At 67.7% G+C, this 57671-nt stretch carries 46 protein-coding genes and 2 tRNA genes (1 of these 48 running past the window's edge); 27 read left to right on the top strand and 21 right to left on the bottom strand.

Going from position 1 to position 57671, the window contains the following annotated elements; translation table 11 throughout:
• Positions 1–479, bottom strand: the 5' end (the start) of a protein-coding gene (locus ACFC4D_RS35460) for a GGDEF domain-containing protein (RefSeq protein ID WP_364629462.1). Its footprint begins 526 nt before the window's first position; 479 of the gene's 1005 nt are visible here — the first part of the coding sequence; the start codon lies at positions 477–479; the stop codon falls past the left edge of the window.
• Positions 480–900: 421 nt separating this feature from the next.
• On the opposite strand from ACFC4D_RS35460, the gene ACFC4D_RS35455 reads away from it, so the two are divergent.
• Both ACFC4D_RS35455 and ACFC4D_RS35450 read left to right on the top strand, forming a co-directional pair.
• Positions 901–971 (top strand) — tRNA-Gly (locus ACFC4D_RS35455).
• 41 nt (positions 972–1012) lie between these two features.
• Positions 1013–1089, top strand: a tRNA-Pro gene (locus ACFC4D_RS35450).
• On the opposite strand, the gene ACFC4D_RS35445 is transcribed toward ACFC4D_RS35450, so the two are convergent.
• Positions 1068–2318 carry a GAF domain-containing protein gene (locus ACFC4D_RS35445; RefSeq protein WP_376069901.1) on the bottom strand — a complete coding sequence of 417 codons (1251 nt, stop codon included), beginning with the start codon at positions 2316–2318 and terminating at the stop codon, positions 1068–1070. The genes ACFC4D_RS35450 and ACFC4D_RS35445 overlap by 22 nt on opposite strands.
• Before the next feature lie 120 nt (positions 2319–2438).
• Between ACFC4D_RS35445 and pflB the strand changes: the two genes are divergently transcribed.
• The 4 genes from pflB to ACFC4D_RS35425 all read left to right on the top strand — a co-directional run bounded on the left by pflB (position 2439) and on the right by ACFC4D_RS35425 (position 7150).
• A complete protein-coding gene (gene pflB / locus ACFC4D_RS35440) occupies positions 2439–4691 on the top strand; it encodes a formate C-acetyltransferase (protein ID WP_376069898.1) in 2253 nt (750 codons plus the stop codon).
• Complete coding sequence (gene pflA, locus ACFC4D_RS35435; protein WP_376069895.1) at positions 4691–5437, top strand: pyruvate formate-lyase-activating protein; 747 nt, start codon at positions 4691–4693, stop codon at positions 5435–5437. The genes pflB and pflA overlap by 1 nt, the downstream gene beginning before the upstream one ends.
• A gap of 120 nt (positions 5438–5557) precedes the next feature.
• Positions 5558–6232, top strand: a complete 675-nt coding sequence (locus tag ACFC4D_RS35430) for a response regulator (protein ID WP_376069892.1) — start codon at positions 5558–5560, stop codon at positions 6230–6232.
• 81 nt (positions 6233–6313) lie between these two features.
• Positions 6314–7150, top strand: coding sequence for a hypothetical protein (locus ACFC4D_RS35425; protein ID WP_376069890.1), 837 nt, complete (start codon positions 6314–6316; stop codon positions 7148–7150).
• A 108-nt stretch (positions 7151–7258) separates the two neighbouring features.
• Here ACFC4D_RS35425 and ACFC4D_RS35420 read toward each other — a convergent pair whose 3' ends face one another.
• Positions 7259–7978: a GntR family transcriptional regulator gene (locus ACFC4D_RS35420; protein WP_376069887.1), complete on the bottom strand. Its 720-nt coding sequence runs from the start codon at positions 7976–7978 to the stop codon at positions 7259–7261.
• Between the two features lie 130 nt (positions 7979–8108).
• On the opposite strand from ACFC4D_RS35420, the gene ACFC4D_RS35415 reads away from it, so the two are divergent.
• A complete protein-coding gene (locus ACFC4D_RS35415) occupies positions 8109–8447 on the top strand; it encodes a hypothetical protein (RefSeq protein ID WP_364629470.1) in 339 nt (112 codons plus the stop codon).
• Here ACFC4D_RS35415 and ACFC4D_RS35410 read toward each other — a convergent pair whose 3' ends face one another.
• Positions 8448–9188, bottom strand: a complete 741-nt coding sequence (locus ACFC4D_RS35410; protein ID WP_375955320.1) for a hypothetical protein — start codon at positions 9186–9188, stop codon at positions 8448–8450. It abuts the gene before it with no gap.
• A 194-nt stretch (positions 9189–9382) separates the two neighbouring features.
• On the opposite strand from ACFC4D_RS35410, the gene ACFC4D_RS35405 reads away from it, so the two are divergent.
• Entirely contained in the window at positions 9383–9862 is a 480-nt protein-coding gene (locus ACFC4D_RS35405; RefSeq protein WP_376069884.1) for an NUDIX domain-containing protein, read from the top strand.
• Between the two features lie 80 nt (positions 9863–9942).
• Entirely contained in the window at positions 9943–11952 is a 2010-nt protein-coding gene (locus ACFC4D_RS35400; protein WP_376069882.1) for an ArnT family glycosyltransferase, read from the top strand.
• A 113-nt stretch (positions 11953–12065) separates the two neighbouring features.
• Here the strand turns inward: ACFC4D_RS35400 and ACFC4D_RS35395 are convergent, their stop codons facing one another.
• On the bottom strand, positions 12066–14642 hold the full coding sequence (locus tag ACFC4D_RS35395) for a polynucleotide kinase-phosphatase (RefSeq protein WP_376069880.1): 2577 nt from the start codon (positions 14640–14642) through the stop codon (positions 12066–12068).
• A complete protein-coding gene (locus tag ACFC4D_RS35390; protein ID WP_376069877.1) occupies positions 14642–16237 on the bottom strand; it encodes a 3' terminal RNA ribose 2'-O-methyltransferase Hen1 in 1596 nt (531 codons plus the stop codon). The genes ACFC4D_RS35395 and ACFC4D_RS35390 overlap by 1 nt, the downstream gene beginning before the upstream one ends.
• A 181-nt stretch (positions 16238–16418) precedes the next feature.
• Between ACFC4D_RS35390 and ACFC4D_RS35385 the strand changes: the two genes are divergently transcribed.
• The 6 genes from ACFC4D_RS35385 (at position 16419) to ACFC4D_RS35360 (ending at position 22653) form a co-directional block, all read left to right on the top strand.
• Positions 16419–16979: an FKBP-type peptidyl-prolyl cis-trans isomerase gene (locus ACFC4D_RS35385; RefSeq protein WP_375955311.1), complete on the top strand. Its 561-nt coding sequence runs from the start codon at positions 16419–16421 to the stop codon at positions 16977–16979.
• Between the two features lie 171 nt (positions 16980–17150).
• Entirely contained in the window at positions 17151–18545 is a 1395-nt protein-coding gene (gene tig / locus ACFC4D_RS35380; protein ID WP_376069874.1) for a trigger factor, read from the top strand.
• Between the two features lie 151 nt (positions 18546–18696).
• Complete coding sequence (locus ACFC4D_RS35375) at positions 18697–19278, top strand: ATP-dependent Clp protease proteolytic subunit (protein ID WP_364629492.1); 582 nt, start codon at positions 18697–18699, stop codon at positions 19276–19278.
• A 33-nt stretch (positions 19279–19311) separates the two neighbouring features.
• Entirely contained in the window at positions 19312–19989 is a 678-nt protein-coding gene (locus tag ACFC4D_RS35370) for an ATP-dependent Clp protease proteolytic subunit (RefSeq protein WP_364629495.1), read from the top strand.
• A 267-nt stretch (positions 19990–20256) separates the two neighbouring features.
• Positions 20257–21537 (top strand): ATP-dependent Clp protease ATP-binding subunit ClpX, encoded by a 1281-nt coding sequence (gene clpX, locus ACFC4D_RS35365; RefSeq protein ID WP_364629498.1) that lies wholly within the window; start codon positions 20257–20259, stop codon positions 21535–21537.
• A gap of 201 nt (positions 21538–21738) precedes the next feature.
• Positions 21739–22653 carry a DUF389 domain-containing protein gene (locus tag ACFC4D_RS35360; protein ID WP_376069871.1) on the top strand — a complete coding sequence of 305 codons (915 nt, stop codon included), beginning with the start codon at positions 21739–21741 and terminating at the stop codon, positions 22651–22653.
• 15 nt (positions 22654–22668) lie between these two features.
• On the opposite strand, the gene ACFC4D_RS35355 is transcribed toward ACFC4D_RS35360, so the two are convergent.
• The 7 genes from ACFC4D_RS35355 to ACFC4D_RS35325 all read right to left on the bottom strand — a co-directional run bounded on the left by ACFC4D_RS35355 (position 22669) and on the right by ACFC4D_RS35325 (position 29155).
• On the bottom strand, positions 22669–24051 hold the full coding sequence (locus ACFC4D_RS35355) for an ATP-binding protein (RefSeq protein ID WP_376069868.1): 1383 nt from the start codon (positions 24049–24051) through the stop codon (positions 22669–22671).
• Positions 24052–24096: 45 nt separating this feature from the next.
• Positions 24097–24666: a carboxymuconolactone decarboxylase family protein gene (locus ACFC4D_RS35350; protein ID WP_376069865.1), complete on the bottom strand. Its 570-nt coding sequence runs from the start codon at positions 24664–24666 to the stop codon at positions 24097–24099.
• Between the two features lie 25 nt (positions 24667–24691).
• A complete protein-coding gene (locus tag ACFC4D_RS35345; RefSeq protein WP_375955300.1) occupies positions 24692–24919 on the bottom strand; it encodes a hypothetical protein in 228 nt (75 codons plus the stop codon).
• Between the two features lie 6 nt (positions 24920–24925).
• On the bottom strand, positions 24926–25477 hold the full coding sequence (locus ACFC4D_RS35340) for a hypothetical protein (RefSeq protein WP_364629507.1): 552 nt from the start codon (positions 25475–25477) through the stop codon (positions 24926–24928).
• A gap of 82 nt (positions 25478–25559) precedes the next feature.
• Positions 25560–25934, bottom strand: coding sequence for a nuclear transport factor 2 family protein (locus ACFC4D_RS35335; RefSeq protein ID WP_375955297.1), 375 nt, complete (start codon positions 25932–25934; stop codon positions 25560–25562).
• A 101-nt stretch (positions 25935–26035) separates the two neighbouring features.
• Positions 26036–26848 (bottom strand): formate dehydrogenase accessory sulfurtransferase FdhD, encoded by an 813-nt coding sequence (gene fdhD / locus ACFC4D_RS35330; protein ID WP_376069862.1) that lies wholly within the window; start codon positions 26846–26848, stop codon positions 26036–26038.
• Between the two features lie 6 nt (positions 26849–26854).
• Complete coding sequence (locus tag ACFC4D_RS35325) at positions 26855–29155, bottom strand: FdhF/YdeP family oxidoreductase (protein WP_376069859.1); 2301 nt, start codon at positions 29153–29155, stop codon at positions 26855–26857.
• Positions 29156–29317: 162 nt separating this feature from the next.
• Between ACFC4D_RS35325 and ACFC4D_RS35320 the strand changes: the two genes are divergently transcribed.
• From ACFC4D_RS35320 to ACFC4D_RS35310, 3 genes are read left to right on the top strand one after another with little or no spacing between them, the layout of a single operon-like run.
• Entirely contained in the window at positions 29318–30730 is a 1413-nt protein-coding gene (locus ACFC4D_RS35320) for a hypothetical protein (RefSeq protein ID WP_376069856.1), read from the top strand.
• The gene (locus ACFC4D_RS35315; RefSeq protein WP_376069854.1) at positions 30727–32631 is read left to right on the top strand and encodes a hypothetical protein; all 1905 of its coding nucleotides are present in this window, start codon (positions 30727–30729) and stop codon (positions 32629–32631) included. Before ACFC4D_RS35320 ends, ACFC4D_RS35315 begins: the two co-directional genes overlap by 4 nt.
• Positions 32628–34934: a protein kinase gene (locus tag ACFC4D_RS35310; protein ID WP_376069851.1), complete on the top strand. Its 2307-nt coding sequence runs from the start codon at positions 32628–32630 to the stop codon at positions 34932–34934. Before ACFC4D_RS35315 ends, ACFC4D_RS35310 begins: the two co-directional genes overlap by 4 nt.
• Positions 34935–34999: 65 nt before the next feature.
• Here the strand turns inward: ACFC4D_RS35310 and ACFC4D_RS35305 are convergent, their stop codons facing one another.
• Positions 35000–36448, bottom strand: coding sequence for an FHA domain-containing protein (locus ACFC4D_RS35305; protein ID WP_376069848.1), 1449 nt, complete (start codon positions 36446–36448; stop codon positions 35000–35002).
• Positions 36449–36670: 222 nt separating this feature from the next.
• Between ACFC4D_RS35305 and ACFC4D_RS35300 the strand changes: the two genes are divergently transcribed.
• Entirely contained in the window at positions 36671–37174 is a 504-nt protein-coding gene (locus ACFC4D_RS35300; RefSeq protein WP_376069845.1) for a hypothetical protein, read from the top strand.
• Between the two features lie 90 nt (positions 37175–37264).
• Here ACFC4D_RS35300 and ACFC4D_RS35295 read toward each other — a convergent pair whose 3' ends face one another.
• Together ACFC4D_RS35295 and ACFC4D_RS35290 are read right to left on the bottom strand one after the other, a co-directional pair.
• Positions 37265–38806, bottom strand: coding sequence for an FAD-dependent oxidoreductase (locus ACFC4D_RS35295; protein WP_376069843.1), 1542 nt, complete (start codon positions 38804–38806; stop codon positions 37265–37267).
• On the bottom strand, positions 38803–39429 hold the full coding sequence (locus ACFC4D_RS35290) for a TetR/AcrR family transcriptional regulator (protein ID WP_376069840.1): 627 nt from the start codon (positions 39427–39429) through the stop codon (positions 38803–38805). The genes ACFC4D_RS35295 and ACFC4D_RS35290 overlap by 4 nt, the downstream gene beginning before the upstream one ends.
• 116 nt (positions 39430–39545) lie before the next feature.
• Here ACFC4D_RS35290 and ACFC4D_RS35285 point away from each other — a divergent pair, with 116 nt between their 5' ends.
• Together ACFC4D_RS35285 and ACFC4D_RS35280 are read left to right on the top strand one after the other, a co-directional pair.
• Complete coding sequence (locus ACFC4D_RS35285) at positions 39546–41123, top strand: FAD-binding oxidoreductase (RefSeq protein ID WP_376070392.1); 1578 nt, start codon at positions 39546–39548, stop codon at positions 41121–41123.
• A complete protein-coding gene (locus tag ACFC4D_RS35280) occupies positions 41120–42046 on the top strand; it encodes a diacylglycerol kinase family protein (RefSeq protein ID WP_376069837.1) in 927 nt (308 codons plus the stop codon). The genes ACFC4D_RS35285 and ACFC4D_RS35280 overlap by 4 nt, the downstream gene beginning before the upstream one ends.
• Positions 42047–42053: 7 nt before the next feature.
• On the opposite strand, the gene ACFC4D_RS35275 is transcribed toward ACFC4D_RS35280, so the two are convergent.
• The 4 genes from ACFC4D_RS35275 to ACFC4D_RS35260 all read right to left on the bottom strand — a co-directional run bounded on the left by ACFC4D_RS35275 (position 42054) and on the right by ACFC4D_RS35260 (position 46477).
• Positions 42054–42671 (bottom strand): AAA family ATPase, encoded by a 618-nt coding sequence (locus ACFC4D_RS35275; RefSeq protein WP_375955278.1) that lies wholly within the window; start codon positions 42669–42671, stop codon positions 42054–42056.
• Positions 42672–42813: 142 nt separating this feature from the next.
• A complete protein-coding gene (locus ACFC4D_RS35270; RefSeq protein WP_376069835.1) occupies positions 42814–43956 on the bottom strand; it encodes a cytochrome P450 in 1143 nt (380 codons plus the stop codon).
• Positions 43953–45251 (bottom strand): DegT/DnrJ/EryC1/StrS family aminotransferase, encoded by a 1299-nt coding sequence (locus tag ACFC4D_RS35265; protein ID WP_376069832.1) that lies wholly within the window; start codon positions 45249–45251, stop codon positions 43953–43955. The genes ACFC4D_RS35270 and ACFC4D_RS35265 overlap by 4 nt, the downstream gene beginning before the upstream one ends.
• 2 nt (positions 45252–45253) lie before the next feature.
• On the bottom strand, positions 45254–46477 hold the full coding sequence (locus ACFC4D_RS35260; protein ID WP_376069829.1) for a 2-deoxy-scyllo-inosose synthase: 1224 nt from the start codon (positions 46475–46477) through the stop codon (positions 45254–45256).
• A 237-nt stretch (positions 46478–46714) separates the two neighbouring features.
• Between ACFC4D_RS35260 and ACFC4D_RS35255 the strand changes: the two genes are divergently transcribed.
• A complete protein-coding gene (locus tag ACFC4D_RS35255; RefSeq protein WP_375955271.1) occupies positions 46715–47503 on the top strand; it encodes a helix-turn-helix domain-containing protein in 789 nt (262 codons plus the stop codon).
• 48 nt (positions 47504–47551) lie between these two features.
• On the opposite strand, the gene ACFC4D_RS35250 is transcribed toward ACFC4D_RS35255, so the two are convergent.
• On the bottom strand, positions 47552–48343 hold the full coding sequence (locus ACFC4D_RS35250; protein WP_376069827.1) for an alpha/beta fold hydrolase: 792 nt from the start codon (positions 48341–48343) through the stop codon (positions 47552–47554).
• Between the two features lie 431 nt (positions 48344–48774).
• Here ACFC4D_RS35250 and ACFC4D_RS35245 point away from each other — a divergent pair, with 431 nt between their 5' ends.
• The 5 genes from ACFC4D_RS35245 (at position 48775) to ACFC4D_RS35225 (ending at position 57533) form a co-directional block, all read left to right on the top strand.
• Positions 48775–51468, top strand: a complete 2694-nt coding sequence (locus ACFC4D_RS35245) for a valine--tRNA ligase (protein ID WP_376069824.1) — start codon at positions 48775–48777, stop codon at positions 51466–51468.
• Between the two features lie 65 nt (positions 51469–51533).
• A complete protein-coding gene (locus tag ACFC4D_RS35240; protein WP_364632725.1) occupies positions 51534–52904 on the top strand; it encodes a folylpolyglutamate synthase/dihydrofolate synthase family protein in 1371 nt (456 codons plus the stop codon).
• Positions 52901–53308 carry a DUF4233 domain-containing protein gene (locus tag ACFC4D_RS35235; RefSeq protein ID WP_376069821.1) on the top strand — a complete coding sequence of 136 codons (408 nt, stop codon included), beginning with the start codon at positions 52901–52903 and terminating at the stop codon, positions 53306–53308. The genes ACFC4D_RS35240 and ACFC4D_RS35235 overlap by 4 nt, the downstream gene beginning before the upstream one ends.
• 60 nt (positions 53309–53368) lie before the next feature.
• Positions 53369–53785: a nucleoside-diphosphate kinase gene (ndk, locus tag ACFC4D_RS35230; RefSeq protein ID WP_376069818.1), complete on the top strand. Its 417-nt coding sequence runs from the start codon at positions 53369–53371 to the stop codon at positions 53783–53785.
• 409 nt (positions 53786–54194) lie between these two features.
• The gene (locus tag ACFC4D_RS35225) at positions 54195–57533 is read left to right on the top strand and encodes a translation initiation factor IF-2 N-terminal domain-containing protein (RefSeq protein ID WP_376069815.1); all 3339 of its coding nucleotides are present in this window, start codon (positions 54195–54197) and stop codon (positions 57531–57533) included.
• Positions 57534–57671 lie beyond the last annotated feature (138 nt).

Raw genomic sequence — 57671 nt, 5'->3', positions numbered from 1 at the left:
GCGTCATGGGTGGCCTCGTGCCGCAGCCGGGTCTGCAGGGCCGCGATTTCCTGCACCCGCACCGACACCGCCTCGGACAGGCTGCGTTCCTGCTGTGCGAGGGCACGCTGCTGCAGCGCCTCGGCATAGCTGTCGATGGCCTGGCTGGCGATGAACGGCCAGCGGGTGGCGATCAGCGATCCCGGTTCACCCGGTGCGAGCCCGAGCAGGGCGCGGCTGGCGGGTGCGAGCATGCGGGTGCGCTCGAACGGTGATTCGGCGAGCCGCCGCCCGATGCTGCGGGCCGCGGGCACCGGAAACGGTTCGGACCCGGCCAGTTCCAATAGTTCACCGATGATGCGCCCGAAGATGCGTTCCACATCCTCGGGTTCGAGTGCGGGCACGGTGGAACCGGTTCCGCCGGGATGTACCGCCCGGACCCATTCCCGGATGGTGGCCGTCACGACGGCGGTGGTGCGGGCGTCGATGCGGATGGGCATGCGCGCTCACCCTGCGAACGTGACGTCTGGCCCGGCGTGGCCGGGACCGGTGCTGCCGGCGATGGTGCTGCTCGCGCCGGTGTTGCCCTTCGGATCGAACTCACTAACTCGCGGTTGGCATGTGTGGTGCACGCTCACCGCCCCCTTTCCAGATACCCCCGTCCGGACAAAAAGGATCCTAGCAAGCCACCCGGCATCGAAAACCCCTGTTTCAGAACGGGTTCCCGACACCTCGCGAATGGCGATCGGATGTGTGATCGTTCCTGGGAGCCAGGCGTTACACCCAATTTCCGCGAGTCTTCCCGACGCGCCGACGCTCCGCCCGACCGGCGGGAATATGCCCGTATCCAGCCCGATTGGCATTGGATGAGTGAGATTAGGTACAGTGCTCAACGCACGCACCGGCAGTCTCGGGGTGCACGCGGGTGTAGTTCAATGGTAGAACTTCAGCCTTCCAAGCTGATAGCGCGGGTTCGATTCCCGTCACCCGCTCTTCTCCCGTCTGGGAGCTTCGGCCCAGGCCGAACTGGTCACGGGGTGTAGCGCAGCTTGGTAGCGCATCCGCTTTGGGAGCGGAGGGTCGCAGGTTCAAATCCTGTCACCCCGACCATCTTTCGATTCCACCAGCGGTACCCGCCACAGCAGCGTGGTGCCTTGCGATTCCAGTCCGGGTGAGATTTCCAACACCCCGTTTCGGGCCGCCGCGCGTTCGGCTAGGTTGCGCAGTCCGCCGCGGTGGGGAGCGTCGCCGAGGCCGATTCCATTGTCCGCGACCGATACTCGCAATTCGCCCATATCGGCAGTGATCGTGATGTCTACCCGGGTTGCATCGGCGTGACGGACGGCGTTGGAGAGGGATTCGCGCAGTACGGCCAGGAGTTCGTGCGCGGTTTCCGGATCGATGGCATCGAGTGCGCCGTACTGCCGCAGCGCCGGGGTGAAGCCGAGATGCCGCGCGGCGGAAGTGACCAGATCGGTTATCTCGCCGGGTAATCCGCCGGGAACGGGCGTGGGGGACTGGATGGAGAAGATCGTCGCGCGAATGTCCTGAATGGTGTCGTCCAGGGCGGAGATCAGGCGTTCCAGGCGTTCGGTGACCTCGGGGGCGGGATGCAGGCGCAGCGCGGCCTGGGCGGTCAGACCGGCGGCGTAGATGCGTTGAATGACCGAATCGTGCAGATCGCGGGCGATGCGATCGCGATCCTCCATGACCGCGATCTTGATCGAATCCTCGTGGCGGCGAACGGCATCGCGTTGCACCTGTTCGAACATGCGGGCATTGGTGATCTTGACCGCCGCGACCACCGCCAACGCCTCGATAATGCGTTCATCCTCCGCGGTGAAGATGCCCGCGCGGGTGTCGGCGAGATACAGATCGCCCAGCACGCGGCCGCGAATGCGCACCGGCACACCGAGAAAGGCGCGCATGAGTGGATGCCCGGGCGGCCAGCCCTCGAAGGCGGGATGCGTGGTCAGATCGTCCAGCCGCACCGGTTGATCACCCGCGAGCACCACCCCGAGCAGGCCGCGGCCCTTGGGCCAGGAGGGCATGCGCCGCACGGTGTCCTCGTCCATACCGATCTGCACGAATTCGGCGAGGCGGCGCGGGCCCGAGTCATCGGGTGCCAGCAAACCCAGCGCACCGTATTGCGCGCCGACCAGCCGGGTGGCGGCGGCGAGCAATTGCCGTAGTACGACAGCCACGTCGAGATCGGTGACCACGGTGTAGATGGCTTCGACCAGATCGTGCAGGCGTTCGCTGGGCGCGGTCAATCCGCGCAGCTCCGCCGGAACCTGTCCTTGCTCCGCTGGAGTCATACCCACTGGATCGGTCGGCATACCGGAAGGTTACCCACGAGCTACTTCGGGACATTTGTCTCTGTCGGCGGGTGTCGGCTCCGGACAAGCATGGAATCGGAGCAATTCAGACATCTGGACAGGCTGGCGAAGGAGCTCGTGATGACCATGATCGGAACCACACCCCGAATCGGAGCCTGGGACGGCTTCCGCGGCGGCCTGTGGCGGGACGCGATCGATGTGCGCGACTTCATCCAGCAGAACTACACGCCCTACGAAGGCGATGACAGCTTCCTGAGCGGACCCACCGCGCGCACGCTCGGCCTGTGGGCCGAGCTCGGCGCGCTCTTCCCCGTCGAACGCGAACGCGGCGTCTACGAAGTGGATCAGCACACGCCCTCCACCATCACCTCGCACGCGCCCGGATACATCGACAAGAACGCCGAACTCATCCTCGGCCTGCAAACCGACGCCCCGCTCAAACGCGCCATCATGCCCAATGGCGGCTATCGCATGGTGCAGAACAGCTTGCGCGCCTACGGAATCGATGAGGATCCGCGGGTCGCGGAGATCTTCACCGACTACCGCAAGACCCATAACGCCGGTGTCTTCGACGCCTACACCGAGGATATTCGCGCCGCCCGCAGCGCGGGCCTGATCACCGGACTGCCCGACGCCTACGGGCGCGGGCGCATCATCGGCGACTACCGGCGCGTCGCGCTGTACGGCGTGAACCGGCTGATCACCTCGAAGATGGCGGACCGCGCCGCCCTCGATGAGCGCTGGGCCGATGACGAAACCATCAGGCTGCGTGAGGAAGTCAGCGAGCAGATCCGCGCGCTCATGGAGCTCAAGGCCATGGCCGCGTCCTACGGCTTCGATATCGCCCGCCCCGCCGCGACCGCGCAGGAGGCCATCCAGTGGCTGTACTTCGCCTATCTGGCGGCGGTCAAGGAGCAGAACGGCGCGGCGATGTCGTTGGGGCGCACCGCGAATTTCATCGACGTGTATCTGGAGCGCGATCTCGTGGCCGGTCTGATCACCGAGGAGCGCGCCCAGGAACTGGTGGACGATTTCGTCATCAAACTGCGCATCGTGCGCTTCCTGCGCACGCCCGAATACGATGAGCTGTTCTCCGGTGATCCCACCTGGGTGACCGAATCGATCGGCGGGCTCGGCGCGGATGGGCGGCCGCTGGTGACCCGCACCAGTTTCCGGTACTTGCAGACGCTCTACAATCTGGGCCCGGCCCCGGAACCGAATCTGACGGTGTTCTGGTCGCCGCGACTTCCCGAGGGGTTCAAGCGATTCTGCGCCCGGGTGTCCATCGACACCAGCGCCATCCAGTACGAATCCGATGAGCTCATGCGTCCCCGCTTCGGTGACGACACCGCCATCGCGTGCTGTGTCTCGGCGATGGAGGTGGGCAAGCAGATGCAATTCTTCGGCGCCCGAGTCAATCTGGCGAAGACGCTGCTCTACGCCATCAACGGCGGACGCGATGAGCGCACCGGTGAGGTGGTGGCACGCGGCTTCGAACCCTTGACCGCCGAGGTGCTGGACTACGCCGAGACCGATGCCGCGTTCGATCGAATGATGGACTGGCTGGCATCGACGTACGCGCACGCGCTCAACGTCATTCACTACATGCACGACAAGTACGCGTACGAGCGTATCGAGATGGCGTTGCACGACACCGCTGTTCGCCGCACCATGGCGTGCGGTATCGCCGGACTCGCGGTCGCGGCGGATGCGCTCTCGGCCATCAAGTACGCGAAAGTGACTGTGCTGCGCGATGACACGGGGCTGGCGGTCGACTACCGGATCGACGGGGAATTCCCGGCGTACGGCAACAATGACGACCGGGTCGATGCCATCGCCGCCGGACTGGTGGAGCGTTTCATGCGCAAGATCCGCCGATTCCCGGCCTATCGCAATGCCGAGTACACCCAGTCGGTGCTCACCATCACCTCGAATGTGGTGTACGGCAAGAAGACCGGCAACACCCCGGATGGGCGGCGCGCGGGCGAACCCTTCTCACCGGGCGCGAATCCCATGAACGGGCGCGATACGCACGGCATCGTGGCCTCGGCCATGTCGGTGGCGAAGCTGCCGTACGAGCATGCGCTGGACGGTATTTCGCTCACCACCACGGTCACGCCGCAGGGGCTGGGCCGTACCGCCGAGGAGCGGATCGGCAATCTGGCGGGCGTGCTGGACGGATACACCGCCACCGGCGGCTTCCACATGAACGTGAACGTGCTCGACCAGGCGACGCTCACCGATGCCATGGCGCATCCGGAGAAGTACCCGCAGTTGACGATTCGCGTGTCCGGTTACGCCGTGAACTTCGTGCGGCTCACCCGCGAACAGCAGCTCGACGTCATCAATCGGACCTTCCACGCGAGTCTGTGATGACCACAGCGCTCGCGCCGGTCACCGGTTCGGTCCACTCCTGGGATGTCTCCACGGGAGTGGACGGGCCGGGTACGCGCTTCGTGACATTCCTGAGCGGCTGCCCGCTGCGCTGCCTGTACTGCCAGAACCCCGATACCTGGCTGCGAGACAACGGGATTCGGCTGGGCAGTGACGACATACTGGCCGAGGCGGCCAAATACGTGCCGTTCATCGCGGCCAGCGGTGGCGGCGCGACGCTCAGCGGCGGTGAACCGCTCCAGCAGCCGCAATTCGCGACCGCGCTGCTGCGCGGCTTCCGGGATCTCGGCCTGCACACGGCCCTGGACACCTCCGGCTATCTGGGCGGGCTGGCCGGTGACGATCTGCTCGATGCCACCGATCTGGTGTTGCTCGATATCAAGGCGGGGCAGGCGCAGACGTATCGGCGGCTCACCTCGCGCTCGCTGGAACCGACACTGCGGTTCGCCGAACGCCTGGCCGCGCTGGGTAAACCGGTCTGGCTGCGCTACGTGCTGGTTCCCGGGATCACCGACGCGCCCGCGGAGATCGGCACCGTGGCCCGGTTCGCCGCCGGTCTGGGCAATGTCGAACGGGTCGACGTACTGCCCCTCCATACCCTCGGCCAGGCGAAATGGGAGGCACTGGGCCGCCGCTTCGTACTGGCCGAAACTCCCGGCCCCACACCGGAACAGGTCGAGGACGCCCGCGCCGAATTCCGCGCGTGCGGGTTGGCCGCCTACTAGAACCTCGCCGGGCCGACGATGTCCCGGCGATCAGGGGCAGCGCGGCGGATGGCGCATGCGGATCGCCGCCCGCCGCGCCCGCTCACCGCTCGAGCGGTACGGACCTGCGAGGATGCACCGGTGGACAGTTCAGGAAAGATCAGCGTCTTCCTGCTCGACGATCATGAGATCGTCCGCCGCGGCCTACAGGATCTGCTCGAGGCCGAAGGCGATCTCACCGTGGTCGGCGAAGCGGGCACCGCCGCCGAGGCCCTGCGCCGCATCCCCGCCGTCCGCCCCGACGTGGCGGTGCTGGACGTCCGCCTCGAAGACGGTGACGGCATCACCGTCTGCCGCGACCTGCTCTCCGACCTCCCCGACCTCAACGTCCTCATGCTCACCTCCTTCGCCGATGACGAAGCCCTGCTCGGCGCGGTGCTCGCGGGCGCGAAAGGCTATGTCCTCAAACAACTCAGAGGCCCCCAACTGGTCGACGCCATCCGCCGCGTAGCCGCCGGCGAATCCCTCATCGACCCCGCCACCGCCAAGGACCTCACCGCCCGCCTCGCCCGCACCCCGGAGATAGCCTCCCCCCTGGCCGCCGCCGACCTCACCGACCGCGAACGCCAAATCCTCGCCCTCATAGGCGAAGGTCTGAGCAACAAACAAATAGCCGCCCGAGTCTTCCTGTCCGAGAAAACGATCCGCAACTACGTCTCAGCCCTACTCGCCAAACTGAGCCTATCCCGCCGCTCCCAAGCCGCCATCCTCGCCGAACACCTCCGCCACGAACACGGCGACAACTGGGCCAACTGATCCGCCCCGCTGGGGTGCGAGAACGGGGTGGCGGGGCGATACCGATCACGCCGGCGGGCCGGTGGGGCGAAAATCGTGGGTATGACCGAGCTTTCGCTGACCGATGCGCGCCGGGACGAGTTGGGTGCGCTGCTGGGGGACGAGGGGCGGCTGCGGGGTGAGTTCCCGAAGGTGGCCGACTATCTCGATACCGCGCCCAGATTGCCGGGGACCGGGGACGCGGCCGCCGATGCGGCGTTCGATCTGCGGTTCGTGCACTTCATGACCGGTGGGGACGAGATCAGCAGTAATCCGTACTGGGACATCGTCGGGCCGTCGGTGTCGGAGCGGGACGGTGTGGCGGTGGTGGATGGCGGTCGGGCCACGGGGAGCGCGCGGCTCGGATACGCGCAGACCATTCTGCAGGCCGTGTACGCCTATGCGATTCCCGCGCCGCACACGCTGCGCTGGGCGGCCGAGTTCTGTGCCGGGCGGTCGGTGCTGGAACTCGGTGCGGGACGGGGGTATTGGGCCGCGCAGCTCGCGAGTGTGGGACTCGAGGTCGCCGCCTATGACTCCGAGCCGCCGGATCGTGCCGTGAATCTGTCGTTTCCCGGAGCGTCCGGGCAGCGCGATACCTGGTATCCGGTAGGCGATCTCACCGACTGCGCGGCGCGCGTGTCGGATAGGTCCGGTGAGGTGCTGTTCCTGTGCTGGCCGCCCGGCTGGGGCAGCACCATGGCCTCGCAGGCGCTGACGGATTTCGTCAGCGCCGGTGGCGAGCGGGTGCTCTTCATCGGCGAGCCCAAGGGCGGCAAGACCGGTGACGACGCCTTCTTCGAGGCGCTCGCCACCGACTGGCAACTGGAATCCGAAGACGCGCACTACGTTTCGTGGTGGAACCTATCGGACGTCGCACAAGGCTGGGTTCGCAGCTGACGCGGCGCCGATGGGCGAAAAGGCGCTCATACCAGGGAGTTTCGTCCAACCGGGCCGCGGGCGTGATCGATCCGCCCGCAGGTTCATGCCCCTTGGGGCGGGTAGCGGTCAGGCCGTAGGGACCGGTTCGGTTGTCGGCTGGGGGTCGGCGGGTTCCGGGTCGGGGTCCAGGGTCATGCGGAAGACGAAGGCGGAGTAGCGGTCCAGGGGGAAGGAGATGTCGCAGGCCATCAGGACTCGGTCGTCGCGGGCCAGGAAGCGTTGGCGGACGTGTTTGACCAGGGCGCCGTCTGGGGTGTTGAGCCAGGCGGCGTGGGTTTGGGCGGGGAGTTGGTCGGCGATGGTCTCTTCGAGGAAGGCCGCACCTTCGGTGCCCTCGGTATCGAGCGGCTGGTAGGCGTCGGAGATGGAGATGGGGCGGCCGTCCTCGCTGGCGCGGGTGGTGATCTGGGTGATCTCCTCGCCGAGGTGGACGCCCAGGATCTCGGCGAGGGTCTCGGTGGCGCTCAGGCGTTTGCTGGTGCGCTCGACCTTCACCTCGCGGTCGGTCTCCTGGCCGAAACTCGTTTCGGGACTTTCCATTTGGCGTTCGGGCGCGAGTCGCACCAGGTCGATGCGGTCGGCGACGAAGGTGCCGCGGCGTTCGACGCTGCGCACCAGGCCCTGGCTGAGCAGTAGTTTCACCGCGTGCCGGACCACGATCTGGGAGACGCCGTTGCGTTCGGCGATCTCGGCGTAGCTCGGTAGCTGGGTGCCGGGCGGCAGTGCGCCGGTGCGGATCTGGCGTGCGTACTTACCTGCGATGGCCACGTAGGCGGGTTCTGGCATGTGCTCGGTCCTTCGAATCACGTTGTCCCCGTTCTCAACAATATTCCGTATACCCAGTTGCGGATGTGCAGTTGTGGATATACTCAACTGGATATACGCATTCGGTCCACGGGTAGATCGAGGGGGCGTCATGAAGTTTCGGCCGACCGCAGTCGGATATCTGCGCAGTGATGTCAGCGGCCTCCGGCAGGCCTGGGATGAGGACCAGATCCGCAAGCGCGCCCAGCGCCTGGGCTACGACTTCGCCAAACTGGTCATCGCGGACGCCCGCTCCGGGCGTCACCTATTGGCCGGTCTGAAGACGATCACCACTCGCCTGGACGCCGAAGCGATCATTGTTCCCAGCGCGCGGCATTTCGACGGGGCGACGGTGCCCGATGACCTGGTGCAGGTCGCCGATGTCATCACCGTCGATCCCGAGGAAACGTACGCGCGCTGGGCAATTCGGCCCCCGGCGGGTTTTCGCTGACTAGTTCGGCTGCGCCGCGGGCTGTGCCTGCGGCGCGGTGGTCTCCGGTGCTGCCACCGGTTTATCGGCCCACTTGGAGGTGCCGGCCGGAGCCTGCAGCGTGGTGAGCAGATCGATACCGGCGGCGATCAGCGTCGGACCGCCCACCGCGATCGAACCGAGGATGCCGCCGATGGTCGCGCCCGCCATGAATCCGGGCAGGCAGCCCGCGGCGATGGTGGCCAGGCAGCCGATGGTCGCGCCCAGTGCCGTGCCGACGAACGTGCCGATTGTGGTAGCCAGGCCGAACTGGGTGCTGAAGAAATTGAGCGCGCGCGTGTCCTCATTCGCAGACGCGATGGGTTTCACGGTGATCTGCTGATTGGCGTCGAGGCCCGCCGGTTTGTCGGGCGTGAGCACCAATACGGTGTTATTGCGCTGAATTTCCGGTTTGACCGGAACGTCGACCCCGGCCAAATGGAATTCGAGTGGCAGCGTGAGCAATACGCCGCCCCGCTCGTCTTTCACATTGACCACGTCCACCGTTCCGGCGGGGTCGGCGCCGGGGGTGTGGGAGAGCTCGAAAGTGCCGCCCTTGAGAGTGGTGACGACCGTTTTGTCCACCAGCTTCGCGGAATACGAAACATTCTGGGGTGCAGCGGGCTCGGCGTTCGCCAGGCCGGTTGCCGCGGTCAGTGCGCCGATTACGAGGGAAGCTGCCGCGGTGGAGCTGCGGAACGCCATGCGGTATCCAATCGTCATCAGGTTCAGGCAAAATCCAACCAGCGAAGCTTAGTGGAATACGCAGGGGCCGACCGGGTTTCGGTCGTAAAGGATTTCTGCGAGGAATGTCCGGAATTACCGAAAGAACTATTCACCTGACCGGTTTGCTGGCGTATCGCCGCACCGGATGCCCCGAATGTGCGCATACATCCCGAACGAGGCACACTGCGCACATGACCCTCAGGTACAGCGCGGGCGTGCTGCTCTTCCGCCGCACCCCCACCCTCGAAGTACTGCTCGGCCATATGGGCGGACCGCTCTGGGCCAAGAAGGACACGTCCGCCTGGTCCATCCCCAAGGGCGAGTACGAACCAGAGGAAGAGGAGCAGCGCGCCGCGGCCGCACGCGAATTCACCGAGGAACTCGGACTCCCCGTCCCCGATGGCGACTGGCTCGCCCTCGGGGAAGTGACCTACGGCAGCGGCCGCAGCCGCAAACAGGTCACCGTCTGGGCCGTCGAAGGCGACCTCGATCCGGCGCTGGTGGTACCCGGCACCTTCGAGATGGAATGGCCGCCGCGTTCTGGCCGCCTCCAGGAGTTCCCGGAGATCGACCGCGCCGAATGGTTCCCCCTCGACATCGCCCAGGAGAAGCTCGGTAAAGGCCAGCGCCCCTTCCTGGACCGGCTCGCCGAACTCGAAAACCAAGCCTGACCTGCCCGGACTAGTGGCTCACAGCAACCTCGCAGGCTGATCCCAGCTGAAGCCGTGGCGCGGTGGCGAGGGTGGATCGCATGATCGATACAGCTACTGCGCCGGGGTCCGGCGGTGCGCCGCCCGCGGCGCCGACGCGAGCGGGTCGGCGTCCGGCGACCACGCCCGGACCACTGCGGCGCGAATACATCTGGCTCGCACTGCTGCTGGTGGGCACCGGAGCCGCGTATCTATGGAATCTGACCGCCAGCGGCTGGGCGAATTCGTTCTATGCCGCGGCCGTGCAGTCCGGAGCGAAGTCGTGGAAGGCGTTCTTCTTCGGCTCCTCCGACTGGGCCAACGCCATCACCGTCGACAAGACCCCGGCCTCACTCTGGCCGATGGAGTTGTCCGCCAGGCTATTCGGCTTCAGCAGCTGGACCATGCTGCTCCCGCAGGTGCTGCTCGGGGTGGCGTCGGTGGCGCTGCTGTGGGCGGTGGTGCGACGGCACTTCGGGGCCAACGCCGGACTGCTGGCCGGACTCGCACTCGCGGTGACTCCCGTTGCGGCACTGATGTTCCGGTACAACAACCCGGACGCGCTGCTGGTCTTCCTGATGATCGCCGCCGTATGGGCCATGCTCCGGGCGCTCGACGACGGCCGCTGGCGCTGGCTGGTGCTGTGCGGACTGCTCGTCGGATTCGGTTTTCTGGCAAAGCAATTGCAGGTCGGACTGGTCCTGCCCGCGCTCGCGCTCACCTACCTCTTCGCCGGTCCGCCCAAGCTCGGCAAGCGCATCGCGCAGCTGTTCGCGGCCGGTGCCGCGATGGTGGCGGGCGCGGGCTGGTGGGTACTCATCGCCCAACTGTGGCCCGCCTCCGATCGCCCGTATTTCGGTGGCTCCACGAATAATTCGATCATCGAGCTGACCCTCGGATACAACGGCCTGGACCGGCTCGGACTCGGCTCCGGGAGCGGTAAGCCGGGCGGCGGCGGGGCTCCCGGCGGTGACCCGGGTGGTGGCGTGACGGCCGGTGGCGATCTCGCCGCTGGCGGCGATATGCCGCAAATGCACGGCGGCTTCCACCCGTTCGGCGGCCAGGCCGGAATCACCCGCCTGTTCAACGAGACCGTCGGCGGTCAGATCGCCTGGCTCATCCCGGCGGCGCTGATCCTGCTCGTGGCGGCAATCGTATTGCGCGGCAGGGCTCCTCGCACCGATGGCAAGCGCGCGGCGCTGCTGCTGCTCGGTGGCTGGGGGCTGGTGACCGGGCTGGTCTTCAGCTTCATGGGCGGCATCTTCCACGAGTACTACACGGTGGCATTGGCTCCCGCGCTCGCCGGAACCATCGCAGCCGCCGGTGCCGTGGTGTGGCCGCACCGCGAACGCCCGTGGGTGCGAGCGACACTCGTGCTGAGCGTGGCGCTGACCGCCCTGACAGCTTTTGTACTGCTCTCGCGCACACCGGATTTCGTGCCCTGGCTGCGCTGGGTGATCGTCGGCGTAGCAGTGCTCGCCGCAGCCGGTCTACTGCTGCGCGGCGGCCGGACACTGACCATCGCGACCCTGTTCGCCGCGCTCTTCGTCGGCCTGGCCGCGCCGACCGCCTACGCCGTGGAAACACTGCGCCTGCCGCACACCGGCGGCATCGTGAAGGCCGGTCCCGAAACCGATTCCGGCTTCGGGAAGTTCCCCGGTACGCACGGCGGCGACTCCGGCGATCAGGCTTCCGGCAGCCCAATGGGCGGTGACGAGAAGCCCGGCGACAAGACGCTGGCTCTGCTCGAACAGGACGGTTCGTCGTACACCTGGGTGGCCGCCACCGTCAGCTCCAATAACGCGGCGACCTATCAGCTGGCCGCGAACTACCCCGTCATGGCGATCGGCGGCTTCGGCGGCGGCGACGCCTCCCCGACCCTGGCGCAATTCCAGCAGGACGTCACCGAGGGCAGGATCCACTACTTCATCGCAGGTGACAGTCGTGGACCGGGCAGCTCCAGCACCTCGGAAGGTTCGAAGATCACCGCCTGGGTAAAAGATCATTACACCGCGACCGAGGTGGACGGGGTCACGCTCTACGACCTGACCGCGACCCCGAAGGCCGGGTGATATGAGGGGCGGTACGGGCCGGGTGGACCGGCCCGTACCGGTCAACCCGCTGCCGGTGTGGATCCCGGCCACGAGCGCGCCGGGATGACGGGACTTTTCAGCGAGGTGGCGGACTAGAGCCTCGGATCGATGGGCTCGGTTTCCAGGGCCAGGACGGCGAAGACGGCCTCGTGGACGCGCCAGAGGGGTTCGCCGGTGACGAAGCGGTCCAGGGCTTCCAGGCCGAGGGCGTATTCGCGCAGGGCCAGGGAGCGTTTGCCGCCGAGGCCGCGCTGGCGCAGGCGGGTGAGGTTGGCGGGGCGCAGATACTCCGGGCCGTAGATGATCCGGAGGTATTCCGGGCCACGGCATTTCACGCCCGGCTGGACCGGACGCCCACTGCGGGTGCCGGATCCGGTGACCAGTGAGCCGGTGGGTTTGACCACCATGCCCTCGCCGCCCGCCGCGGTGAGTTCGATCCACCACGCGGTGGCCGCGGCCTCACTGTCCGGGTCGGACAGGTCGACCGAGACCCGCCGGGTCGGGGTGAACAGTTCCGGATCGGCCTCGATCAGCCGATCGATGCGTTCCAGGTGCCAGTTGTGCTCGCGCACGGCGTAATTCGCGCCCTGCGCGGCCAGGATCTGGAACGGGGCCAGGCGCACGCCGTCGAGACCGTCCACGGGCCAGCAGTAGCGCCCGTACGCGGTCGTGAAGGCCGCCGCGTCGGCCTCCCGGTCCCGGGTGCGGTCGGCGAGATCGGTCACGTCCAAACCTCTCGCACCTGCGGCGGCCAGCACCTGGGCCGCCGCGCCCAGCGAAGCCCGGGCGGCCGCCCCGACCGCCGCGTATTGACTGCGCAGCAGTCCCAGCGCCTTGGCCGACCACGGCAGCAGTTCGGCATCCAGGGCCAGCCAGTCGGTGCCCAATTCCTCGAAGAGCCCGGCCTTCTCGGCCGCGGCGCGCACCCGTGCCAGCAGTGTCTCGGCCTGTTCCGGATCGTCGAAGAACGGCCGCCCGGTGCGGGTGTACACCGCGCCGGTACTGCCGTCGTTCACCCCGAACCGATCGCGGGCGGCGTCGGCGGAACGCGCCAGCACCACGACCGCGCGCGATCCCATGTGCTTCTCCTCGCACACCACGGTCTCGACGCCTTCGGAGCGGTAGTACTCGAACGCCTGCGCCGGATACTCCAGATATCCGTCGAGAGTCGATGTGGCGCAGGGCGACATGGTCGGCGGCAGGTACACCAGCCAGCGCGGATCGATGGCGAACCGGCTCATCACCTCGAGCGCCGCGCTGGCCGCGTCCTCCTGCACGCTCACCCGGGACAGATAGCGGGTCTCCACCACGCGGCGGCCGATCACATCGTCCAGGTCCAGTACGGCGGGATCACGATGCACCATGCCGATGCCGGGCACCACGCTCGGCGTCTCCAGCGGTCGCGTCGGCTCGTACCAGACCTGTTCCGCCGGAACGGAAACCGGTTCGCGTTCGGGATAGCGCAGCGCGGTGAGCCGCCCGCCGAACACCACACCGGTATCCAGGCAGAGCGTGTTGTTCACCCACACCAGTTCGGCCATGGGCGTGTGCCCGTACAGCACCAGCGCTTTGCCGCGATAGTCATTGGCCCACGGATAGCGCACCGGCAGCCCGTATTCGTCTGTCTCGCCGGTGGATTCGCCGTACATGGCGAATTCGCGCACCCGCCCGGAGGCGCGGCCGTGGAACTGTTCCTTCAGCCCGGCGTGCGCCACCACCAGGTTGCCCTCGTCCAGGACGTAGTGGCTGATCAGGCCGCGCATGAATTCCCGTGCGGTCTTGCGGAATTCGTCATCCTCGCCGTCCAGCTGCGCGAGCGATTCGGCCAGTCCGTGCGTGGTCCTGACCTTGCGCCCGTCCAGCGCCCGCACCAGTTTGAACTCGTGGTTTCCGGTGACGCACAGCGCGTTTCCGGCTTTCACCATGCCCATGACCAGCCGGAGCACACCCGGGGTGTCGGGACCACGATCGACCAGATCGCCGACGAATACCGCGGTGCGCCCGTCCGGATGCCGCGCGTCCACCGCTCGCCCGGCGGTATCGCGGGTCAGCGCGTAGCCGAGTTCGCCCAGCAGCGTCTCCAATTCGGAACGGCAGCCGTGGATATCGCCGATCACATCGAACGGCCCGGTCAGATCGCGGCGGTCGTTCCAGAGCCGCTCGTTCACGATGGTGGCCGCGTCGATCTCGGCGGTGCCGTGCAGCACGTGCACGCGCCGGAAGCCCTCGCGTTCCAGGAAGCGCAGACTTCGCTTCAGATCGCGCTGCTGCCGTGCCACCACATGCCGCCCGAAATCGCGATCGGGCCGGGAGGCATTGCGGTCCGCGCATTCCCGCTCGGGCACATCCAGCACGATCGCCACCGGCAGCACATCGTGCGCCCGCGCCAGCTCGATCAATTCCTGCCGCGCCTTGGGCTGCACATTGGTGGCGTCGATGACGGTGCGCAGCCCGCGCCGCAGCCGGACACCGGCGATGTGATGCAGCAGCGCGAACGCGTCGGGCGTGGCCGCCTGATCGTTCTCGTCATCGCTGACGATGCCGCGGCAGGCATCGGAGGACACGATCGCCGTCTCGCGGAAATGCTTGCGCGCGAAGGTGGATTTACCCGATCCGGTACTGCCGATCAGCACGACCAGGCACAGTTCGGGAATGGAGAGCTCAGCCATTACGCCGCTCCCTTCTCATCATTCGCGGCCCTGGTGAAGACCGCCATCTGCGTGGGCGGGCCGAGCTCCTCGTCGGGTATCCCGACGGGCTCGAATCGCACCCGATAGCCATAGGTTTCGCCGACTCGGCCCGCCCAGTCGGCGAATTCGGCTCGGCTCCATTCGAATCGGTGATCGCTGTGCCGGAAAGCGCCGTCCGCCATGCCCTCGTAGAGCGCGTTGTACTCCCCGTTGGGCGTCGTCACGATCACCGCACCGGGTGCGGCGGCACCGAATACGGACTGCTCCAACGCGTTCAGTCGAGGCAGGTCGACATGCTCGATGACCTCCATGAGCACCGCCGCGTCGTATCCGCGCAGCGAGGCGTCGGTATAGGTCAGCGCCCCTTGCCGCAGCGCCACCCGGCGCGTCTGCCATTCCGGCAGCCGGCGCATGCGGCGCTCCGCGATCCGCAATGATCGAACCGAGACATCAACGCCGACAATCTCATTGAACGACTTCTCCGCCACCAGCTCGCGCAACAGCGCGCCTTCTCCGCATCCGAGATCCAGCACCCGCTGCGCCCCCGTGGACCGCAGCGCCTGGAGCACGGCCGCCCGCCGCATTACCGCGAGCGACTGCACCGGCGCATCGGCCACGACCGGATCGGCAGATTCCGCGGTGCTGCCGGTCGTACCCGTATCGCTCGAGGCGTCCGCCTCCACGATGACATCGGCTGCGGTGCCGCGGGATTCGTCTCCCTCGGACAGTACGGCGGCAGCGGCTTCCGCCGTCGCCGCGGCCACTTCCCGCGCGAGGTCGTCGATATTGACATCCACCGCACCGAACGATTCGGGTTCGAGATCGTCCAGTTCGGCCAGCCGCGCCAGCGCCGCGCGCACCAGCGAGTGCCGCCGCGCCAGATAGCGCCGGGTGATCCAATCCCGCGCCGGATGGGTATTGAGCCAGCCCGCGCCGAAGCGCAGCAGTTTGTCGATCTCCGCGGTGTCCAGGAAGTAGTGCTTGCTGCCGTCGAGCACGGGCAGCAGCACGTACAGGTGCGACAGCGCGTCCGAAAGCCGAAGCGTGCCGGTCAATTCCAGCCGCAGATAGTGCGAGTCACCCCATTGCGGGAAGGCCGGATCCAGCGGCAGGGGAGTGGCCCGCACCGTCCACCCGAGCGGTCCGAAGACCTGTTCGGCGGCCTCGGCCCCGCCCTTGCACGGCACCGCGGGCAGTTCGACGCGCAGCGGCAGCGCGGTCTCCGCCAGTTCCGGCCGCTGCGCGCACCGCCCGTGCAGCGCGGAGCCGAATACCGACGAGATGGCGACGGACAGCAGCGATGACGCCGCGTACGGCCGATCGTTCACATACTGGCCGAGACTGAATTCCGTTGCCCCCTTGGTCTTTCCGCGCACCAGCCGCACCGGATCGATCTCCAGCAGTAGCGCGGCGGTGCAGCGATCGGCATCGGCCTCGGGATAGAGCACATGCGCCACCCCGTAGGACTGTTCGAACGTCTGCACCTTGCCGGGGTTCTTGTGCAGCAGATATCCCAGCTCGCTCGCCGCCCATTCGGCGTCATCGGGTCGGGTACAGGTAATCGTCAGCAGCACCCGTCGAATGCTTCCGTACCTCGACAAACCGGGCAAACACATTTCCTGTCGCCTACCCGGCCGCTATTCCCGCGAACCCGCGTCGTGTTGGGCCTCGACGCCGGAATTCGGGACAACCGTGTAGTTTCGGCCCGGTGCCGCACGCCGTGCGGCGTCGGGTGATTCGGTGCGAGGAGCGGGAATGCGCGTTGCGGGCAAAGCCGGTGTGATCGGTGCGGTGGCGGCGGCGGTGCTGTTGATGGCGGGCTGCGGCAGTGGCGATGACACCAAGGCGGCCGCGACGACCACGGCCAAGGCCACCTCCCCGGCCGCGGCGCAGACCGCGTCGAAGGGCCGCGAGTGCACCGCCGACGACATCAAGGTCGACGGCGGTTTCGGCACGGCCCCGACCATCACCATCCCGGACAGCTGTGATCCGCCCAAGACGCTGATCACCAAGGACCTCACCCCGGGCAGCGGCCCGGGCGCGCAGGCCGGTCAGAAGCTGACCATGAACTACACCCTGCTCACCTGGTCCGATAAGAAGAAGCTGGACAGCTCCTTCGATCGCGGTGAGCCCTTCGCGCTGACCCTCGGCGCGGGCGAGGTCATCAAGGGCTGGGATCAGGGCCTGGTCGGTGTGCAGCAGGGTGCGCGCCGCCTGCTGATCGTGCCGCCGGACTTGGGTTACGGCGCGGGCGGCCGCGGTATGAAGCCGTACGAGACGCTGGTCTTCGTGACCGACGCCGTCAAGGTCGGTTAGCTGACCGAAGGCCGTCCACCAGGGGGTTGCGACGGCCGGGACGCCGTACCTGTCCGGTACGGCGAGCTTTGCCATGACCGGTTATCAGGCCGCATCGACCGTCGACTAACCTGGTCGGGATGCCTGTGGGGGGAATGAACATCATTCCACGAACGAACAAGGAGCATGTCCGTGAAGAGCACCGTCGAGCAGCTGAGCCCGACCCGGGTCCGGATTAACGTCGAGGTGCCCTTCGAGGAGCTGAAGCCGGATTTCGACAAGGCATACAAGGCGCTCGCAGGGCAGATCCGCATCCCCGGCTTCCGTCCGGGCAAGGCGCCCGCGAAGCTGATCGAGGCCCGCGTCGGCCGCGGCGCCGTGCTGGAGCAGGTCGTCAATGACGTCCTCCCCAAGCGCTACAGCGATGCCGTGATCGCCACCGAGGTCAAGGTCATCGGCCAGCCGGAGATCGAGATCACCAAGATCGAGGACGGCGAAGAGCTGGCGTTCACCGCCGAGGTCGACGTCCGCCCGGAGATCACCCTCCCCGACTTCTCCGCGATCGCCGTCACGGTTGATCCGATCGAGGTGCAGGACAAGGACATCGAGGAGCAGCTCACCTCGCTGCGTCAGCGCTTCGGCACCCTGACCGCGGTCGAGCGCGAGATCGCCGACGGCGATTTCGTCTCCATCGACCTGTCGGCCACCGTCGACGGCGCCGAGGTCGAAGAGGCCTCCACCACCGGTCTTTCGCACGAGGTCGGCTCGGGCCAGCTCATCGAGGGCCTCGACGAGACCCTGATCGGCCTCAAGGCGAGCGAGTCCAAGGACTTCACCTCCAAGCTGGTCGCTGGCGAGCACGCGGGCAAGGAAGCCGTCATCACCGTGACCGTGCAGTCGGTCAAGGAGCGCGAGCTGCCCGAGGCCGATGACGAATTCGCCCAGCTGGCAAGCGAATTCGACACCATCGACGAGCTGAAGGAAGACCTCAAGGGCCGCGTCGAGCGCTCCAAGAAGGTCGAGCAGGCCGGCGCCATCCGCGACAAGGTGCTCGAGAACCTGCTCGAGACCGTCGAGATCCCGCTGCCCGAGAAGGTCGTCCAGGCCGAGATCGACGCCGTGCTGCACGACGCCGTGCACGGTTTCGACCACGACGAGGCCAAGCTGGCCGAGGCGCTCGAGGCGCAGGGCTCCTCCCGCGAGGAGTTCGACAAGGACACCAAGGAGTCGGCCGAGAAGTCGGTCAAGACCCAGCTGCTCCTGGACGCCGTCGCCGAGGCGGAGAACACCCAGGTCGGCCAGGACGAGCTGTACGAGCGGATCATCTTCCAGGCGCAGCGCTACGGCATGTCGCCCGATCAGTTCATCCAGCAGATCCAGCAGGCCGGTCAGCTGGGCGCGGTCTTCGCCGATGTGCGCCGCGGTAAGGCCCTCGCGGGTGTGGTGGTCCAGGCCACCGTCACCGATACCGCGGGCAATGCGGTCGACACCGCGGAAATGTTCGGCAACCCGGCCGAAGAGGCCGAGGAGATCTCCGCCGAAGAGCTCGCCGAGGTCGCCGATGCCACCGAGGCCGAGGCCAAGTAAGTTTGCGCTGTGAGCGAAGCAGGGCGGTACCGGGAGTTCGGTGCCGCCCTGCTTCGTTAGTGTCTGTGTCAGCGAATCAGTAGGGGCTTGGTGGGACCGAGCCGGTGAGAGAGGGCAGGTATCCGTGACAATCAATCAGGCAGGGGTGCATATGACATCCGCGACTGCTGGTCTGAACCTCAGTGATTCGGTGTACGAGCGCCTGCTGCGCGAGCGCATCATCTTCCTGGGCAGCCAGGTGGACGACGACATCGCCAACAAGCTGTGCGCTCAGATCCTGCTGCTGTCGGCCGAGGATCCGGAAAAGGACATCTCGCTCTACATCAACTCGCCGGGTGGTTCGGTCACCGCGGGTATGGCCATTTACGACACCATGCAGTTCGCCGAATGCGATATCCGCACGGTCGGTATGGGTTTGGCCGCGTCCATGGGTCAGTTCCTGCTCGCCGCGGGCGCCAAGGGCAAGCGTTTCGCGCTGCCGCACTCGCGGATCATGATGCACCAGCCGTCCGCCGGTATCGGTGGTTCGGCCTCCGATATCGCCATCCAGGCCGAGCAGTTCGCCTACACCAAGCGCGAATTGAATCAGCTGCAGGCGCTGCACACCGGCAAGTCCGTGGAGCAGGTCACCGAGGACGCCGACCGCGACCGCTGGTTCACCCCGACGGAAGCGCTCGAGTACGGCTTCATCGACCAGGTGATCACGCACGCGCGCCAGGCCAACGGCGCTTAATCACCGCCCACCACACAGACTTTGGAGACGCATATGTCGAGTACGTTCGACCCGCGGTCCGCGGGCATCACCTTCGCGGCGGCCGGTGCCTCGCTGCCGCAGGCGCGCTACATCCTGCCCCAGTTCACCGAGCAGACCACCTACGGCGTCAAGACCTCGGACCCGTACAACAAGCTGTTCGAGGAGCGAATCATCTTCCTGGGCAACCAGGTCGACGACATCTCCGCGAATGACATCATGGCGCAGCTGCTGGTGCTGGAGTCGCAGGATCCGGACCGCGACATCACCATGTACATCAACTCGCCCGGTGGCTCGTTCACCGCGCTGATGGCCATCTACGACACCATGCAGTACGTGCGCGCCGATGTCGTGACCGTCTGCCTGGGTCAGGCCGCCTCCGCCGCCGCCGTGCTGCTGGCCGCCGGCGCCCCCGGTAAGCGCGCCGCGCTGCCGAACGCCCGCGTGCTGATCCACCAGCCGTCCACCTCGGGCGGTATCCAGGGTCAGGTCTCGGATCTGGAGATCCAGGCCGCCGAGATCGAGCGCATGCGCCGTCTCATGGAGACCACGCTGGCACGGCACACCGGTAAGGACGCGGACACCATCCGCAAGGACACCGATCGCGACAAGATTCTCACCGCCGAAGAGGCGAAGGAGTACGGAATCGTCGACACGGTGTTCCAGTACCGCAAGCTCAGCGCACAGAAGTGAAGTGGGCGGGTGGCGGGGCCGGTGCGTCTCCGCCACCCGGACAGGGGTGAGTCCACGCACATGTCCGATGAGAAACGTGCCCAAGTTGTCGACCTCGGTCGCGGATAACGGGTACGGTCACTCTAGGGACCTTTGCTCGTGGTTGTCGGCACCCGCCGCACCGGCCGTACCCGCAATCGCCGGGGGCGGCATACGCTTTATAGGTGGCACTTCGCCGGCAGCCGGGATAGATGGTTGCACGCGGACAAGGAAGTAGGGACCCAGGAGATGGCGCGCATCGGTGATGGCGGCGATCTGCTCAAGTGCTCTTTCTGTGGGAAGAGTCAGAAGCAGGTCAAGAAGCTCATTGCGGGACCAGGGGTGTACATCTGCGACGAGTGCATCGATCTGTGCAACGAGATCATCGAGGAGGAGCTCGCTGAAAGCAGCGAGGTCAAACTCGATGAGCTGCCGAAGCCCGCGGAAATCCGCGACTTCCTCGAGCAGTACGTGATCGGGCAGGACGCCGCTAAGAGAACCCTGGCTGTCGCTGTGTACAACCACTACAAGCGAATTCAGGCCGGCGATAAGGGCCGCGACTCCCGAGGCGAATCGGTCGAGTTGATGAAGTCCAATATCCTCATGCTCGGCCCGACCGGCTGCGGTAAGACCTATCTGGCGCAGACGCTGGCCAAGATGCTGAACGTGCCGTTCGCCATCGCCGACGCCACCGCGCTCACCGAGGCCGGTTATGTCGGTGAGGATGTCGAGAACATCCTGCTGAAGCTGATCCAGGCCGCGGATTACGACGTCAAGCGCGCCGAGACCGGCATCATCTACATCGACGAGGTCGACAAGATCGCCCGCAAGTCGGAGAACCCGTCCATCACCCGCGATGTCTCCGGTGAGGGCGTACAGCAGGCGCTGCTCAAGATTCTCGAGGGCACCCAGGCCTCGGTGCCGCCGCAGGGCGGTCGCAAGCATCCGCATCAGGAATTCATCCAGATCGACACCACCAACGTGCTTTTCATCGTCGCCGGTGCGTTCGCGGGTCTGGAGCGGATCGTGCAGGATCGAGTCGGTAAGCGCGGCATCGGTTTCGGCGCCGAGGTGCGCTCGAAGTCCGAGATCGACACCGCCGATCACTTCGCCGAGGTGATGCCCGAGGATCTGATCAAGTTCGGTCTGATCCCCGAGTTCATCGGCCGTCTGCCGATCGTCGCCTCGGTCACCAACCTGGACAAGGAATCTCTCGTCCGCATTCTGGCCCAGCCGAAGAACGCACTGGTCAAGCAGTACGTGCGCCTCTTCGAAATGGACGGCGTGGACCTGGAATTCACCCAGGACGCACTGGAAGCCGTTGCGGATCAGGCGATCCTGCGCGGTACCGGAGCCCGTGGCCTGCGCGCCATCATGGAGGAAGTCCTGCTTCCGGTCATGTACGACATCCCCAGCCGCGACGATGTCGCCAAGGTCGTCGTCAACGCCGACACCGTGAACGACAATGTGCTGCCGACCATCGTGCCGCGCAAGCGTCAGTCCCCGGAGCGCCGCGAGAAGTCGGCGTAACCCGCACAATCCGCAGCCGGCCCCGCGAGACCACCTCTCGCGGGGCCGTTTTGTGTCCGCGTCACCGAATGGCGATTCCGCGATTCCCGCGACCGCTGTGCCACGATCACTGGGTGCTGCCACTTACCTGCGGTTACGCGGGTAGCGACCGGCAGGCCCGGTCCACGCGCGGGTGACTTCGGCTGCGAAGGAGGCGATGCGATGCTGCATCTGCGAGTGATCTGCCCGGCCGCCCGAACCGATCGAGTGCTGGAAGTGCTCGCGGCCGAACCGGCGTCCACCAATGTGAGCGTGCTGCGCGGCGCGGCCGTGGCACCGGCGGGCGATCTGATCGAGGCCGATGTCTCGCGGGCCATCGCGGATGAGCTGATTGTCGCGCTGCGGGCACTGGATCTGGTTGAGCTGGGCGCGATTACGCTCGACGCGACGGGGACGGTGCTCTCGGCCGCCGCGCTGCGGGCGGAACGGGCCGCACCCGGCCGTGCGGACGAGTCGGTGGTGTGGGAGCAGATTCGCAATCAGGTGCATCGGGCGTCGGAGCTGACCCCGACCTTCTTCGCCTTCCTGACCATCGCGTTCCTGCTGTCGGCGGTCGGCGTCACCACGGCGTCACCGCTGACCCTGGTCGGTGCGATGGTCGTCGGTCCCGAATTCCAGCCTCTCGCAGCGCTTTCGGTCGGCATGGTGCGTCGTGATCGGCAACTGGTCCGGCGCTCGCTGCGCACGCTGGCGCTCTCCTTCCCGGCGGCCATGCTGGTCACGGGCGCGGCGACGCTGCTGTGGATCCGGCTCGGCTGGATCGGGGTGGCGGATGTGGAGAACGCCCGCAATTTCGACTTCATCTACGAAGTCGGCCCGTTCTCGCTGGTCGTGGCGCTGCTGGCCGGTGCGGCGGGCATGCTGGCGCTGGTGACCTCGACCTCGGCGGTGCTGGTGGGCGTATTCATCTCGGTGACCACGGTCCCCGCCGCCGGGTTGGCGGTGGTGGCGGCCATCGCGGGCAAATGGCATGTGGCGGGGAGTTCGATCGCCCAGCTCGCCATCAATCTGGCGGGCATCGTGCTGGCCGGAGTCGCGGTGCTGCTGTTGCGGCCGCGCGCCACCCGGCGCGGTTGACCTGTTTCGTCGAGCTCAGCGCAGTGGTACGCGCACATCGCCGCCGCCCTCGCGGGTCAGGCGGGTGCGGACCTTGACCAGTGACGGGGTGGGGGCGAAGCCACCCGCGAACAGTGCCTCGCCCTGACGGAACCATGGTGAGCGTTCGAGCAGTGCGGTGGGGGCGTACCCGAAGTAGGTGCCCAGTTCGTCCAGGTCGGCGGGGGAGGTCATCTTCATGAGCGCGAGGTTGTCGCATTGGGACAGGATGCCCGGGTGCACCTTGGAGGGGCGCTGGGTGGAAAGCAGCAGCCAGAGGCCGAATTTACGGCCCTCGGCGGCGATTTGGATGAGGCGTTCGCGCACCGCGACGGCGATGGGCGAATCCAGGTGCGGGGACGCGAGATTGTGGGCCTCGTCGATGACCAGCAGCACCGGTCGGCGTTCCTCGCGGCGCGCCCAGAGATCGTCCAGCAGTGCCAGCGCGACCACCAATTGTTGTTCGGGAGTGGAGAATCCGCCGAGATCGAGCACGGTCACATCGGGGCGGGTGTCGACGATCTCGGTGACCGGGGCGTCCCGTCCGGCCCAGACCTCCCAGTCCAGCAGGCCCAGATTCTCCACCCGCTGGGCGAGGCGGCGCTGAACCGGACTGTCCGAAGCCAGCATGGTGGGAAGGATATCGAAGAGTTCACCGGATTCGATGAGGGTGCGCAGGTGGATGAGCTCGTTGAACTCCTCCCGGTCCGCGACCGGATCCAGGTGCAGGATGGCGGCTTTCGAGGTGAGCGGCATACCGAGGAAGGCCGCGCGCAGGCGCGATCCCGGCCCCGCGTGCGGTCGCAGTACGCGAATATCGCGCTGCCGCAGCGCATCCGCGGTACGGCCGTCCGCGTCGGGGAGCAGTTCCCCGAGTCGGATGAAGTCCGAGTTCGGATCGAAGATCACCACCGGCAGCGCCGTGTGCGCGATGAGCTGTTCGAGCACGACGCCGAGCGCATAGGTCTTGCCCGAACCGCTCTGCCCGCACCAGAAGGTGTGCCGGTTGAATCGCTGCGGGAGCAGTCGCGCCGGTCCGCCCGGCTCGGTGAGGTTGACGCCCACCTCTAGGACCGCCCCCGTGGTGTCGTGCAGCGCCTGGACGGTCCGCGCGTCGGCCGCCTCGATGCTGCCGCGCTCGAAGGCGTGGCTGGCCCGGGTGTCGATCCCGTCCGCGCCGAGTTCGCCGACCAGTCGGCCGCGCAATCGCACGGGTGTGGTCTCGGAGCGTTCCTCGACCAGCGCGAGCTGTCTGCGGCCATTGCCGCCGACGATCACGATGAGCGATCCGGCGACGAACGCGCTACCGGCCGCGTCTCCGACGATGAATGAGCGGCCATCGTCGGAGCGGGCGGACAGTGCTGCGGAATCGGCTGGCATGATCCGATCCTGACACACTGGCTAATGCATAGCTATCAATTGCGGTCAGGCCCAGGGCACCCGGCAGGAATCCCGGCTGAAGCCCTGATCGGTGATGCCGAGCGCGTGATAGGCGCGGGCGCGGGAGTTCTCCAGCGCGATCTGATAGGTCAGTTCCATGACGCCCTTGGGGCCGAATCGATTCCGGAGATCGGCGACCTGGTCGTCGGTGACGGTGGGCGGGGTGGCGGTGACGGCATCGGCGTAGGCGATGGCCGCGCGTTCGTCCTCGCTATAGGCCGGATTGGTCCGGAAGTCCTCGATATGACGGAGCTTGTCGATATCGAGGTCGTCCAGGCGCATGAGCATGGTGCCGAAATCCACGCACCAGGAGCAGCCGACCGTGCGCGCCACCTGATAGACCGCGATCTCGCGGATATTCGCCGGGAGCACCGTACTGGCGCGTTCGACCAATCCCTCGTGGATGGAGGCGGCCAGGAACAGCCGGGGATGATTGGCGGAAACGGTGAATGGTTCCGGGACCTCGCCGAAGCGGCGCTTCATGTACCAGTACAGGATTCGGGTCAGCGGTCCGGCCTGCTTCGGGCCGACGACGGGGATGCGGGTGACGCCCATGGTGGTCTCCTTCGATCCGCGGGTGCTATCCCTTGGACGAGAGACCGCCGTCGAACGTGACGCTCAGCGGGCTGTGAACCAGCTCACTCCACCCCGAATACCGGTCGATATGTATGGAATCGGTGACGATCGACGAATCGATCGCGCCCGGACCGGGAATCGCCGTTGACTCCCCGTGGTTCGCCGTTGAACCTTTATCCCTTTGCTTGAAAATCGGCGCTCGCTCTTCACCTGTTACGACGGTGCGGGCCACCGAAATTCATCGCGGCGGACGCGATCCCGACCGGGAGCGACGCGGGAATTTCAGGGTGAACGGCGCGGGCTCCGGAATCGGGCGGCGTTCGCGCGGGGCGACCAGAATGCAGGCCAGGCCCAGGGCAGGCAGCACGATGGCGGCGATCACGCTGAGCGTGAAGCTGACCGTGCTCATCGCATCGGGCCGGTGGAAGGTGTGATAGATCAGGTGCGGGACGCCGAAGACCAGCCAGCCGAGTCCCGCGGCGCGCGCCAGCAGACTGTCCATGAACCATAGCGCGGCGCAGGTGACCGCGGCCGCGCCCAGGAAGAACGCGCCGACATCGGAGGCCAGGTGATGGTTGTACGGGCCGTCGACGGCGATCCAGCGCATTCCGAAGCCGGGGAAGCTGGTGTACCAGGAGTGCGGCGCGAAGACCGCCCAGGCGCCAACGATCAGCCCCTGCAGCGCCAAAATTCCGAGCATGATCTGCAATGCCAGCCAGCGTCGCCGGTTGATTTCCAGGCGCATGCGCACCCGGATGCCGTTCTCGCTGCCGTGCAAGGAGATTCGCATCGGCCCTCCCGTTCCGTTGCCGAATCATTCAGTGCTGACACCGTAATTCGGCAATCGGAAGGGGGCAAGCGGCCCGGTGTGACTAGGCGGGACCCATGGCCATATTGTCCGGTCCCCAATAGGCGCGCATGAGGACGATCTTGCCCTCATCGTCGAATTCCATGATGTCGATGGGCGAGAGCGTCATCTGCTGATCGCCGAAACCGCCCACCAGCGTGAACGATACGGCGGCATGCTTGCCCGCGACCTTGATATCGAGCAGTTCGGTGGTCTTGTTCTGCATATGCTCGAGCGCGGCGTACATCTCGCGAATGGATTCGTGGCCCTTGCGCGGCTCACTGCCGACCGGATCCTCCACCACGGCATCGGCGGCGTACAGCTGCACGATGTCGTCGGTCGGCCCGCTGGCCACCAATTTCACATACTGCTCGACCACATCGCGAACCTGCGCTGCCATGGCATCTCCCATAAGAATTGAAACGTGTTCTAGGTCGGAGAGTAGCAGCCGGCCGGGCTCGCGCGCCCCCGTCAGCCCCACTCTGCGGAACTCGCTCCGGATCAGACGGCGATGCGGCGGGTGGCGGTGTACACGTTCATGGATTCACCGCGCAGGAAGCCGACCAGGGTGAGGTCGGATTCGGCGGCCAGGTCCACCGCGAGCGAGCTCGGAGCCGAGACCGCGCCGAGCAGCGGGATACCCGCCATGACGGCCTTCTGCACCAGTTCGAAGGAGGCGCGCCCCGAGACCATGAGCATGAGATCGTGTGCGGGAACGCGGTTTTCGCGCACCGCCCAGCCGATCACCTTGTCCACGGCATTGTGGCGGCCCACATCCTCGCGCACCACCAGCGCTTCACCGTCGAGGGTGAACAGGCCCGCGCCGTGCAGGCCGCCGGTGGCATCGAAAAGCACCTGGCGGGAACGCAGTTCGGTGGGCAGCGTGGCCAGCACACTCGGCTTGACCTCGATGCCGTCGGCGGGGATGGGATGCCGGGTCAGGGTGCGCACCTCGTCCAGCGCGGTCTTACCGCAGAGGCCGCAGGCGCTGTTGGTGAGGAAATTGCGCGGGCGCACCTCGACCGGCCGGCGGAACTGGACGTCGAGCACGTTGTAGGTGTTCTGGCCGTTCTCATCGGTCCCGGCGCAGTAGCGGGCGGTGACGATGTCCTCGGCGGTGGCGATGATGCCCTCGCTGAACAGGAAACCGTGGATCAGATCGATATCCGCGCCGGGGGTGCGCATGGTGACGGTCAAAGACTCACCGCCGGTGCGGATTTCGAGTGGCTCCTCCACCGCGAGGGTGTCGGGCCGGTCGATCACACCGGTCGGGGAGATGCGCAGGGTGCGGCGGCGGGCGGTTACTCGGCTCACGACGTCCTATGTCCTATGGATATGGCGCTCGAAGCGGACGGTGACGGCTTTGGAGACGGGGGTGTTCGACCGGCGCGCGACATGGTCGAGCGCGACGAGCGGATTGGTCTCCGGATAGTAGGCGGCGGCATTACCGCGCGGGGTGGCGTAGCCGACCAGGCGGAATCCCTCCACCCGGCGTTCGCTGCCATCGGTCCATTCGGAGATGACGTCCACGAGATCGTCCTCGGCGAAACCCAATTCGGCGATGTCCTCGGGGTGGACCAGCACCACGCGACGGCCATTGTGGATACCGCGATAGCGATCGTCCAGGCCGTAGATGGTGGTGTTGTACTGGTCGTGGCTGCGCAGGGTCTGCAGGATGAGGCGGCCTTCGGGCACCGGCAGCCAGTGCAGTTCGTTCACCGCGAAATTGGCCTTACCCGTGGTGGTGCGGAATTCGCGGGCGTCGCGCGGTGGATGCGGAAGCTGGAAACCGTTGCGGCCCCGCACCTTCGCGTTGTAATCGGCGCAGCCGGGCACCACATCGGCGATGGCGTCGCGAATCCGGTCGTAATCGCCGCGCAGTTGCGCCCAGGGCACCGAATGCCCGGGGCCGAACAGCGCCTCGCCGAGTTCGCATACGATCGCGACCTCACTGCGTAGTTCGGCGCTGACGGGCTTCAGGCGGCCGGTGGACAGGTGCACCATGGACATCGAGTCCTCCACCGAAACCTGTTGGCGCACACCGCCCTGCATATCCTCATCGGTGCGGCCCAGGGTGGGCAGAATGAGCGCGGTGCGGCCGTGCACCACATGGCTGCGATTGAGTTTGGTCGAGACCTGCACGGTCAGTGCGCAATTGCGCAGCGCGGCCTCGGTGACCGCGGTATCGGGGGTGGCGGAGACGAAATTGCCGCCCATGCCGAAGAACACCTTGCCGCGCCCGTCCCGCATGGCGCGAATGGAATCGACGGTGTCCCAGCCGTGTTCGCGCGGGCTGGTGATGCCGAACTCGCGGTCCAGTGCGTCCAGGAAGGCGTCGGGCATCTTCTCCCAGATGCCCATGGTGCGATCGCCCTGCACATTGGAATGCCCGCGCACCGGGCAGACGCCCGCACCCGGTTTGCCGATCATGCCGCGCATGAGCAGCAGATTGGTCGCCTCCTCGATGGTGGCGACGCCGTGCACCTGCTGCGTCAAACCCATTGCCCAGCAGATGATCACGGCCTCGGATTCGGCCAGCAGTGCCGCGGTGCGATCGAGGTCGGCGCGGGTCAGCCCGGTGGCCTCCTCGACGATGCCGAGATCGACCGCGCGCGCCTGCTTCTCGTATTCGGCGAAACCGGCGGTGTGCGCGTTGACGAATTCGTGGTCCACCACCGTGCCGGGCTCGCGGTCCTCGGCCTCGAACAGCAGTTTGCCCAGGCCCTGGAACAGCGCCATATCGCCGCCGAGCCGGATCTGCAGGAAGTCGTCGGCAATGGTGATGCCGGAGGTGAAACCCTTGATGGTCTGCGGATCCCGGAAGCCGATCAACCCCGTCTCGGGCAGCGGGTTGACCGCGATCACCTTGGCTCCGTGCGCCTTTGCCTCACCCAGCGCGGACAGCATGCGCGGATGGTTGGTGCCCGGATTCTGCCCGGCCACGATAATGAGATCGGCCTTCTTGAAATCGTCGATCGTCACCGAACCCTTGCCGATGCCGATCGAGGAGGTCAGTGCCGCGCCCGAGGATTCGTGGCACATATTCGAACAGTCCGGCAGATTATTGGTGCCGAAGCTGCGCACCAGCAGCTGATACAGGAACGCGGTCTCATTGGCGGTGCGGCCGGAAGTGTAGAAGACCGCCTCATCGGGGGAGTCCAGGCCGCGCAGCTCATCGGCGATGATCCGGTACGCGTCATCCCAGGCGATGGGGGAGTAGTGCGTATCGCCGGGGCGCAGCACCATCGGATGGGTGATGCGGCCCTGCTGGCCGAGCCAGTAGCCGGATTTGCCGTCCAGATCCGCGATGGAGTGCTCGGCGAAGAACGCGGGGGTGACGGTGCGCAGCGTGGCCTCTTCGGCGACCGCCTTGGCCCCGTTCTCGCAGAATTCCGCGGGGCGGCGGGTGCCGGTCGGCTCCGGCCAGGCGCAGCCCGGGCAATCGAAGCCGTGGCGTTGATTCAGCCTGGTCAGGGTGCGGGCGGTGCGGATCACGCCCATTTCCTCGACGGCGCGTTCCAGGGCCACCGTCACGGCCTTCACGCCCGCCGCCTCGGTTTTCGGAGGGGTGACGGTCAGCGCGGCCTCATCGATGTCTTTTTTCGGCGCGGCACGATGCATAACGGCCATTCTCCTCTTGCGCGGACCTGGGGTACCGAAGTGGTCCTATGAATCCTAGGCCGGTGAACACTCGGCGGCTCATCCGCGATATAGGGAGCACGGGAAACACGCGCGCGACGGGGGGCGCTGGGCCGTACCATCTAACCAGCGAGGTTACGCCGGATGGACACACCAGTAGTATTCGGTCCGCGTGCCGGCGAACAGCACCGGCGTGCGAAATTTCCACGCGGCGTACGGAATTCGGGCCGCATCCTGGGACTTCTCGCGGCGTTCTGCGCACTCGTCGCCATGGTGCTCGCCGCCGGGATCGGTGCTGCCGAACCGATTCCCGCGCCCGCGCAATCGGTCGGCGCACTGTCCGCCGATCGCCTGCCCGCCAATAGTCCTCCCGCCCTGCTGGATTCGCCGGGCACCACCACACCCGCACCACCCGGCTACAACGGCTGCACCACCTCCGACTGCACCGGCACCCACGACGGCAACCCGCAGCCCGAATACTGCCCCGACGGCTCGGTCAAACCGCGCAGCGGCAAATGCCCCGCCACACAACCCGAATACTGCCCGGATGGGTCCGTGAAACCCGCCAGCGGCAAGTGCGCACCCGTCATCGAATACTGCCCCGACGGGTCCGTGAAACCGTCCAGCGGCAGCTGCCCGAAGCCGGTCGAGTACTGCCCGGACGGTTCGGTCAAGCCCGCCAGCGGTAAATGCGCGCCGGTGATCGATTATTGCCCGGATGGTTCGGTGAAGCCGTCGAGTGGGGTGTGTCCGAAGCCGGTCGAGTACTGCCCCGATGGGTCGGTGAAGCCCGCGAGTGGGGTGTGTCCGTCGACGACGCCGCTGGAGAAGTGTCCCGACGGTTCGGTGAAGCCTGCGAACGGGGTGTGTCCCACGACCGCTCCGCCGGAGAAGTGCCCGGATGGATCGGTCAAGCCTGTGAACGGGGTGTGCACGACTACGCAGCCACCCGAGAAATGCCCTGACGGGTCGGTGAAACAGGCCAGCGGTAAATGCGAGACGGGTGGCGGGAACCCCAATCCGGGGGGAGGGAATCCGAATCCCGGTGGTGGGAAGCCGAATCCGCCGGTCACCACGCCGCCGCCCACCGAGGATCCGGGTCAGAGCGTTGTGCCGCAACCGAATCCGACCACGCAGCCGCCGAATCCGGAGACTCCCAAGCCCGCCGGGTCGAATGATGTGTTCCCGGTCAATTCCGGGCTGTCGCTGAACCCGGTCGCGGTATCCCCGGGTGCTTCGGTGACCGTGACCGGGCGCGGCTGCGATGCCAACGCGAATGTGAAGCTCTCCATCGGCGGTGTCGGTGCGGGTGATACACGTGCGCGGGCCGACGGCGGGTTCGACGCCACCTTGCCAACGGGCGCAACCGAAATCGGCCAGCATCAGGTGACCGCGGAATGCGGACCCAAACTCGCGGCGGACCTGGACGTCGTGCTGGTCAGCCAGGTGGGCGGCGATGCCGGTACCGCCACGGTGCTGCTGTTCTTCCTGCTCATCGGCGGCTGGTTCTTCGGCCATCGCCTGGTATCCCATCTGCCCGCCCGGAGGCCCAGATGACCGTCCGCCGCCGCAGCCGTGCCCTCGCCGGGGCGCTGGCTGTATTCCTCTCTGCCGCAGTATTGTTCGGTCCGGCCGCAGCCTCGGCGGCGGATGGCGTGCGCGCCAACGCCAGTATCGAGGGTCGCGCCATCGCGGGCGCGGATGCCCGCAATCCGGTGCGCCTGGACCCGGCCAAGGTCAGCCAGGTGACCGTCGAGGTGGTCAACGGCACCGCCAAGCCCGTCACGGTGCGCCGCGTGGATCTGGCCGGGCATATCCTCGGCCTGAACTTCTTCTCCTACTCCACCTCGGTCGAATTGACCGTCGCCGCAGGTAAATCCGGGAAGCTCACCTACCGCTTGGACCCCGCCGGACTCGACGGCCAGGCCACCGGCCTCATCGGCGCGGACCTCACCCTGATCGGCTCCGACGGCAAACCCCTGACCAACACCCACACCGTCGTCGACGTACGCGGCTCCCTGGTCTCGGTCTACGGCCTCTTCGGCATCATCCTCGCCGTCCTCACCCTGCTCGCCATTGCCGACGCCGCGTTGACCGTTGCCAGACACCGCCTCTCGGCCAACCGCTGGCAGCGCGGCCTACGCCTGCTCGCCCCCGGCATAGGCATCGGCCTCATGATCGGCTTCACCGCCTCGGTAGCCCGTTGGTGGGTCCCCGGCACCGCCCTGTGGCTCTCCCTCGCGGGCGTCACCGCCACCGTCTTCTTCCTCGCGGGCTACCTCTCGCCCACCCCACGCCCCCCGAGCGATCTCGAACTCGACGCCGAAGATCTCGCCGCCGCAAGAGAACTCGACGCCCACGGCTACCCGGCAGGCTCCTCCGATCTGGCTACAGCCCTCCCCGGCACGAGCGGTGACTACCCCGATATGGCCGGTATGTCCGCCAACCCTGGTGGTGGCTACGCTCCCGCCGGTGCGGTCGGCTACGCCCCGGGCGGTGCGGTCGGCTCCGTTCCGGGCGGGGGAGCCGCCCACAGCCCAGGCGGCGCAAGGGGTTTCAATTCCGGCGGTTCGCCCATCCCTCGCTCGAACACCTATCAGCCCGGCCGAACACCCAGCCGCCCGATGCCGATAGTCGGCATGCGGCCACCGCCCTCCGGCGAAATCCCCAGGCCCACGGGCGCTCCCGACCTTCCCACCACCGCAATGCCCGGTTCCCCGGCCTTCCGCGCCGCACCCGCACCCCAGACAACGGGCCGAGGCCCCGGCGGCACACCGATTCTCTCCCCCGACGAACTCGAGACTCTCGGCTATCCGGCGGGCAGCGCGCGCGGCCGACAGTCGACCGCACCTCCCACCGGAACACAGACCGCCCCAAGGGGTTCTGGCTCCGAAACGCCACCCGCTGCCAAAGGCGGCACCAATCCCAGCGCGCCGATCGAGGCGACAACCCGAGCGGCGCACGGACCACATGCCCCGGCCGAATCCAAGCCCGACCTGCGGAAGCCGGATCGACACGCCACTGAGAATGCTGCGCCCCCGGAGTCCGCGAAAGCCTCTCCGAACCCGTCGGAACCTGCGGAAACGATGATGTCCCCGGGTCCGGAAAACCCGGCGGGCGCACCCGAGACGGTCATGTCGCCCGCAGCGGAGAGCCCTCCGGGCGAGAGCGTAGGACCTGCGGCACCTCGGGAGTCGCAACGGAAGGTGGTGCGGCCCTCCGGCCCGGTGGAGGAGGAGACCATCGGGCGCAAGCCGGTCCCAGCCACCGAGTCGGTGTCGCCCACCGCGCCCGCGGGGCCGCAGCAGAAGGTGGTGCGGCCCGTGGGCCCGGTGGAGGAGGAGACGATTGGGCGGGAGGCGGTGGGGCGGAAGCCGGTGCCTGCCGGTGAGGATGAGCCGACTATTCGGAATGGGCCGGGGGAGTGGCGGTTTCGGCCGGGAGGGGCGGGACGATGAGTGTGCGGGATTTGGGTCAGGGGGATATCGAGCGGGTGCGGGCCGCGTTGCCCGCCTATGTGGTGGAGGGGCAGGTGGGGCGGGGCGGGTGCGGGGTGGTGCTGGCGGGGACGCATCGCGGGTTGCGGCGGCGGGTGGCGATCAAGCAGATTCCGCCGCAGTTCGCCCATGACGCGCAGGTGCGGCGGCGGTTCGTTGCCGAGGCTCGGGTGATGGCGGCGCTGGATCATCCGCATGTGGTGCCGGTGTACGACTACATCGAGCATGAGGATATGTGCCTGCTGGTGCTGGAGTACCTGCCCGGCGGCACCGTCGAAAGTCGTTTCATGACAGCGGGATTCGAGGCGACGGCGGCGGTCGCGGTGGCCTTGTCCTGTGCCGCCGGACTGGACGCGGCGCATCGCAATGGCATTCTGCATCGCGATGTGAAGCCGTCCAACCTCATGTTCTCCGCCAACGGCACGCTCAAACTCACCGATTTCGGCATCGCCAAGATCGTCGGCGGTGAGGACACCCTGGTTACCAGGGCCGGTGAGATCATCGGCACCCCCTCCTATATCGCCCCCGAACAGGTTCGCGGCCAACAACTCTCGCCTTCGACCGATGTCTACGCCCTGGCCACCATGCTCTACCAACTCCTGTCCGGCACGCTGCCCTTCCCGCCCGGTCAGGACGCCATGGCCATGCTCTTCGCCCACGCCTACGGCGAACCCGTCCCGCTCGATTCGGTGGCCCCCACCGTCCCGCAGCCCATAGCCGAAGTCGTCATGCGCGGCCTCGCCCCCGACCCGATCGAACGCTTCGACACCGCCGAATCCTTCGGCATAGCCCTGGCCGAACCCGCCGTCCACTGCTGGGGCGCGAATTGGCTCACCCCCGTGGGCATTCCATTAATCGGCGCGGACACGATAGTCGCCGCCGCCACCGGCACCCCGCGCCCCTTCACGCCCCCACCCTTCCCCGCCGACCCGTATCGCTCCGGCGGCCGCGATCGCACACCGAACCCCGCCCACCCCGGTCAGGACGTAACCCGGGGATCTCCACAGCCATCGGAAACCCCGGCCCCCCATGAAGTTCGCCCAGGTTTCGGACGCGGCTTCCGTCCCACCCCGAATCCCTCCGAAGGTTTCGACTCCGGTCCGCGAACCCCGCCTTCGGGCAATCGAGAGGATCCCACTGTCCGTGCGGGACAACCGTTCCCGGGGACCGGGCCGTCTCCCACCCGGGTGGGCGGGCCGTTCGATCCGACACTGCGGGCCGGACAACCGCGGCACCTGCAGGATGGAACACGGGGCGATTCGGTCCCGCCCATGCCTTTCGGCAGTGAGTCCGGTGACGGTACCGGCGGATCGTCGGCAGGACAGCGCGGCGCGCGGAATGGACCACGGCCCGGGCAGACCGGGGGGAACACTCCCCGGGTGCGGCCGCCGGATCGAGCTCGGGCCGTAGCGGCGGCCGGGTGGATCAGTGGGCCGCTCGTGCGGGTGCGGCCGCTGGAACCCATTCGGCACAACGGGGTTCGGCTGGTCGATGTGGATCGTAAGGATTTGGTGCCGGTGCAGCGGGTGGTGACGCTGCGGTCGCCGCGGCTGCCGTTCGTGGCGGCCGCGGTTCTGGGCGGTGCGGTGGTCGCGGCCGCGGTGCTGGGGATCGGGGCCGGATCGGCGCGGGATGTTCCGGCCGGGGCCGTGCGGATCGCGGGGGTGGATCCGGCCGCGGTGAGCCGGGTGGATGTGGACCTGTCCAAGCCGATTCCTGTCACGCTCAACGGCGTCGACGCCGATTCGGTGCGGCTCTCGCTGAAGGTGCTCGGGGCGACGGTCGGAGGTACGGCGGCCGATATGAGCCCGGGAACCGAGGTCGAGGTCTCGCCACCGGTGAATCCGTATGTGCTCGCCGGAAACCAGACCGCCGAATTGACGTTGTTCCGCAATGGATCCCAGGTGCAGTCCTACGAATTCGGCGTGCACTCCACCCAGCGCGCCACCACGACTGCCACCGCCATCGGCACCTTGCTATTGATCCTGTTCGCCGCCGCCTACGCCGAATCCAACGCGCGCACCCTGCGCAGAGGCAGTTCCCGCATCGCCGCCACCATCGGCTTGACCCTCAGCACAGCCGTACTCGGCATCGCGGCGGTTGCCGCGTCCTGGGTACTGCTGGGCCGCGAGCCCACCTTGGCGACCGTAATCGTCTGTGCCGCAGTGGGAGCCGCGGCCGGGGCGGCCCTTGCGACCGGCTGCCGCCGCGTCGGCAAACGCTTCCGCTACGTCCGAGTCCTCCGCATGCGCGAGCGTGCCTAACCGGCGCGAATGCCGCGGTGGTGGATCCCGGACACAACCATGCCGGGACGGCAGGGCCGGTCCGGTCAGCGGCGGTTGGGGTTGGGCTGATAGGTGAGGATGCGGTCGCCGACGCGCAGGCTCCAGCCGGGTTTGAGCTCCATGGGGCGCTGCCCCACCCGGATCCATTCCTGGGCCCCGGGAGCCGCGACGTAGGTGCCGCCCGGGGTGGCGGCGTCGCGGATCAGGACCAGGCCCTTATCGATGAAAACGTGGGCGTGCACACGGGATACGTGGCGATCGCGAGGGATGACGATCGGTGCGGCCGCGGCACGGCGCACCGATTCGTCGATCATCGGGTCGCGGCCGATCACGTAGGGCCGGTCCAGCGGATAGATCGCGCCGTCGGCGGAGGTGAGCGCGCCGGGCCGCCCGCCGATCTTATCGGTCTCCGGTTCCACGTGTCCCGCAATGGGTTTCCCTCGCGGAGCGGAATCTTCCTCGGCGGCAGCGGCTTTCGCGTCGTAGGCGGCGGTGGGAGGCTGATCCTCCGCATCCGGGCGGGTCTCGGCTTCGGCGGCATCCGGAGAACTGTTGTCCAGCATCGGTTTCGCGATATCCGATACGGCGGCCCGCTCACCCGAGGCCGGTTCGGCGATCGGTACGGCACGGCTCGCCTTCGCGGCGGCGGCTCGCGATTCCTCGGCCTCGAGGGCGGAGATGGCCTGGGTCTCCTCCGGCGTCGCCCCCGGCGTGGTCGCGGCTCGGCGGCCCACCGCCCCGGAGTCACCGGGGATCGCACGCCCGGGCTCGGAATCACCGGACGATGGCCGCACCGCGGCGGCATCGCCGTTCACCGGGCGAATGGGCTCCGACCCACCGGCCCCGGCGGCGTTCTCACGTCGCGGTGCCTCCGACCCGGGCGCGGAGAACCGAGTGTGCGACGGCGTCGGCGTGGATGTCCGTCTGGTCGCGTCATGGGTGGGTGTGGCCGGACTGGTCTCGGGCGGCGGCGGTTTCGGGATGGACGCCGTCGTGGTGCGCAATGGCGGGGTGATCCCGCCGGGCGGGGCGTTCATGATGAATCCGCCCGCCGCGGCGACCCCGGAGCGTAGATCGGTGTGCGGGACCGCGTTACCCGGATCACTTTCCGCGCTCACGGTCAGTTTGCGCACCGGATCCCGCAGGATTTCATCGACCCAGGTCATGGCCCGCGCCCCGGATAGATGCCGGGAACCCTCCGGCCCGTCGACGATCGCGCGCACCGGCCCGCGCAGCAGCACCAGAATTCCCCCGGAGGTGGGCGCAACCACCCCGAATGACGGCGGTTGCGCGGACCCGCTGCTGAATACGGTCGCCGCCAGCCGCTGCGCGATCGCTATCCCGGGATCGGCCGCGGTCGCCGCCGTCTCGGCCGCGCCGAGTATGCGTTCGGTGGACGGGCTCGTCCCGGCCAGGAAGATGACGACATTGCCGAACCGCGCGACCAGCCCATCCCCGCGCATCAGCCCTACGGTTGTCGGAATCCGCCCCATTCGCGCCTCCTTATGTCCGGCGCCCACAACATCGCAGCCCAGCATAGGGTGCTCCCCGCCCTCCCCGCATCGGTCGGGAAAACAGCCGACCGGTCCACCGAACGGCGACACGGGACTCGCCGGATTGTCGGAATACTCCGCGCGAGCGCATTCGGGGCGCGAGGATCGGGGGAACGCGCCGGTGCATTCGGTTCCGGCACACCCGATGAGGACCGAATCCATATGGGCACGATCACCAGGAATACGCGCGTCACCCGCTCGTCCGCCGGGAATCAGCGCGCTGCGGGGCACGTCGGCGAAGACCGGCGGGCCGCCGGGTCTGCCGGCAAAGGGCGTATCGCCGGGCCGCTCGCCGTGGCGGCGCTCGCGATCGGCGTCACCGCGCTGGCCGCGCCCGCCGGTGCGACCGCCACCCGGGTCGGCGCGGAACCCGGCCTGAGTTTCGGCTCCGCGAGCAGCTACGGCACCGGTTGCGGTTACATGATCAACGCGTACGTGGACGACCCGTCGACTCCGGTCGTCTTCTACGACAACGGCATTCAGTTCGCGGTCGCGCGTCCCTCCGGTGCGCTGGCCCAGGCCCGCTGGACTCCGGCCACGGTCGGCCCGCATCGCATCACCGTCGTACAGCACAGCGCCCCGGGGGAGGATGTCGTCCCGTGGCTGGATCTCACCGCCGCGACCGGGCTCAGCAGCGGTTCGGGCTGCTATGTCGTCGGCGGCTAGGCCGAATCCGCACGATGTGGGCCGCATCCGGTGCGAGCGGGACCGATCGCGGGCACCGGTCGTACCGGCTCCCGCGCAGTCGCGGTTGGATCAGGGCCGGATGAAAGCGGCCTCGGCGGCCGGGGTGGCGGCCTTGCGGTCGGTGTCCACCAGGCCGATGCGGGTGCGGCGGTCCAGCAGATCGTCGATATCGAGTGCGCCCTCGTGGGTGGTGGCGAAGACGAATTCGGCGACGGTGACATCGATTCCGGGGGCGACCGGGGCGGCCAGTGCCGGATCCCGGTCGATCAGTTCGAGAATGTCGGTCGCCTCGCTGCCGTAGCGTTCGACCAGGCGATTGGGTGCTTCGATGCCATCGCGGGCCTTACCGGACACCGCGCCGATCAGCGGGAGATCGCGGGTGCGGCACGGGCTCGCGGTGAGGTGCGCGTGTGCGATGGCCGCGTCCACGGTGTCCTCGGCCATCTTCCGATAGGTGGTGAGTTTGCCGCCGACGACGGTGATCAACCCGGTGGGGGAGGTCAGCACGGCGTGCTCGCGGGAGATATCGGCGGTGCTGTCGTCACCGGTGCGCAGCAGCGGCCGCAGCCCCGCGTAGGTGCCGCGAATATCGTTGCGGGTCAACGGCTCCCGCAGCACCGTATTGACGGTGTCGAGCAGGAAATCGATCTCGGCCTCGGTGGCTTGCGGGACGTCCGGGACCGGACCGGGCGCTTCCTCATCGGTGAGCCCCAGGTAGACGCGATTGTGCGCGGCGGGGAAGGCGAAGATGAACCGGCTGGTGCTGCCGGGAATCGGCACCGTCAGCGAGGCGGTCAGCCCGCCGAACGCGGCCGCGTCGAACACCAGGTGGGTGCCGCGCGAGGGCCGCAATTCGATGCTCGGATCCACCTGATCGGCCCAGACACCGGTCGCGTTGATTATCGAACGCGCTGTGACGGTACGGGTTTCGCCGGTGAGCCGATCGGTCAGCACGGCCGAGGTGCCGGTGACATCGCTCGCCGCGACCCGGGTGAGCACGGATGCCCCGTGCAAAGCCGCGGTGCGCGCGATCGCCACCACCAGCCGCGCGTCGTCGACGAGCTGCCCATCCCAGGCGAGCAATCCGCCGCGCAATCCGTCCCGCCGCACGGTCGGCGCGAAGCGCAGGGCTTCCGCCGCCGCCACCCGCCGCGAACGCGGTAGCACCGACGCCGAGGTGCCCGCGGTCCGCCGCAGCACATCCCCGGCCAGGAATCCGATCCGCACCAATGCCTTCTGTGCCGCACCGATATTCGGCAGCAGCGGCACCACCTGCGGCAGCGCCCGGGTCAGATGCGGTGCGGTGCGGGTGAGCAGGATATCCCGCTCCACGGCGCTCTCATGCGCGATGCCCACCCCGCCGCTGGCCAGATACCGCAGCCCGCCGTGCACCAGTTTGGAACTCCACCGGCTGGTCCCGAACGCCAGATCATGCTTGTCCACCAGCACCGTACGCAGCCCGCGCGAGGCCGCGTCCAAAGCCACACCGGCCCCGGTGATTCCGCCGCCGATCACCAGCACATCGATGGTCTCGTCGCCGAGCGCCGCCCATTCCCGTTGCCGCCGAGCGGCGTTGAGCGCCGAGCTGGGCCGAGCCGAAGTGCCGTTCATGGGAAGACCTTTCGCCGTGGAGCGGTGGAGAGGACCGGAGTCAGATAGCCGGTGATGGCCCGGCCGAGTTCGATATCGAGCTGATCCGAATCGAGGAAATCGGTGACGGTGCCCGCGGATTGGACGGCGGACTGCGCCAGCAGCAACAGCATGGCGGCGAGCTGTTCGGGTTCGCCCTCGCGAATTGACCCGTCCCGCTGGCCTTCTCGGATGGTCTCGGCGAACAACCCGATCAGCGCGCGCTGATTGCGGCCGAGCCGTTCGAAGACATAGGTGAGCATGACATCGGCGTCGGTGCGGAAGATCTTGGCGAACAGCGGATTCCGCCGCATCGTCGACCCGCCGCCGACGATCGCGCCCACCAGTCGCTCGCGCGCGGTGCCGCCGTCGGGAATGGCCTCGGCGATGATCTCGCGCAATTCGCGCACCAGCAGATCCGCCACCAGCGATCCGGTATCGGCCCAGCGCCGGTACACGGTCGGCCTGCTCACGCCCGCGCGCCGTGCCACCTCGGTGAGCGTGGTGCGCCGCACGCCGAATTCGGCCACGCAGGCGCGCGCCGCATCCATGATGGCCCGGTCGACGGCGGATGATGGTTCGGTCGAGGCCACGGTTGCCGCCATCCTTGGGAGGGTTTCGTTACTGCTTGACATTCTATGTCAGACTGTAACGCATGGTCGACACACGAGCAGCCTCCGCATCCACGGAAAACCCGGGCGCGCCGCAAGCCCGCGCGAGTATGGTGTGGGACGCCTGGGGCTCCCCGTCCGGACACAAACCGTTGCCCGAACAAATCCGGGGACTGCTCGCGCAGGTATTCGGGGTATCCGGTGAGCCGGCGACCCGTCGCGATGAGGGCGACGTGCCGCTGCGCGCATCGGCCCTGTCCCCGGAACAGCAAGCCGGGCTCGGCGCGGTGGTCGGTACGGACAATGTGTCGCTCGACCACCGCGATCGCCTGCGGCACGCGGGCGGCAAGAGCACCCCCGATCTGCTGCGCCGCCGCGATACCGCCCCGCAGGACGCCCCCGACGCCGTCGTCTTCCCCGCCGACCACGACGAGGTCACCGCCCTGCTCGAATACTGTTCCGGCAGCGGCATCGCCGTGGTTCCCTTCGGCGGCGGCACCAGCGTCGTCGGCGGATTGGACCCGGCCCGAGGCATTTTCGGCGCGGTCATCGCCTTGGACCTGCGCCGCCTGGACACCATCACCGAGGTGGATCCGATCAGCGGCACCGCCACCCTGGGCGCGGGCCTGACCGGTCCGCGCGCCGAGGAACTCCTTGCCGAGCACGGACTTTCGCTCGGCCACTATCCGCAGAGCTTCGAATACGCCACCATCGGCGGCTTCGCGGCCACGCGTTCCTCTGGTCAGGCGTCGGCCGGCTACGGCCGCTTCGACGATATGATCCAGCGGCTCCGAATCGCCACGCCCGCGGGCGGTCTCGATCTGGGCCGGGCCCCCGCCTCGGCCGCCGGACCCGATCTGCGCGAACTCTTCTCCGGTTCCGAGGGCACCCTCGGCATCATCACCGGCGTCACCCTGCGCGTGCATCCCGTCCCGGAAACCACCGCGTACCAGGCGTGGTCCTTCCCGGACTTCGCCACCGGCGCGAACGCGCTGCGCACTGTCATCCAGGCGGGCGCGGCACCCACCGTGATGCGGCTGTCCGATGAGGCCGAGACCGGCCTGAACCTGGCTCGCGCCGGGGATATCGGCGGCGCACCCGTCGGCGGCTGCCTGGCCGTCACCACCTTCGAGGGCACCGCGGCGCATGTCGCGGCCCGCAGCGCCGAAGCGACGGATCTGCTCACCGCCGCCGGTGGCACCGCGCTCGGTGAGAATCCGGCCCGCGAATGGGAGCACGGCCGCTTCGCCGCTCCCTATCTGCGAGATGCCCTGCTGGACGCCGGAATTCTGTGCGAGACCCTCGAAACCGCAACCAACTGGTCCAATCTCGCGAACCTGAAGGCGAAAGTCACCGCCGCGCTGACCGATTCGCTCACCGCGCAGGGCGCGCCCGCCCTGGTCATGTGCCACATCTCGCACACCTATCCGACCGGTGCGTCGCTCTACTTCACCATCGTGGCGAAGCAGGCCGATGATCCGATCGCGCAGTGGGCCGCGGCCAAACACGCGGTCGGCGATGCCATCGTCGCCGCCTCGGGCACCATCACCCACCACCACGCCGTCGGCGCGGATCACCGCCCGTGGATGACCGCCGAAATCGGCGATCTCGGCGTCCAGGTGCTGCGCGCGGTGAAGAATGCCGTGGACCCCGCCGGAATCATGAACCCTGGGAAGCTCATTCCGTGAGAGAGATTCGCTCCGTACTGCTGGTGACCAATCCGCTGTCGGGTCACGGTAAAGGCGTGCAGGTCGGGATCGCCGCCGCCAACCTGTTCGCCGAACACGGCATCCAGGTCATCGAGATCAGCGGTGATTCCGCGACCGATACCGAGAACCGGGTGCGCGCCGCGCTCGCCGATCCGGCCGCCCGGCCCGATGCCGTGGTGGCGGCGGGCGGTGACGGCCTGACCTGCGTGGTGTTGCAGGCGCTGGTCGGCACCGGTGTCCCGCTCGGGCTGGTGCCCGGCGGCACCGGCAACGATCTGGCCCGCGAGGTCGCCATCCCGGACGAGACGGCCGCCGCGGTCGATGTGGTGCTGGGCGGTAAGACCCGCGTCATCGACCTGGGCACCGTGCAGGCCGAGGCCGCCGCGCGCCCGATGTGGTTCGCGACCGTCACCGGCACCGGCCTCGACGCCCGAGTCACCTTGCGCGCCAACCGAATGACCTGGCCCAAGGGTCCGCTGCGCTATACCGTGGCCGCCCTGCTGGAGCTGGTGGGCAAGCTCGCGGTGCCGTATCGCATCGAATTGCACGGCTCACCGGATCATCCGGACGGCACCGTGATCGAACAGGACGCCATCATGGTCGCGGTCGGCAATACCCGCACCTACGGCGGCGGCATGCTCATCACCCCCGACGCGGTCATCGATGACGGCCTGCTCAATCTCACGGTCGTCGGAGCCATGCCGCGCCGGGATCTGCTGCGCCTGCTGCCCGCGCTGTCGGCGGGTAAGCGCATCGAGCATCCGGCCACCACCCAGTACACCGCCGCGCGCTTCACCCTCACCGCCCCGGACGCGCCCGCGACCGCGGACGGCGATCCGGCGGGCATGCTCCCCGCCACCTTCATCGCACATCCGGGTGCGCTGGAGATCCTGGTCCCCTGAACCGAATTCAGGCCGGGAAGGACACCTCGGCCAGTTCGGTGACGGCCGCGCGATCCAGGATGACCACCGATTCGGGCGCGGGATCCGGCTTCACGCCCGCGCCCGCCCGGTCCATCAGCCGCTGCCAGCGCATGCAATGCCATTGGAAGCTGAGCTGGCTCACGGTGCGGCCGCGGGAGACCTGACCGGCCCGCGCCAGTTCGGCGGAGGCATCGATCATGACCAGGTGCACGGGGCGGCCCACACCGCGCGCCCACGCCGCGACCAAGCGCCGCACCCAGTTCCGGGTACCGCAGTCGTGAATGATCACCGGTCCGTCCGCGCGCCGCAGCGCGGTGCGAATCCGCAGGTAGTGCGTGAGGTGCACGATCGGCAGCAGCAGCGGATACGGCACCGCGCGCAACCGGCGCTGCCACCATTTGCGCGACTGATGCGAATCCACCAGCAGTGCGCCCACCGGACTCAGCGCGGGCTCGACCGCATCGGGGTAGTCGCCGAACAGTTTTCGCAGGGCGGTGCTCTTACCCGCACCCGGCACACCGGTGAAGATCACGGCGGCACTTGCGGGATAACGCAATTCGCGAATGGCATGGCCGCGCAGATCGTGCACCCGATGGGGCGTCATCGTGCGCGGCCTCGGATACGGAGGGTCGTTATCGGCCTGTAAGGCGGGTTCCAGCGGGGGATTCACCCTTCAAGCATCGGTAACGGACACCATTCGGACAACCGGGATTTCCCCTGATTTTTCCCGAAGAGCCATCGCGGGGTCACCACCGCACCGGCAGGGTGCGCAGGCCGCCGGTGAAGACATCGTCGCGCATGATCAGGGTCTGCTTGTCCACCGCGAGCCGCATATCCGGGAATCGTGAAACCAATTGCCCGAAGGCGGTGTGTAATTCGATCCGGGCCAGCGGTGCGCCGATGCAGTAGCGCGCGCCGTATCCGAAGGTGAAGTGCGTGCCCTGCTGGCGGGTGAAATCCACCCGGCTCGGCTCGGGGAAGACCGTGGGATCGTGATTGGCCGAGGTGAGTCCGAGCAGCACCAGATCCCCGGCGGCTACCCGCACCCCGTCGATGTCCAGATCGGTGCGGGCATAGCGCGGCAGATTCGTCGGCTCGCAGGCGCGCAGCAGTTCCTCGGTGGCGGAAGGCAATAGCGCCGGATTGTCGTGCAGTGTGCGCCACAGTTCCGGATCGGCCAGCAGCATGAGCACCCCGACACCGATATGCACCACCGAGGTCTCATGCCCCGCGAACAGCAGCATCATGGCGAAGGTGGCGATCTCCTCCTCCGTCAATTCCGGATCGGCGCACAGCCGCGAGGTGACGTCATCGCCGGGATCACGACGCTTGCGCTCCACCGACTTCCGGCAGTACTCGAACAGCTCTGCCACGCCCCATTCGACCTTCGCCCGATCCCGCACATCGCCGACCGCGGTCACCCACTCCCGGAACCGATCCCGGTCGTCATAGGGCACCCCGAGCAATTCGCAGATCACCAGCAGCGGCAGCGGCAGCGCCAGCGCGGTGTGCAGATCCGCCGACGAACCCTGTGCCGCCATCTCATCGAGCAGCCGCGCGGTGATGGCCTCCACCCGCGGCTGGAACTCCCGCATCCGCCGCACCGAGAAATGCGGCTGCAGAATCGATTTCATCCGCAGATGATCGGCGCGCTCACTGGCGAAGTTCCCCACCGGACCGCCGAAGAACGCGGATTCGCCCATCCGCGAGGCGGTTTCGGGATTCGGGTGCGAACGCCCCAGATTCGGCTCCGCGAACAACTCCCGCACCAGGTGATACCCGGTCGCGAGCCACGCCGGATCCCCGGTCGGCGTCCGCGTCGCGCTCATCCCGGCGACCGGACAACCCGGCGACGGGACCTCGGAGAGCGGCGGGTCGGAAAGCGTCATGCCGAAATGCCTTTCAGTGCTGGGGAATCCGCGTCCGTGAGCGATCCGGAGGCTTTGCGGACCTTCGCCAGGGCGGTGAGTATGTCGTCGATATCGGTGCGCTCACCGAGCAACACGCTGTGATGCATGAGCAGGGTGTGATCGCGGTAGTCGTGCGCACCGGAGAAATCCCGGCCGGTGGCGCGCACCGCGTCCCAGAGCCGGGCGAAGCGCGGTTTGGTATGTGCCCGTAGCAGATTGCCACTGGGCAGCGGGACGCGCGGCGGGTAGACCTTGGTGCCCAGCTCGGCGGATAGTGCGGCCGCGATCCGGTCGACGGATGCCCCACCGAATGTCCCCGGTGCGAATCGGATGCCGTACTCGTAGATCGCGCGCCGATCCACCTGCGCGGGAACGGGAATCGAGGACAGGCCGGGTATCCGGGTCAGACCGTCCTCGAGTTCCGCCGCCCGAATCTCGCGCCGTGCGTGCTGAACATCGAGCCGCGGCAGCTGATCGAGCAGCACCCCGGCCGTGAGCTCGGACATGCAGTAGTTACCGCCCATGATCTCGCCGAGCTCGACCAGTTCGTATTCGCCGGGTGCGGGCGCGTCCTCGGTGTAGCCCCGGGAATCGGCGCGCAGCATGAGCATGCGCCGATACAGCTCGGGGCTATCGGTGATGGCGGCACCGGCCTCACCCGCCGCCAGGGATTTGGCCGCGCCGAGGCTGAACACCCCGATATCGCCGAAGGTGCCGACCGCGCGCCCATCCCAGCGCGCACCGTGCGCTTGCGAACAATCCTCGATGAGCCCGGCACCCGCCGCCCGGGTCAGCTCGGACAACTCCACGATCGGCGCGACCGTGCACGCCAGATGAACCGCGATCACCGCCCGGGTGCGCGCGGACCACCCGGCCCGCACCTGATCGACAGCCAGACAACCGGTTTCGGGATCCACATCCACCAGCACGGGCAGCGCGCCGACCCGCAAAACAGCCGTGGCCGGGGCCACCCAGGTCAGCGCGGGCACGATGACCTCGTCACCCGGGCCGACGCCCAGTGCCTCCAGCGCGATGACCAGCGCGCTGGAGCCGTGATCAACGCTCACCCCGTATGCCGCGCCGTTGTAGCGCGCGAACGCCTCTCCGAAGAGCCGCTCCCGGGACTTCCCGCCCCCGGGTGCGTACCAGCTCACCGACCAGCGCGAAGACCGCAGTGCGGCAAGCAGTTCGGTCTCGGTGCGGACGTCGTACTGCGGCCATACCGGCCAGTCCCGCGCCCCGCGCACCGGTGCGCCGCCGTGTATCGCGAGCATGATCAGACGCCCTGATGCCGTGTGCGGCGGGCAGATCCATGCGCCGCCGGTATCGCGGCGGCGGTCAATCGTCTCCGGGCCATCGACGCGGCGGGGGAGGGCTGGACGATCACCTCCAGCGCCTCGCGAATCTCCTGGATCGAAACATGCACCAGCGGAAGGTCACCGGTCATGGCGGGGCGGCCGAGCCCGCGCAGCAGCACGAACGGCAGTGATTCCGGCCGCGCTTCCAGATAGCCCTTCTTATTGTCGTCCTGCGCCACCGCGAGCACATCCGCCACCGAAACCGTCCGCGGCAGGCACGGTTCCACACCCAGTCCGGTGATGATCTCGTAGTGCGCGCTCACCTCGTCATCGCCGAGCCAGCCGCGTGCGTGCGAGATGTGCGCCGCCACCAGCATTCCGACCGCTATCGCCGTGCCGTGCGCTATTCCGGCCGATCCGCGTACCCGGTGATCGCAGATTTCAATGGCGTGCCCGACGGTGTGCCCGTATTCGAGCACCAACCCGGAGTGCCGCTCATGCGTATCGTTACGCGTGACAGCGGATTTGGCCTCGATACTGGCATCCAGCAGCCAGGTGAGCGCGGCGGGCGCGGCCAATTCGTCGGCCGCGATGATCGCCCGCAGCCGGTCCAGCGCCGCGGGGCGAATGGCCAGGCAATTCTTCGCCATTTCACAATAGCCGGAACGCAATTCGTCCAACGGCAGTGTCGCGAACAGTCCCACCTCCGCGTACACGGCCGTCGGCGCGTAATAGGTGCCCAGGTGATTCTTGCCCACCGGACTGTTGATCGCCTGTTTCAGCGACAGCACCGAATCCATCGCGGCGATGGTGGTGGTCGGCACATGCACCAGCCGCACGCCCCGGAACAGCAGATTCGCCATGAGCCCGGCCAGATTTCCGGGCACGCCACCACCGAACGCCACCACCACCGAACGCCGGGTCGCCCCCGCGCGCAGGGCCCGCTCCAGATGATCGGTGAGACAGGCCAGCGTCTTCATGGATTCGCCCGCCCGATGACTGAGCACAATCGCCGGGGTGCTGCCGGACAGGCGCTCGATAATCGGCCGATACAACCCGAGCACCGTATCGTCGGTGACGAAAACGAGTGTGTCCGCCTGTAATCCGGCAATCCCCTCGGCTATATCCGCGAGGCAGTCCTCGCCGAAGGAATACGAATACGATTCCGCGCCGATCGAAATGGCGCGCGATGTGATGCCCATGGTCTCACTCCTGCCCGGTCTCGCCTGCCCCACAGGCAAATATCGGCGCGCGGCGCGCGGCTCGGCAACCGCTGGGATACCCCAGTCAGGATGTGCCCCGCGCCCCGGTACCACTCGCCGGGACACCCGCTTGCCCGGGTGCCACTGGCAGGGGTAGCGCGGGACTCTTCCAGGGCTGGGGGAGTGCGGCCCGGCCCGGTAGGGTGCGATCCGGGGGCAGGAGAGAGCGGAGAACTGTTGTCCGACAATGACATCGCGGTAGAGGCCGCGGATCTGCGCGCTCCCACCCTGGCCGAGTTCATTCGGGAGCGGCGCAGCGGGCCCACCTCCGCGCATCCGGCCGGACTGACCCGCAAACAACTCGCCGAGGCCACCCACGCCAGCCTCGGCTATATCGCCAAGATCGAACAGGGCGAGGCGCTCAATCCCGGTCCGGCCATTCTGGATTCGCTCGCGAATGTGCTCTGCCTGGACTCCGCCGAACGCGTGCACCTCTACCACCTGGCGCAGCAGCGGCCCACCCCACCGATCCCGGAATCGCTGCGGCCCAACAGCATTGCCGCGGGCACCGTCCGCACCACCCTGGACGCCCTGCTCCCGCATCTGGCCGCCGCCCTGGACGAGGGCTGGCGCGTGGTCGACTGCAACAGTGCCTTCGACGCGGCCTTCCCGGGCCTCGGCCGGGGCGGTCACGTGCTGCGCTGGCTCTTCACCGATCCGCGCGCCCGCATAGTGATAGAGGAATGGGAACAGGAGGCGCGCCTCATGGTCGGCCGTTTCCGCGCCTACGCCGCCGATGCCGCCGATCGCGACGAAATCGAGTCACTGCTGGCCGAACTCGGCGAGCACGCCGACTTCCGCCGCCTCTGGGAGGACGCGCACGTGCGCATCGGCCGCCCCGAATCCCAATTCCGCCTGCGCAATCCGGAAACCGCCACCGTCTTCGACGTCATCGTGCAGCGCTACCGCAGCACCACCCCGAAATTCGCCCACCAGCTCTTCATAGGTCTGGTCGGCGCCGCGTGATCACTCCGCCGGGCCGGTGCGCGCGAGTCTCGGTTCACGATCGCGTGATTACTCCGGCAGCCCGTCGAGAAATTCGCGCAGCAGGGTGTTCACCTCGTCGGCGTGGGTGAGGTTCGGGGACATGGCGGCACCGGCGATGGTGTGCACCGTCGTCGGCACGCCGAAGGCCCGGGCCATGCGCAGCACCTCGTCCGCATCGGCGGTCTGATCCCCGACGCCGCGCAAAACGATTGCCGGACAGGTGATCTCGCCGAGCAACCCGAGCACCGAATCCCGGTTGATCAGGCAGTCCGCCGAGAGTCGCAGCCGGGTGCGATCCCCGGCCAGCCATTTATCGCGCCACGGCTGTTTATCGTCATCGGTGCCGCCCACGGTGAGCGCGGACACCATTTTGATGATCGGGGTCAGCGGCGCGCTCCCGGCCCAGGCGTCCAGGACCTCGCGGTATCCGGGTTTGCGGCGCGCGGGCATGGCATCGGCGGTGGAACCGATCGCGATCACTCCCCGCGATCGCGGCCGGGCCAGCAGCGCCATCCGGACCGCGGTGAACGCCCCGTGCCCGACCCCGCCGACCACCGCGCGCTCGATGCCGAGCTGATCGGCCACCGCCCAGGTATCGCGCGCCAGATCCCAGTAACTGAATGGTGTTCCGTCGTCCTCGGACAGCCCGTGCCCGCGCGAATCGACGCACACCACGCGGTAGTGCGCGGCGAGTGCGCGCTGTTGTGGCGCGAAGCTCTCCTCGTCCATGAAGAAGCTGTGCCCCAACAGGACCGGCGGTCCGTTCCCTCCCGTATCGGTGTAATGGATCTTCGCTCCCCCGCGAGCTACGAACGGCATCTTCGGACCTTACGACAGTCCTCCGACGCGCAAGCCCGACTCCGAGTGTGAAATGTAATGCAGTCACTCACCTCGCTGACATGCGAAAACCGCTGGCCGCCAGTGATATTCGGGTCTTGCCCCGAATGCCTCCACCCGCGTACGCAGCATCCCTGCGGGTAGCGAAGGCCATGCGGCGCACGCAACGCAGTTGCAACGAATTGTGGCCTACCCTGGCCCATTTGGGTCAGAACCTGAGAATTGCTTATGGAATCCGAGGTCCCGGCCGAAACGGCGGTAGGCTTGCTCTCGAAGGCGAGGCCTTCGGTGTCCCTCATCCGCCGAAGGTCTCGCCCTTCGGCTGTCCGGGGTTCTACTCCTGCGCCGTCCGGGTCGGGACGCCACGCAGCGGCGCTGTCAAGCCCTGCCGGGCCCTCAATTAGAATCGCACGGTGACCAGCACAGCCTCTGAGAACCCGCGTAATCGTGCCGATGCCCTCCCCAAAAGCTGGAACCCCAGTGAGGTAGAGGCCGACCTGTACGAGCGCTGGGTAGCCGCTGGTTACTTCTCCGCCGACGCGAACAGCGCCAAGCCCGCCTACTCGATCGTGCTGCCCCCGCCGAATGTGACCGGCACCCTGCACATGGGCCACGCCCTCGACCACACCCTGATGGACCTGCTCACCCGCCGCAAGCGCATGCAGGGATATGAGGTGCTGTGGCTGCCGGGCATGGACCACGCCGGTATCGCCACCCAGTCCGTGGTGGAGAAGCAGCTCGCCGTCGACGGTAAGACCAAGGAAGACTTCGGCCGCGAACTCTTCATCGACAAGGTCTGGGATTGGAAGCGCGAATCCGGCGGCGCGATCCAGGGCCAGATGCGCCGCCTCGGCGACGGCGTCGACTGGAGCCGCGACCGCTTCACCATGGACGACGGGCTCTCCCGCGCCGTGCAGACCATCTTCAAACGCCTCTACGACGCGGGCCTGATCTACCGCGCCGAACGACTGGTGAACTGGTCGCCGGTGCTCGAGACCGGTATCTCCGACCTCGAGGTCGACCACAAGGAGGTCGACGGCGAACTGGTGTCGCTGCGCTACGGCTCGCTCAACGACGATGAACCGCATGTGATCGTGGCCACCACCCGCGTGGAGACCATGCTCGGCGATACCGCGGTCGCGGTGCACCCGGATGACGAGCGGTACAAAGCCCTCATCGGCACCACCGTCTACCACCCCATCACCGACCGCCAGATCCCGATCGTCGCCGACGATTACGTCGACCCCGAATTCGGTTCCGGCGCAGTCAAGATCACCCCCGCGCACGACCCCAATGACTTCGAGCTCGGCCTGCGGCACAACCTGCCGATGCCGACCATCATGGACAAGACCGGCAAGATCGCCGACAGCGGAACCGAATTCGACGGTATGGACCGCTTCGAGGCCCGGCTCAAGATCCGCGAACGCCTCGAGGCCGAAGGCCGCGTGGTCGGGCGCAAGTACCCGTACAAGCATCAGGTCGGCCACTCCGAACGCTCCGGCGAACCCATCGAACCGCGCCTGTCCATGCAGTGGTGGGTCAAGGTCGAGGGCATCGCCAAGGCCGCCGGCGACGCCGTGCGCAACGGCGATGTGAAGATCCACCCGGCCAGCCAGGAACCGCGCTGGTTCGACTGGGTCGACAATATGCACGACTGGAACATCTCCCGGCAGCTGTGGTGGGGTCACCGCATCCCGATCTGGTACGGCCCCGCCGGTGAGATCGTCTGCGTCGGACCGGACGAGCAGGCCCCCGAGGGCTATGTGCAGGACCCGGACGTGCTCGACACCTGGTTCTCCTCGGGACTGTGGCCCTTCTCCACCATGGGCTGGCCGGACTCCACCGCCGAACTCGAGAAGTTCTATCCCACCAGCGTGCTCGTCACCGGCTACGACATCCTGTTCTTCTGGGTCGCCCGGATGATGATGTTCGGCATGTACGTCTCCGAGGACGAGGCGCTCACCACCGGCAAGCCCGCCGATCAGAAGCAGGTCCCCTTCCAGGACGTGTTCCTGCACGGCCTGGTCCGCGACGAACACGGCAAGAAGATGTCCAAGTCGCGCGGCAACGGCATCGACCCGCTGGACTGGATCGACGAATACGGCGCGGACGCAACCCGATTCACCCTCGCGCGCGGTGCACAGCCCGGCGGCGACCTGTCCGTCGGCACCTCGCACGTGACCGCCTCGCGCAGCTTCGTCACCAAACTGTTCAACGCCACCAAGTTCGCGCTCATGAACGGTGCGCAGCCGGGCGAACTGCCCGCCCGCGACACCCTCACCGATACCGACCGGTGGATCCTGGACCGCCTCGACGAGGTGCGCGCCGAAGTCGACGCCAGCTTCGACCGCTACGAATTCGGCAAGGCCTGCGAAGCGCTCTACCACTTCGCCTGGGACGAATTCTGCAGCTGGTACCTGGAATTGGCCAAGGTGCAGTTCGCCGAATCCGAGGAGCGCGCCGCCTCCACCCGCATCGTGCTCGGCAATGTGCTCGACGCGGTGCTGCGCCTGCTGCATCCGGCCATCCCGTTCGTGACCGAACAGCTGTGGCTCGCGCTCACCGGCGGCGAATCCGTGGTCGTGGCCGGCTGGCCGCAGGCCACCGGCATTGCCGCGGACCAGGTTTCGGCCACCCGCGTCGCCGACGCGCAGCGCCTCATCACCGAGATCCGCCGCTTCCGCAGCGATCAGGGCCTGTCCGACAGCCAGAAGGTCGCGGCCAAGCTCATCGGCCTGGACGGCGCGGATCTGCTGGCCCAGCAGGCCGAGGTCACCAACCTGGCCCGCCTCACCGCGCCCGGCGACGACTTCGCCGCCACCGCCTCGGTCGAGGTGCGATTGAGCGGTGCCACCGTCACCGTCGAGATCGACACCTCCGGAACCGTCGACTTGGTGGCCGAGGCCCGCCGCCTCGAAAAGGATCTCGCCGCCGCACAGAAGGATCTGGCCACCACCACGGCCAAACTCGGCAACGAGGGCTTCCTGGCCAAGGCTCCCGACGATGTGGTCGCGAAGATCAAGGCGCGCAAGGAAATCGCCCAGTCCGAAGTCGAGCGCATCGGCGCACGGCTCACCGAGATCGCGAAATTGGGGGAGGGCAAGTGAACAGCGAGCCCGAACGCCAGTACGTCGAAAGCCCGATAACCACCTCCCCGGTGGACCTGGCCGAAATGGCGCTGGTCGAAGCCGAACTCGACAAGCGCTGGCCGGAAACCAAGATCGAGCCCTCGCTCACCCGCATCTCCACGCTGATGGATCTGCTGGGCTCACCCCAGCACGGTTATCCCGCAATCCACATCGCGGGCACCAACGGCAAGACCTCGGTCACCCGCATGATCGACGCCCTGCTCACCGCCCTGCACCGGCGCACCGGCCGCATCACCAGCCCGCACCTGCAACTGGCCACCGAACGCATCGCCATCGACAACGCGCCCATCCCGCCCGGGCGCTACGTCGAGCTGTACCGCGAACTGCTGCCGTACCTCGAGATGATCGACAAGCAGTCCGCGGCGGCGGGCGGCCCGGCCATGAGCAAGTTCGAGGTGCTCACCGGTATGGCCTACGCGGCCTTCGCCGAAGCGCCGGTGGACGTCGCGGTCGTCGAGACCGGAATGGGCGGCACCTGGGACGCCACCAATGTGATCGACGGACAGGTCGCGGTCATCACCCCGATCGGCTTGGACCACACCGACTTCCTGGGCCCGGACCTCACCTCCATCGCGGGGGAGAAGGCCGGAATCATCAAGAAGGCCCCCGCCGACGAACTGGTGCCGCGCGATACCGTCGCCGTCATCGCCGAACAGCAGCCCGAGGTCATGGAGGTGCTGCTGCGCCGCGCCGTCGAGATGGACGCGGCCGTCGCGCGTGAGGGTTCGGAATTCCGGTTGCTCGCGCGCCGCGTCGCCATCGGCGGTCAGGTGCTGGAGCTCCAGGGGCTCGGCGGCGTCTACGACGACATCTTCCTGCCGTTGCACGGTGAGCATCAGGCCAAGAACGCCGCGCTGGCGCTGGCCGCGGTCGAGGCGTTCTTCGGTGCGGGCGCGTCCCGTCAGCTCGATATCGATGCCGTGCGAGCCGGATTCGCCTCGGTCGCCAGTCCGGGCCGGATGGAACGCATGCGCAGCGCGCCGACCATCTTCATCGACGCCGCGCACAATCCGCATGGCGCGCAGGCCCTCGCGGCAACGCTCACCAGCGAATTCGACTTCCGCAAACTGGTCGGCGTGGTCGCGGTGCTCGGCGATAAGGACGCGGGCGGCATCCTGGACGCGCTGGAACCGATCCTCGACGAAATCGTCGTCACCGAGAACGGTTCGCCCCGAGCGCTTCCCGTCGACGATCTGGCCAACCTCGCCGTACAGCGCTTCGGCGATGAGCGGGTGGCCGTCGCGCACGATCTGCCCGACGCCATCGAAACCGCCATCGCCCTGGCCGAAGAGGGCGAGAGTGGCGAACTGGTCTCCGGAGCGGGCATCGTGGTCACCGGGTCGGTCGTCACCGCCGGATCGGCCCGTTCACTGTTCGGAAAGGATCCCGCATGAGCGACGTGGCGCCCGAGGGCGTGCCGGAGCCCAGCACCGACCCGTGGAAGGGCTTCCGGGGCGTCATGGCCGGAACCCTCGTCCTCGAGGCCATCACCGTCCTGCTCGCGCTACCCGTGGTCGGCATGGTCGGCGGCGGCCTGAAATGGTGGTCCGTCCTCTACCTGGTCGGCCTCGCGGTGCTCATGTTCCTGGGTGCGGGCGTACAGCGCCGCCCCTGGGCCATGTCCTTCAATCTGGCCACCCAGGCGGCCCTGCTCGCGGGCGGTTTCATCCACCTGTCGATCCTGATCATCGGCGTGGTCTTCGCCGCGGTCTGGCTCTTCATCCTCTTCCTGCGCGCCGATGTGCGAAAGCGAATCGCCGGGGGGTTGCTACCGAGCCAGCGCGTGTCCGAAGCCTGAATCCGGTCGCTTTTCCCGCATGAATTTTCTCCCTGGTAAAAGCCATATACGCTTTGCGCCGTGACTGAGCAGACTTTGGTACTCATCAAGCCCGACGGCGTGGCCCGCGGCCTGATCGGGGAGATCATCACCCGCATCGAGCGCAAGGGTCTGAAGATCGCGGCGCTGAAGCAGGTGATCGTCTCCGAGGAGATCGCCGTCGCGCACTACGCCGAGCACCGGGAGAAGCCGTTCTTCGGCTCGCTGATCGAATTCATCACCTCCGGCCCGGTCGTCGCGGCCGTGCTCGAAGGCCCGCGGGCCATCGCCGCCTTCCGTCAGCTCGCCGGCGGCACCGATCCGGTCGAGAAGGCCGCCACCGGCAGCATCCGCGGCGACTACGCCCTGGAGACCCAGTACAACCTGGTGCACGGCTCGGACGCGCCCGAATCCGCCAAGCGGGAAATCGCGCTCTGGTTCCCCGAATTCACCCTCTGAACCGGTCCCGACTCCCGGGACTCTCGTGCGCCGCTGCGGGGGCAGCGGCGCAGTGTGGGATACTGGCATCGGAAGTGGTCCCTGCCCGCCATGTGCGGTGGGTGCTGGCCACCTCTGATTGACACCACGGCACGACGGACGATCATCGCTGCCGCCGACGGCTTCAAAGACTCGGTTGTCGGCTAGGCACGCTGGATGAACGCTCGTGACGTGGAGTTGAGCCAAACCACACCCAGGCGCCACGTGACCAGTTAGCCCGAACGACGAGATACAAGGTGATAACGGGCACGCGGCGCGCAGACCATTGATCTCGCGCCCGCAGGACGCGAGGCGAAGACAGTGTCCCCGCGTCGGCCGCGTCACTCTGTCACTCTTCGGAGGGACGCGCCCGGGGGCCCAAGGAGATTTCGTGGCCGAAAAAGAGCCGCACGAAGCAACACAGGTGAACGCCGACGGGGAGGCCGCGGACACCCTCCCGGCCACCGAACAGTTGCCGGAACGGATCCGAGTGCACGCACTGGCGAAGCTGCTGGGAACCACCAGCAAACGTATCCTGGCCCACCTGACCGAGATGGGCGCGCAGGCGCGCAGCCCGCAATCGAGTCTGGACCGCACGGTCGCCGAAACCGTCCGCGACGCCTTCGGCCCGCGCTCGGTCGAACCGCCCGCCACCGTCGACGCCGCCATCATCGCCGGTGATGAGCTGGCCGCCGACGAACTGGCCGCCGAAGAGGTGGAAGCCGCCGAGGCCGCGATCTCCCAGCCCGAGATCGCCGCACCCGCCGAAACGGCCGCACCTACGCGCAAACGCGCCCCCAAACTTTTCACCAGCCCGTTCCAGCAGCCGGAACTGCCGGTCGACGAGCCGATCGTGTATCAGCCGTCCGCGCCCGTGGCCGCGCCGCTCTTCCTGTCGCCGGATCTCGCCGCCGCCGAGGAGACCCGCCGCAAGATCCGGTCCGAGCGCAAGCCCAGGACCGAGGACAAGCCGCGCGAGGAAGCCCCCCGCGAACAGCAGGCCCGCGAGGACGCCCCGCGCGAGGACAAGGTCCGCGCCGAGGACAAGACCAAGGTCGCCGAGGAGAAGGCGGCCGAGGACACCGCCTCCGACGAGGGCGACGACGAGCAGGACTGGGAGGACGACGGCACCCGCCAGGAGCGCGGTGACGGCGCGTCCCGGCGTCGCCGTCGCGGTCGTCGCGGTCGCGGCCGGGGTCGCGGCGAACAGCATCCCGATGACGAGAACGGCGAGATCGATCCCGAGATCGAGGATCAGATCCGCGCGGACGCCGAGGCCGAAGCCGACGATTCCGAGGACGACGCCGATGATTCGGCCGTGCCCGAGGGTTCGAGCAGCCGTCGTCGCCGTCGCCGTCGTCGCCGCAAGGGTGGCGAGGACACCGATAACGAGCCCGAGGTGGCGGACGACGATCCGCCGAACACCGTTGTGCACGAGCGTGAGCCGCGCAGCAAGCGCCGCGCCGCCGCCAAGGAGAGCAACCCGGACGAGGTCCAGGGCATCAGCGGTTCGACCCGCCTCGAGGCCAAGCGCCAGCGTCGCCGGGACGGTCGCGAGGCCGGTCGCCGTCGCCCGCCGATCCTGACCGAATCCGAATTCCTGGCCCGCCGCGAATCGGTGGACCGGGTAATGGTGGTGCGCGACAAGCACTTCCCCGATCATCCGAGTTCCACCACGCAGGTGGCGGTGCTCGAGGACAGCATTCTGGTCGAGCACTTCGTGACCAGCACCGGTTCGGCGTCCATGGTGGGCAATGTCTACCTGGGCAAGGTGCAGAACGTGCTGCCGTCCATGGAGGCCGCCTTCGTCGATATCGGCCGCGGCCGCAATGGCGTGCTGTACGCGGGCGAGGTGAACTGGGAGGCCGCCGGTCTCGGCGGTAAGGAACGCAAGATCGAGCAGGCGCTCAAGCCGGGTGACACCGTGCTGGTGCAGGTCTCCAAGGATCCGGTGGGCCATAAGGGCGCACGCCTGACCACGCAGATCAGCCTGGCCGGTCGCTTCCTGGTGTACGTGCCGGGCGGTACCTCGACCGGTATCTCGCGCAAGCTGCCCGATACCGAGCGCAAGCGGCTCAAGGAGATCCTGCGCGATATCGTCCCGCAGGATGCCGGTGTCATCATCCGCACCGCGTCCGAGGGTGTCAGCGAGCCCGAACTGGCCCGCGATGTGGAACGCCTGCAGCAGACCTGGCGCACCATCGAGGAGCAGTCCAAGCAGGGTTCGGGTGCGCCCAAGACGCTGTACGAAGAGCCCGACCTGCTGGTCAAGGTGGTTCGCGATCTGTTCAACGAGGACTTCTCCAAGTTGATCATCGAGGGTGAGCGCGCCTGGACCACGGTGGAGAACTACGTCCGCACCGTCGCCCCGGATCTGCTTGTCCGCGTGGAGAAGTACGAACATCAGAATGTCGACGTGTTCGGCAGCCTGCGCATCGACGAGCAGTTGGCCAAGGCCCTGGATCGCAAGGTGTGGCTGCCCTCGGGCGGCACCCTGGTGATCGACCGCACCGAGGCCATGACCGTGGTCGACGTCAACACCGGCAAGTTCACCGGTGCGGGCGGCTCGAACCTGGAAGAGACCGTCACCCGCAACAACCTGGAGGCGGCCGAGGAGATCGTGCGCCAGATGCGGTTGCGCGATATCGGCGGCATGATCGTCGTCGACTTCATCGATATGGTCCTTGAGTCGAATCGGGATCTGGTGCTGCGCAGGCTGACCGAGGCCCTGGGCCGCGATCGCACGCGCCATCAGGTCTCCGAGGTCACCTCGCTGGGCCTGGTCCAGATGACCCGTAAGAAGCTGGGCACCGGCCTGGTCGAGGCGTTCTCCACCACCTGTGAGCACTGCCACGGCCGCGGCCTGATCGTGCACAACTACCCGGTCGAATCGGCTCCGGCCGAGGAGGGCGTGGGTCGTCGCGAGGGTTCGCGCCGCCGCCGCAAGGACCGTGGCAACGCCGCGCCCGAGGCTCCGGCCGTTGTCGAGGCCGCCCCGGTGGTCGTCGAGGAGCCGCGCGAGAACAAGGAGAAGGCCGCCGCCAAGCGGGCTCATCCGGTCGCGCTCGCCATGGCCGCGCACCACGACGATGATCTCCATCACGCCGAGGGCCACGACGACGAACAGCACGATGTCGCCGATGAGGTCGCCTACGCGCAGCAGGCGCTGGCCGATGCCGCGGTAGCGGGTGCGGAAGCGGTCGCCGCCGCCAATGCCGGTGCGAGCACCGCTGACGAGACCACTACGGCGAAGGCGTCGACGAACGGCACCGCCGCGCATGCGGCCGATACCGCTTCGCACGCAATCGAATCCGAGGTGCTGACCTCCGCCGCGGACGCGGTGGTGGAGGAGGAGGCCATCGAGGCCGCCGCCGAAGCCGCCGTACTGGTGGAGCAGGCCCAGGCCGCCGAGTCCTCGCCGACCCCGGATCCGGTTGTCGCCGAGCCGAAGTCGGCCGTCGAGCCGAAGCTGGCGGTCGCCGCACCGGAGGTGACCGAGAAGGTTTCGGCCGAGCCCGGTCGCCGGGCCGGACGCCGCCGGGTGGCGCGTGCGGTCACCGCTCCCGCCTCCGCCAGTGAGGGCGCGGTATTCGTGCTCTCCAGCGCGGATCAGCCGCAGACACCGAGCCTGTCCCTCGCGGATCTGACGCCGGTGGAGGTGACGCCGCGGGCCCGCCCGCGCCGTCGTGCCGCCGGACGCCCCGCGGGCGCCCCGGAGGGCGAGAACTGACGTCAGAGCTCTGACATCGAGTCGAGGTTGGCCCCCCCGTGGTAAGGCGGGGGCCCCACCCGTCCGGGGGCCCCCACCAGTGTGATATAAAACAAATACGCAGCCCACGAAAAGAGAGGGGTTATTAAACGTGGGGGC

It is taken from the genome of Nocardia sp. NPDC056000 (assembly GCF_042269265.1).
GTDB lineage: Bacteria > Actinomycetota > Actinomycetes > Mycobacteriales > Mycobacteriaceae > Nocardia.
Note: the sequence above shows the minus strand (reverse complement) of the source record. Positions and strands in the feature narration are given on the sequence as shown.

Bases quoted from the DNA above. Each gene is read 5' to 3' on its own strand.
- ACFC4D_RS35265 (WP_376069832.1), bottom strand. From the start codon at position 45,251: ATGCTCGCGATACACGGCGGCGCACCGGTGCGCGGGGCGCGGGACTGG.
- ACFC4D_RS35415 (WP_364629470.1), top strand. From the start codon at position 8,109: ATGAAGTTTCGGCCGACCGCAGTCGGATATCTGCGCAGTGATGTCAGC.
- ACFC4D_RS35340 (WP_364629507.1), bottom strand. From the start codon at position 25,477: ATGCGAATCTCCTTGCACGGCAGCGAGAACGGCATCCGGGTGCGCATG.
- ACFC4D_RS35370 (WP_364629495.1), top strand. From the start codon at position 19,312: ATGTCGAGTACGTTCGACCCGCGGTCCGCGGGCATCACCTTCGCGGCG.
- ACFC4D_RS35350 (WP_376069865.1), bottom strand. From the start codon at position 24,666: ATGGGCGTCACCCGCATCCCCGTCGTCGGCCCGAAGCAGGCCGGACCG.
- ACFC4D_RS35295 (WP_376069843.1), bottom strand. From the start codon at position 38,806: ATGAACGGCACTTCGGCTCGGCCCAGCTCGGCGCTCAACGCCGCTCGG.
- ACFC4D_RS35385 (WP_375955311.1), top strand. From the start codon at position 16,419: ATGCGCGTTGCGGGCAAAGCCGGTGTGATCGGTGCGGTGGCGGCGGCG.
- ACFC4D_RS35355 (WP_376069868.1), bottom strand. From the start codon at position 24,051: ATGCCAGCCGATTCCGCAGCACTGTCCGCCCGCTCCGACGATGGCCGC.
- ACFC4D_RS35275 (WP_375955278.1), bottom strand. From the start codon at position 42,671: ATGACGCCCCATCGGGTGCACGATCTGCGCGGCCATGCCATTCGCGAA.
- ACFC4D_RS35375 (WP_364629492.1), top strand. From the start codon at position 18,697: ATGACATCCGCGACTGCTGGTCTGAACCTCAGTGATTCGGTGTACGAG.
- ACFC4D_RS35290 (WP_376069840.1), bottom strand. From the start codon at position 39,429: ATGGCGGCAACCGTGGCCTCGACCGAACCATCATCCGCCGTCGACCGG.
- ACFC4D_RS35360 (WP_376069871.1), top strand. From the start codon at position 21,739: ATGCTGCATCTGCGAGTGATCTGCCCGGCCGCCCGAACCGATCGAGTG.
- ACFC4D_RS35395 (WP_376069880.1), bottom strand. From the start codon at position 14,642: ATGGCTGAGCTCTCCATTCCCGAACTGTGCCTGGTCGTGCTGATCGGC.
- ACFC4D_RS35335 (WP_375955297.1), bottom strand. From the start codon at position 25,934: ATGGCAGCGCAGGTTCGCGATGTGGTCGAGCAGTATGTGAAATTGGTG.
- ACFC4D_RS35320 (WP_376069856.1), top strand. From the start codon at position 29,318: ATGGACACACCAGTAGTATTCGGTCCGCGTGCCGGCGAACAGCACCGG.
- ACFC4D_RS35285 (WP_376070392.1), top strand. From the start codon at position 39,546: ATGGTGTGGGACGCCTGGGGCTCCCCGTCCGGACACAAACCGTTGCCC.
- ACFC4D_RS35425 (WP_376069890.1), top strand. From the start codon at position 6,314: ATGACCGAGCTTTCGCTGACCGATGCGCGCCGGGACGAGTTGGGTGCG.
- ACFC4D_RS35250 (WP_376069827.1), bottom strand. From the start codon at position 48,343: ATGCCGTTCGTAGCTCGCGGGGGAGCGAAGATCCATTACACCGATACG.
- ACFC4D_RS35405 (WP_376069884.1), top strand. From the start codon at position 9,383: ATGACCCTCAGGTACAGCGCGGGCGTGCTGCTCTTCCGCCGCACCCCC.
- ACFC4D_RS35325 (WP_376069859.1), bottom strand. From the start codon at position 29,155: ATGCATCGTGCCGCGCCGAAAAAAGACATCGATGAGGCCGCGCTGACC.
- ACFC4D_RS35270 (WP_376069835.1), bottom strand. From the start codon at position 43,956: ATGACGCTTTCCGACCCGCCGCTCTCCGAGGTCCCGTCGCCGGGTTGT.
- clpX (WP_364629498.1), top strand. From the start codon at position 20,257: ATGGCGCGCATCGGTGATGGCGGCGATCTGCTCAAGTGCTCTTTCTGT.
- ACFC4D_RS35445 (WP_376069901.1), bottom strand. From the start codon at position 2,318: ATGCCGACCGATCCAGTGGGTATGACTCCAGCGGAGCAAGGACAGGTT.
- ACFC4D_RS35315 (WP_376069854.1), top strand. From the start codon at position 30,727: ATGACCGTCCGCCGCCGCAGCCGTGCCCTCGCCGGGGCGCTGGCTGTA.
- ACFC4D_RS35305 (WP_376069848.1), bottom strand. From the start codon at position 36,448: ATGGGGCGGATTCCGACAACCGTAGGGCTGATGCGCGGGGATGGGCTG.
- ACFC4D_RS35260 (WP_376069829.1), bottom strand. From the start codon at position 46,477: ATGGGCATCACATCGCGCGCCATTTCGATCGGCGCGGAATCGTATTCG.
- ACFC4D_RS35410 (WP_375955320.1), bottom strand. From the start codon at position 9,188: ATGACGATTGGATACCGCATGGCGTTCCGCAGCTCCACCGCGGCAGCT.
- pflA (WP_376069895.1), top strand. From the start codon at position 4,691: ATGACCACAGCGCTCGCGCCGGTCACCGGTTCGGTCCACTCCTGGGAT.
- ACFC4D_RS35310 (WP_376069851.1), top strand. From the start codon at position 32,628: ATGAGTGTGCGGGATTTGGGTCAGGGGGATATCGAGCGGGTGCGGGCC.
- ACFC4D_RS35240 (WP_364632725.1), top strand. From the start codon at position 51,534: ATGGCGCTGGTCGAAGCCGAACTCGACAAGCGCTGGCCGGAAACCAAG.
- ACFC4D_RS35420 (WP_376069887.1), bottom strand. From the start codon at position 7,978: ATGCCAGAACCCGCCTACGTGGCCATCGCAGGTAAGTACGCACGCCAG.
- pflB (WP_376069898.1), top strand. From the start codon at position 2,439: ATGACCATGATCGGAACCACACCCCGAATCGGAGCCTGGGACGGCTTC.
- ACFC4D_RS35300 (WP_376069845.1), top strand. From the start codon at position 36,671: ATGGGCACGATCACCAGGAATACGCGCGTCACCCGCTCGTCCGCCGGG.
- ACFC4D_RS35235 (WP_376069821.1), top strand. From the start codon at position 52,901: ATGAGCGACGTGGCGCCCGAGGGCGTGCCGGAGCCCAGCACCGACCCG.
- ACFC4D_RS35400 (WP_376069882.1), top strand. From the start codon at position 9,943: ATGATCGATACAGCTACTGCGCCGGGGTCCGGCGGTGCGCCGCCCGCG.